Origin of the sequence: Alcaligenes pakistanensis, assembly GCF_014652815.1 — a bacterium.
In the GTDB taxonomy this organism is placed as follows: Bacteria; Pseudomonadota; Gammaproteobacteria; order Burkholderiales; family Burkholderiaceae_B; genus Alcaligenes; species Alcaligenes pakistanensis.
This window is the reverse complement of record NZ_BMZN01000001.1, coordinates 100,034-155,774: the sequence shown is the minus strand read 5'-3', so window position 1 is coordinate 155,774 and position 55,741 is coordinate 100,034. Positions and strand designations below refer to the sequence as shown.

Here is a 55,741-nt window from a genome sequence, read left to right as displayed (position 1 = left end):
TAGAAGGTTTGCTGGCTCGCATCATGTATATGAGCCTGCATTTGATGCACCACATGGCCATTTTGGGCGCTGCGCGTACCGCGACCCTGGCTTTGGGCCGCTTGCTCAGCAAACGGGCCGCCCCTCGTGTTAAATTACATTGAGATCTTGAACGAAACGGGCTTTTTAGCCCGTTTTATTCATTGGTCTTACGGCGGGTGTCGTGTTTCATCAAGCGTTCTTGTTCGCGCTTCCAGTCTTTGTCGCGGGAAACATCACGTTTATCGTGCATTTTTTTACCGCGCCCCAGACCGAAGTCCAGCTTGATACGACCTTTTTTGTAATGGAGGTTCAGGGGAACCAGGGTGTAGCCACGTTGTTCAACCTTGCCGATCAGCTTGCTGATTTCCTCGGCTTTGAGCAGCAGCTTACGGGTACGGGTGGCATCGGGCCGGATATGGGTAGAGGCGGTCGGCAAAGCGCTGACGTGCATCCCTATAATAAACAGCTCGCCGTCGCGTACGATGACAAAGCTTTCTTTGAGCTGAACATGCCCAGCTCGGATCGCCTTGACCTCCCAGCCCTCCAGGACCAGACCGGCCTCAAAGCGCTCTTCGATAAAATACTCGTGGGTAGCCTTGCGATTATCAACAATACTCATGAATTAATTGCCAACCATAGATTGTAAAATCAGAACATTCTATCTATTAACCAGACCTGATGCATACAGTAAAACGCTCCGTCCTCCTTCCCTATAGCTGCGAACAGATGTTTAACCTGGTTGCAGAGGTAGAAAAGTACCCTGAATTTATGCCGTGGTGCGGTGGTGCCAGCGTCAGCCAGCGCGACGAAAAGGGGATGGAAGCTTCCGTCACCATCAGTATTGCAGGCATTCGCCAGACCTTCACCACACGTAACGAACACGATTATCCCAATCGCATCATTTTACGCCTGGTCAAAGGGCCGTTCTCGGCCTTGACGGGTGATTGGCAGTTTACTCCTCTGGGTGAAGATGGCTGCAAAATCGTGTTCACCATGGAATACGAGTTTTCCAGTCGCGCCCTGGAAATGGTGGTGGGACCTATTTTCAATCGTGTTGCCAACAGTTTTATCGACTCTTTCACGCGTCGCGCCCAAGAGGTTTACGGTGACTGAGCTATCCGTCACCGTGTTGGTGGCTACCCAGGCCCAAGTCTGGAAAGCTGCTTTACGTTTACCTGTTGGTAGCTGTGTGCGGGACGCTCTGCTGCAGGCCGGTATTGCTGAAGGTTTGCGTGAATGTGGCCTGCCGCCTCTGGACGCAGAGCAGGGCCTGGATGCCTTGCTCGTGGGTGTTTATGGTCAGCGCTGCCAGCTAGACCAGTTGCTACAGGATCAGGATCGGGTCGAGGTCTACCGCGAGCTGGTTTTTGATCCCATGGATTCGCGCCGACGCCGCTACGCCCATAAGCTGGCCGCTCGTGCCACCGCCCGACCCCGTCGCAAACCCGCCAGCGCTTAGCCGCTGCATGGCGGATCATTGAGTCGCTACTTTCAGCTAGACTGTCGCCTCCTGCCTTGCTCCTTCCCCTATGAAAAGGCTGATTGTCATCAGCATGACAACTAAAGGGGGCGGCTCGCATTATGGTGGGTAAAAATAAGGAGACAGACATGATACTGACGGACGATCAGAACGCTTTTGCGCAAGCCGCTCGTGAATTTGCAGAAGGGGAGCTGGCACCCCATGCAGCGCGCTGGGACGAAGAACAGATTTTCCCGATTGAGGCCTTCCGTAAAGCGGGTGAGTTAGGGTTTTGCGGGCTGTACGCCCCGGAGTCCATCGGTGGTTTGGGTTTGGGCCGCCTGGAGTCCAGTCTGGTATTTGAGGAAATGGCCGAGGTAGACCCATCGACCACTGCTTTCCTGACTATCCATAATATGGTCACCTGGATGGTGGGTACCTGGGGTTCGGAAGAGGTCAAATCCCAATGGGGCGAGCTGCTGAGCAGTGGCCAGAAATTAGGGTCCTATTGCCTGACAGAGCCGGGTGCTGGTTCAGACGCCGCTTCGCTGCGTACGCGCGCTGAACGCGATGGTGACGATTACCTGATCAGTGGCAGCAAAGCCTTTATCTCCGGTGCCGGTGATACCGATCTGTTGGTAGTTATGGCTCGTACCGGTGGCGATGGCCCTAAAGGCATTTCCGCCTTTGCGGTACCTGCCGATGCGGCAGGCATTACCTACGGCCGTAAAGAACTGAAAATGGGCTGGAATAGCCAGTCCACCCGTGGCATCACTTTTGAGCGCGTACGTGTGCCCGCTTCGGCCATGCTGGGGCAAGAAGGTGAGGGCTTCAAGCTGGCCATGAAGGGCCTGGATGGTGGGCGTATCAATATTGCCTGCTGTTCGGTGGGGGCTGCCCAAGGGGCTTACGAAGCCGCCCGTCAATACATGAATGAGCGCCGCCAGTTCGGTAAAAATCTGGATCAATTCCAGGCTCTGCAATTCAAACTGGCCGATATTCTGACCAGCGTGGTCGCTGCCCGTCAGATGGTGCGTCTGGCTGCCTCCCATCTGGATGCAGGCAGTAGCCAGGCCAGCACCTACTGCGCCATGGCCAAGCGCTTGGCAACCGATCTGGGCTTTCAGGCCTGCGTCGATGCGCAACAGCTCTTTGGCGGTTATGGTTACTTGAAGGATTATCCTGTGGAGCGACTGGTGCGCGATACTCGGGTGCACCAAATTCTGGAAGGCACCAACGAGATCATGCGTGTCATCATCGCACGACAAATCATTGATCTTGGAGCTGATATTCGATGACGGATTCTGTTTTGTTTGATCGCCTGCCTGCCCAGAACGGGAAGGCGATTGGTGTAGCGACCTTGAACCGCCCGCAGGCACTTAATGGCCTTAATCTGGAAATGTGCCAGTTACTGTTCAAGAAGTTCCAGGAGTGGGCACAGGATGGCAGTATTGCCATAGTGGTCTTGCGTGGAGCGGGTGATAAGGCGCTATGTGCCGGGGGCGATCTGCATTCCTTGTACGCGTCCATGCAAAAGAACCAGGAGGGTCCGGCGTGGAATAACGAGTACGCTCGCGAATTCTTCGATGTGGAATACCGCCTGGACTATCTGATTCATACCTTTCCCAAGCCTATTCTGTGTTGGGGCGACGGGATTGTGATGGGCGGTGGCGTGGGCCTGTTCAACGGAGCCAGCCATCGCGTGGTGACGGACACGACACGCTTTGCCATGCCCGAAATCTCCATCGGTTTGTTCCCGGATGTGGGCGGTACCTGGATGCTCTCGCATCTGCCTGCAGGCCTTGGCCACTTCCTGGCTCTGAGCGGTGCGCAGATCAATGCGTCCGACTGCCTGTTTCTGGGTCTGGCGGATGCTTATCTACCCCGAGCGCAGTACGATGCCTTGCTGCAGACCTTGCAAGCCACCCATTGGCCTGATGAACGTGCTGCGCGTGATAGCAGCGTGCATCAGGCGCTACGTACCTTGGCAAACGGTGCCCGTCCCGATAGCGGCCCTTTAGAGCAGAACTACAGCACCTTGCGCGATATTTGTGCCAGCCGTGAGTTTGATCGCATCACCCAGGCCTTACAGCAATGGCAAGACAGCGCCGATCCCTGGTTGTCTCGTGCTGCACAGACTTTTGCAAAAGGCGCTCCTGGATCGGCTCGCCTGTCCTTTGAGCTGCTGGAGCGGGTTCACCACCTGTCTTTAGCGGATGTATTCCGTCTGGAATACATTGTGTCGCTGCAATGTGGTGTTCAGGGCGACTTCCAGGAGGGTATCCGTGCACTCTTGATTGATAAAGATAAACAGCCGCGCTGGAATCCAGCGTCGCTGGGACAGGCGGATGCCCGCTGGGTGGAACGCTTTTTTATTCCTGCCTGGCCTGCAGATATGACTCATCCCTTGGCTGACCTGTAAAGCAGGCAGACCGCTGCGGCGCCCGAAGGCGCCGTTTTCATAATTACGAGGAGACAAAATGAGTAACACGATTGCATTTATCGGGCTGGGCCATATGGGCAAACCCATGGCGCTCAATCTGCTCAAGGCCGGTCATAGCCTGAGAGTCTTTGACTTGAATGCGGATGCCATGAAAGAGCTGCAGGAGGCGGGCGCGCAAGTGGGCGAGTCGGCCGTACAGATCGCCAAAGAGGCACAGATGGTCTTTACCATGCTGCCTGCTGGCCGCCACGTACGCCAGGTTTACGAAGGCGAGAACGGCTTGTTGCAGGCAGTGGCACCGGGTACGGTGTTGGTCGATTGCAGCACCATTGATGCGCAAACCAGCCAGGATCTGGCTGCAAAGGCTGCCAAGCTGGGGCTGATCATGCTGGATGCGCCCGTATCCGGTGGCACAGGCGGTGCGATTGCCGGCACGCTGACCTTCATGGTGGGAGGCGAGGATCAGGCGCTGGATAAGGCACGTCCTTATCTGGAGGCCATGGGCAAGAATATTTTCCATGCCGGCAAAGCCGGTGCTGGTCAGGTTGCCAAGATTTGCAACAATATGCTCTTGGGGATTTTGATGGCGGGTACGGCTGAGGCGCTGGCTTTAGGGGTAGCCCATGGCCTGGACCCTGCTGTGCTGTCGACCATTATGGCGCGCAGCTCCGGTCGTAACTGGGCTACCGAGTTGTACAACCCCTGGCCTGGGGTGATGCCAGATGTGCCGGCCTCGCGTGATTACCAAGGTGGATTTGCGACCGGTCTGATGCTGAAAGACCTGGGGCTAGCTGCCGATGCGGCTGTTAGCCAAAATAGTGCGACGCCTTTAGGCGAACTGGCTCGTAACCTGTTCGCCTTGCACGCCGCACAAGGTCAGAATGCAGGGCTGGATTTCTCCAGTATCCTCAATTTGTATCGTCAGAAGAGCTAAGTTCTGGCAGGGCATAGGGCAGGGGCAGCAGTTCCAGCGCCTGTCCTTGCTCTAGCTGAAACTGTCCTTGTGCCAGATCGGCCAGTACCACTTCCATCAAGACATAGCAGCGTTGCTGCTCGGTCTGCCAAGCCAGGTTGATAATGCGGGCGGCGGCGACAAGCTCTGCACTTGCATCCGTGCTTGAGCGCAAAAATACATCGGAACCTTCCTGTACCTGTGGCGCTGTGTCCAGCACCGCTGTACGGGCGGTCATCATGCGTCGCTTGATGGTGCCCCGGTAGTGGCTGCGAGCCACCACTTCCTGGCCGGGGTAACAGCCTTTCTTGAAGTTGATTCCGTCGATTAAATCCAGGTTTAAAGTCTGGGGGATGAACAGGTCTTGGGTGGCAGCACCAATCCATGGCAGACCCGCCAGAATATCTGCGCTTTCCCAGCGTCCTTCAGAGGCTTGAACGCTTGCATCTTGTTGGGCTGCAATGCGCCAGTGGCGGCTTAAACCGTCCAGCTCGCCCGGAGCCTGGATCAAGGTATCGGCGCCATCGCGGTGCAGGGTCCAGACGGCTTGGGTAGGGGACTGGTCAGCCACTCCGTAAACGAGCAGCTCAGACAGGCTGATCGTCACTTTGCTGCGCAGCACAAACATGCGCAGGCGTTTGATCAGGGCCTCACTGAGGTCACGGCGTACCAGGGCAAAGACCGTCTCATTCTGTTCACGCCAGAGCACCATCGTGGCCAAGCTGCGGCCCTTGGCGGTGCAGTAGGCCGCGATACATGCGCGGTCGGCGGCCAAGTGCTCCAGATCATTGCTGACTTGGGCATGGAGGAAAGAAACGGCATCGGCTCCCTGAAACTGGAGGACGCACAAATCAGGCAGGGTGAACGAGAGGGGAGCAGGTATTCCGGTCATGGCTGAGCGAAAAATAAATTTAAACATCAATGATACCGTGTGTGAGGCCGGTTCAAGGGGCATATCCCCGCTGGGATCAGGGCATGTCCAGGACAGATAGATCGCGCTATCAGGAGGGGCCTGAGTTTCTGTGTTTGACTGTGACACATATTCAGGAATAAGCCGCCTCATTCTGTTTACAATAATGCTCGCATGAAAAAAACTGTCAAAATCTTCTCTGCCCTGTTGGGCCTTTTGGTGGTCGCTGCCTGTGCCGGAGCAGGTGGCGCCTGGTATTGGGCTAAGAAACAGCCCGTCAGCATGAATGCTGAACGCATCGACTATGTGGTCCCTGCCGGATCAGGTCCACGCGCGATTGCACGCAGCATGCAGCAGGCCGGAATTGATATCCAGGAAGACGCCTTTGTCTGGATGGCGCGCGTCTCGGGTCTGGATACCTCTTTGCAGGCAGGCGCTTATGAGGCCGTACGCGGTGATACGCCCTGGATGGTGATGGAGCGTATGTCCAGCGGCAATATGCTGCAAACCCGCCTGACCATCCCCGAGGGCTGGACCTACCAACGTATCCGCGACACGCTGGCGGCTAACCCGCAAGTGCGCCAGACGCTGACTGAAGTCAGCGATGCTGATCTGCTAAAACGTTTGGGCGTGGACTCTGGGCATCCCGAAGGTTTGTTCTACCCGGATACCTATGTTTTCGTGCCGGGAACAGCGGATATCGATATCATGCGTCGTGGCTTTCAGGCGCAGCAGGAGCTGCTGGAGCAGCTTTGGGCGGACCGGGACCCCGATCTGCCCCTGAAGACCCCCTATGAGGCCTTGATCATGGCCTCTATCGTGGAACGTGAAACAGGTCATAGCCAGGACCGTACGCGTGTGGCGGGGGTATTCATGAATCGTTTGCGAGTGGGTATGCCCTTACAGACAGATCCGACCGTCATTTATGGCATGGGCTCGGCCTACGATGGCCGTATCCGCAAGCGGGATTTAACGACTGATACGCCTTGGAATACCTACACGCGCAATGGTTTGCCCCCGACGCCGATTGCCAGCCCTGGCAAAGCGTCTTTGCTGGCAACCCTGCATCCGGAAAAGCACGGTTTCTACTATTTTGTGTCGCGTGGTGATGGAACCAGCGAGTTTTCAGCGAATCTGGCGGCACATAACCGGGCCGTTGCCAAATATATTCTGAAGCGCTAAATAGATCAGGCCCCAATGGGGCCTGATTACTTTTCGGGGGCGATGCTGTGTACGCCCTTTGGGTGAACAGGTTTTATGGGGCCAAATGGTGCCGTTGCTTGAAACCGGTCCATACAGCCTTAACGTTGCTTTCCAAGGCTTCCAGACCCGCGTCATTGAGAATCAGCTGATCCTGGGGGGCGCGGACGACGCCCCATTCAGAGGAGTGCTGGCTGATCACGGGGTTGCCTGGTCGCTCTATATGCCAAATCTCCCCGCCATGTTGGCGAATAAAGTCGGCTTCGTTCTCGTAGCGGATGTCCTTAATCAGCAGACAACGGGCCTGGCTCATATCCGGCAAGTGGTGGCTGGGCAGATTGAAGGGGATTTCCTGACGACGTTGCTCGTAATCCGGGTACTCAGCCAGAACTTGGCGGCGCAGGTGCTCTGCCGCTTGACGGGGACTTAGCCCCCAGAAGGCATCGATCTGATCGGCACGGGTATCCTTCAAGTGCTCTGGTGGCATGCCATAAATCGGTGCTAAGGCCAGCGCCCAGATGGAATGAGCGTGGCTGTCTGCAGAAAGCGGTAAGCCTGGGCCAAACTCCAGCACATGCTGGGCGCGACGCAGCCAGTGGTCAGGGTCACGCTGGCGCATCCAGTCTGTTCCCAATAATTGAAAGCATTGGCGTGGGGAGCGGTTCCAGCGCTCAATAGGAACTTCTTTCAGACTGTCATCAGTCCAGGCCTGGGCGGGGCTCAAGCCAAACAGCACCTCGCAACCCATTTTGACGGGATCAGCCAATGCATAGGCGGCCAGTAAGGGGCTTTGTCCCAGCAGCAGATTGGCCACGGTGTCTTTACCTGAACGCGCTTTGGCGGCCAGCCCGATAAATAAGCTCACTTCATTATCCTTGGTAGTGGAGCAGGCATTTTACCGGTTCATATTACAATGTGCGCTGACCTGTTGAAGCTGGGGCCGAAGTCTTGCTTCCGCTTGCTGAATCAGGCCTTATGACACGCAACTTTGAGGCAATACGGTGTCTGATAGTTTGACTTTTCTACCCTGGCAAATCGAGACGGCCCAAGCCTGGCTAGGTACGCGGGAGCGTTTTGCCCATGCCTGGCTGATTCATGGTCTGCCGGGCATCGGCAAGACGCAGTTCGCTCGTGCCGCGGCGGCCAGCTTGTTGTGCGACCAACCCGTGCAAGGGCTGGCTTGCGGGCAATGCCAGGCCTGTCAGTGGGTGCGGGGGGGTAATCACCCGGACTTGCGCCTGTTGCGCCCAGATGCTGTGGCTTTGGAAGAGCAGGGACCCGATACCCAAGAGGGCGATTTAGCCAAAGATGCGGCTGCACGCAAGAATCCATCGCGGGAAATCCGGGTAGAACAATTGCGTCAGCTACAACACTGGTTCAATACGGCAACCCATAGAGGCGGCTGGCGAGTGGCGGTCTTGTACCCCGCTCAAGCCTTGAATCTGGTATCGGCTAACGCTTTGCTAAAGGTATTGGAGGAGCCGGCCGAGCGTACCGTGTTCCTGCTGGTTGCCGACGCACCAGACCGCTTGTTACCTACGCTGGTATCGCGTTGTCGACGTTTGCCTTTACCGGCGCCTGATGCTCAACAATCGACCCAATGGCTGGAGCAACAAGGTCTGGGGCAGGCTGCGGATTGGTTGGCGGCCTGGGGTGGGGCTCCCTTGAAAGCACTAAGTGCCAGTCAGCAAATGAGCGCTCCGTGCCCCGAATGGCTGAGTGCCTGGATGGATGGGGTTTTGAAGGCGGGCCGCGAAGCGGATCTGTCCTTGGCCGATACCTTGGAAAAACTGCCTGCCCAGGAGTGGATAGATTACTGGCAGCGCCTGTTTGTAGATATCCAGCTGGGTAGTTTTGGGCAAAGTGCGCGTTACTATCCTTCCCTGCAAAAACGTATTGATGCCTTGGCGGTTCAATCGAACCCTACTGCGGTGGCGGAAGCCTTGAAATGGCTGGTTCAGCAAAGAGCCCTGGGCAATCATCCGCTCAATGCTAAATTATTTATTCATCATGCCCTGGATAGACTGCACCAGGCATGTCGTCGTGTTTAAAAAAGTACCGTCTAATCATGTTTGTTGATTCGCATTGCCATCTTAATTTCCCCGAACTTGCCAAGAATCTGGACGACATCCTGGATAAGATGCGTCAGAACCAGGTGGGCTGTGCGCTGGTCGTCAGCGTGGATATGGATGACTGGCCCGGTTTGATGGAGCTGGTCCGTCCCCACTCGCACTTGTTTGCCTCGGTAGGCGTGCATCCGGATTACGAGAAAGTGACGGAGCCCACCGTCGAGGAGCTGCTCAAGCATGCTCAAGATCCTAAAGTGGTGGCAATTGGTGAGACCGGCCTGGATTATTACCGGCTGCAAGAACCTCTAGACTGGCAGCGCGAGCGCTTTCGCACCCATATCCGGGCCAGCCGCGAGTCGGGTCTGCCCTTGATCATTCATACTCGTTCGGCCAGTGCGGACACGATTGCTATCATGCGCGAAGAGCAGGCACAGATTGCCGGGGGCGTGATGCACTGTTTTACTGAAACCTGGGAAGTGGCACAGGCAGCGATGGAGCTGAACTTCTACATTTCCTTCTCCGGCATTGTGACCTTCAAGAGCGCGACTCAGCTGCAAGAAGTGGCACAGCGGGTGCCTTTGGATCGTCTCTTGATCGAGACAGATTCGCCTTTTCTAGCCCCTGTGCCTTATCGTGGCAAGATGAACAATCCTTCCTTGGTCATCCACGTAGCAGAGAAGATTGCGGAGCTAAGAGGCATCTCTGTAAAAGAAGTGGAAGAGGCAAGCACGGAAAATTTCTTCAAATTATTCAGTAAGATACGAGCTTAACTTAATCTTATTTATAGGCTTTATTGAGTGATTTAAGCGACACTGAAGCTGTTCCAGGGAAACGTTTTGGCGATACTCTTTGCTTAATGTGGTTTGTTAGAAATTTAATGTAGCTTATTGATTTTAATGGTGAAAATTTATTCTTGATGGTTTTTTGTCGCGCTTGCTGTTGCCTTTTGCTGTCGAATACCTCGAGTGAAATATAAATTTTCTCTTAATAATCAATATATTAAAGTTGACTGTTAATGTGGTTTAGAGATAAATGCCGGGTTGCCTGGTGTTGATACGATATGTCTAGGCAAACATCGTCAAGCGCCATCTGGAATTAAGAAAGCACTTTATAAAAAGGATTTACTATGATGATTTTTAAAAGAAAAATGATGAATAAAACCATCCTTTCTATGGTGCTTCCTTTAACTTTCGTCTTGGCAACCCCGGTATCAGCGCAGGAACCGGAGTTCGAGAGCCGGAACTGGTATTTGGCCCTGGAAAACGACAGGCCCAACATCATCGAGCAAGAGTTCATCCGGGGGGCGAACCCCAACGCGGTCGACGCCAAGGGCAATCCTTCGTTGATGTTGGCCATTCGTAATCAGTCTTGGAAAGTGGTTAATGCCTTGCTGGCCAATCGACGGACCGATGTGAATATCGAGAATGAGTCTCGTGAAACTCCCATGATGTATCTGGCGTTGATGGGGGAGACGGCTCGCTTGCGTGAACTGCACGCCCGTGGCGGGCAGATCAACCGAGTGGGTTGGTCGCCCTTGCACTATGCCGCATCCAAGGGGCACGAGGAGACCGTACGCTACTTGTTATCCCAAAAAGCGATTGTGAATGCGCCCGCACCGGATGGGACCAGCCCCTTGATGATGGCGGCTTTGTCAGGCAAACGGGCGGTGGTTGATGTGCTGTTGGCCGCTGGCGCAGATCCCAGTATGCAAAATGCTCAAGGCTTGAGTCCGGCAGATTGGGCGCGTTCGGCCAATCATGAGCAATTAGCCAGTTATCTGGACCAAGCCGCTGCACGCAAAGCCGCTTCTGTGCCTGCGGCCGCAGGCAGCTACTCGGGTAACACGGTTCAAACTTATGGTGTGCCAGAGCGCCTGGAACAGCCTGATCTGAATCGGGTACAAACGGTGACCGTCGAACCTACGCCCAGTCCAGCACCGGAAAGCTCGGCTTCTACCCCGGCTTCTTCCGGTAGTTCCAGCCGCTATTTTGATCTGGATCGCTTTGATAAGCCTGCTCAGCCCTGATGTGGGCAGGATGGAAAAAGGAGCCTTTAGGGCTCCTTTTTTGTTTGCGTAAGGGGAGGTATTTTGGGGCTACCCCTAAAACCTCCACTCTTTAGCCCATTCGATCCAGGCTTAGTTGGATTTTTCCTGAGTCCTGACCATATGAGAGGCATGTACAAAGGTCTGGAAGCCTTGCAGGTAGGTCGTCAGCATCTTCTGAATATTCTCATCCTGCAGCTTGCCTTGCTCATCAAAGGAGTTCTGTGCGCGGGAAACCAGCAAAGAGCCACCGCTATAGAGCGAGACACCCAGCATCTTCAGAATGGGCAACCAGGCGGCCTGGGATGACACGGTACCGAAACCGCCCATAGAGGCACCAATCAGGCCCGTAATACGCCCCGAGAAGATTGCCTTCGAGTCTGTGCGCGAGAGCCAGTCAATACTGTTTTTGAACACACCTGGGACACCGTTGTTGTACTCCGGTGTGACTAGCAATAAGGCGTCGGCATTCAGGATTTTTTCCTTCAGAGCCAGAACGGCTGCTGGGATACCTTCTTTACTTTCAAGATCGCCGTCATATAGAGGAATACCGTGCAGGGTTGCCACCTCAATGGCCATACCTTGGGGGGCCAAGGTTTGGGCCGCCTGTGCCAAAGCCGTGTTGTATGAGGTGTGACGCAAGCTGCCGGACAAGGCCAGTACACGGCACGGAGTGGACAGGTTCACCACGCCACTGGTCTGGCGCAGAGCTTCACTTAATTGATCAATGATTTGGATCCACTCAGGTGAGTCCTGGAGTCGCTTTTCCCGGATGAACTCGGCCTGGGACTCGCTCCAGAAGGGCGCGTCGGCCAGCAGTACGTCATTGGGGAGAGGGCGGTGTTGTTCCAGAAAGCTGGCAATCGCTTCTGGCGTGTTAGGCAGGCCCAGCTGGGCAAACAGATCGTGGAAACGAAATAGGCTATCAGACATGGTGGTATAGGTGCTTGAAAGAGAAAAAAGGACCGCCGGTTTAGTTGGCAGGCAGATAATCAGGACGCAAGATACCCCGCAGTTGCGAATAGGGCAGCAGTAGTTCGGGCTGGCCCAGGGAGTAGGGGGCGACTTCATACGGGTTGTATTTAACCAGGAGGCCCTGATCGGTCAGCGCAATGTTCTCTGCAGGTTGGAAAGGCCACATACGATCCCAACCGGCGCGATCTTCACGCGCTTCGCTCAGGCTTGATACCCAATTGCTGTGAGCTTGGCGCACCAGATCCTGGAAAGGCTTGATCTTGCCGGGGGCGATAATGCGATCCAGTGACAAAGCCATTTTCAGGCGATTGTCCCAGTTAATGAACTGGGTGGCGGTAATACCGTGCGCCGCACCTGTCATGTAGATACCAGAACTTAGCTCCACCACGGTCAGGTCGCGATTGCGATAGCGGGCACGGGCGGACAGATGGACTTCGTCACGATTATTGGCGGTTGCCCAGTAGTAGTCCTCGAACTCCTTCAGGCCCCGATAGCCTGGATGACGATCAGAAATAACTGTCATATGGGCCAGGCTTTGATCTACTAGCTTGGTCAGCTCGGCATTACCCGGAAAAATCAAAGACTGGACTTCCAGGCGGGGGCATTCACCGGTGCAGCCGGGTTTGACGTGTTTGTAGTTCAAGGATTGCGTAAAGACGCCGTCTTTTTCTGTTTGATCCTGGGTTTGTGTGGGGATCAGGGAAATATTGGAGCTGGGCGTGCTGGAACACGCAGACAGAGCCATGGCGCTCAGGCCAATAAGCAGTAGCTGATAGGGGCGCTGCAAGGTCATGGGTTGATAGTCCTATCGGATAGTTTTGGAATCTTGGCCAAAAAGGATCTGGCGGGCTTTTTCGTCATGGACGGGGGAGCCGGGGTTGATCTGCTCGACCAGGGCATAGGCACGCTGGGTGGCAGGGCGCTCGCCAATACGCTGGAACCAGCGTTTCAAATGTGGGAAATCGTCCAGGTTTTGGTTTTGGCGCTCGTGGGAGACAATCCAGGGGTAGCTGGCCATATCGGCAATGGAATAGTCGCCCGCGATAAAGTCGCGCTGTTCCAGGTGCTTGTTTAGCACACCGTAGAGGCGGCCCGTTTCGCGTACATAGCGGTCAATGGCGTAGTCAATTTTGACAGGCGCATAGACGTTGAAGTGATGGTTCTGACCGGCCATTGGACCCAACCCCCCCATTTGCCAGTACAGCCACTGAAAGGTCTCAGTCCGGACTCGCAAGTCGGAGGACAGGAACTGACCGGTTTTCTCCGCCAGATACTGCAGGATAGCGCCGGACTCGAACAGGGCGATCGGCTCGCCGCCATCTTGCGGGGCCTGGTCAACAATGGCGGGAATGCGGTTATTGGGGGCGATTCGCAGAAATTCAGGTTTGAATTGATCGCCCTGGCCAATATTGATGGGGTGGATGGTGTAGGGCAGGCCGGACTCCTCCAGAAACATCGTGACTTTATGTCCGTTGGGAGTGGTCCAGTAATACAGGTCGATCATGTGTTCTCCTGGCTAAGTGAAGACGCTGGCCGGTCTGCAGCAAGCTACCCAGATGACGTATCCAGTGGCGCTGGGCTACTATTGTTCGCCTGAATACGGTTTATAGGAAGTCAAAGACTGTCATGAGCAAAATCTATCATAATCCGCGTTGCAGTACTTCGCGCAATGCCTTGGCCATGATGCGTGAAAAGGGCCTGGAGCCCGAGATCATCGAATACCTGAAAACCCCCTTGTCGCGCAGTGAGCTCAAAGCACTGATTGCAGCGACGGGTTTGACGGTACGCGAGGCCATGCGTAGTAAAGAGGCCATTTACAGCGAGTTGAATCTGGCTAATCCAGACCTAAGCGACGAGGATTTGCTGGCCGCCATCGAAGCCCATCCCATTTTGCTGAATCGCCCGATTGTGGTGACAGAAAAAGGGACGCGTCTGGCGCGTCCCTTGGAAGTGGTTCAGGAAATCCTCTAATCAGACTTTCTGACTAGCGACCACAGCGCGTTTACGGGGCAATGGCTTCCAGCGCAATACGGATAGTGACTTCGTCACCGACGTAAGGCACGTTGGCACCCATATCAAATTCGCTGCGTTTGATCTCAATCTTGCCATCGGCGCCCAGGGCAGGCTTGCCCATCATGGGGTGCTTGGGCATGGTCAAGAAAGATTCGATTGTCATGGTGACGGGCTTGGTTATGCCTTTAATGGTCAGCTCACCTTTGGCCGAAACAGGCTTGTCACCCTCGAACTGAATGTCTTTGGACACAAAAGTTGCTTCGGGGAACTGCTCGGTGTTGAAGTGATCCTTGCCCTGGATGTGTTCGTTGAACAGAGGAAAGCCGGTGCTGACCGAGCGGGTATCCACTTTCATGTCGATACTGCCCTTTTTGGCTTCCTGATCCAGGGTGACCGTACCTTGTGCCTTGTCGAAACGTTGGCTTTGCGTGCTCAGGCCCAGGTGCTTGTAGCTGAAGTGCACGAAAGTGTGGCTAGGCTCGACCTGATAGGTGACGGGAGCAGCCTGAGCGGCAAACACAAACAAGAAGCTGGCGGACAGGGCAATGACTGGCTTGATCATGGGGGGGTAATCCTTGTTAAGCGGGTAGGGAGGAGAGGGCGCTGATGCGTCTACTTACTTCGCATCAATTTTGAAGTTCACGGTGATCTCGTTGGCCACGATGTCGTAGGTGGACCAGGAGCCTTCACCGATAGAAAAGTCGCCACGCTTGATTTCAAAGGTACCGCTAAATGTCGCCTTGTCCCCTTGGGGGGCCATGGTCGCCATCACGGTGACGGGCAGTTCGCGGCCTTTGATTTGCAGCGTGCCTTCCACTTCATATTGCTGGGCGCTGACAGCGCGGAAACTCTTGGAGCTGAAAACGGCTTGGGGATGCGCGTCAATATCGAACCAGCGCACATCTTGCAGTTCGTCATCGGCTTCGTCCGAGCCGGTATCAACGCTATCCAAAGCAACTTTCAAGACCACCTTGGACTGATCCAGGGCTTCAGGGTTGAAGTTCAGCTCGCCTTCAAATTTCCGGAACTGGCCATCCAGCTTCACGCCCATTTGGGAATACTGAAAGCCGATCTCGCTATTTTGGGCATCCAGGGCTTGGTAGTTCTTGGCATTGGCCGACAGGCTGGCGCTCAGGCTCAGGGAGCCGACCAACAGGGACAGAAAGACAGATTTGCTCATGATTTGGCTTTGCCTAAGGTAAAGGTGATACGGCGTAGCAAGCCGTCACGGTCTATAAACTGATGCTTCAAGGCCGCCAGAATATGCAGGCTGACCATGGTAATCAGGGCGTAATTGAAAAAGATGTGGACTTGGACCAGTAACTCACCCAAAGGTTTATCTTTGGAGACCAGGTCAGGCAGGGGCAGCACACCAAACCAGACGGTCTGGAAGCCTTTGGCCGAACTCATCAGCCAGCCCGTCAAAGGGATGCCAATCATCAAGAAGTACAGGACTGCATGGCCGCCATGGGCCAGGGCCCGGGCCAGAGGCGACATGCCTGCGGGTAGGGCAGGAGGGCGGTTAAACAAACGCCAGAGCAGGCGCAAGATGACTAACACCAGTAAAGAAATGCCGGCCCACTTATGCCAGGAATAGACTTGCAGTTTCAGCGGGGACAAGGGCAAGGTCTTCATGGTGTAGCCTACCGTCACTAGGGCGGTCAGGGCCAAGGCCATTAGCCAGTGCAAGGTGCGCGCTACCACGGTGTAGCGTTGGCGGTCGACTGGGACAGGGGTGATGCTCATTGATAATGCCTTTCATTTACGAAGCCAGGAAACTTTAACCTGTTTGTAAGGATCGTAAAAGAGCAGATTTTGCAATGCAGTAATGCAATATTGGGGGGTATTGCCCGTTGGCTGGCTGAGCAAGGCATTTTCTTGTCTGCTTGTGACAAGGCTTTTGGTGCAGGGCGGGGGCGGGCTAAACTCGGTCTTTCAGCTCGTCAGCAAGCAAGGAAGTATCTATGTGGAAAACAGCGTTGGTCGTGGTGGTGGCAGGTTTACTGGCAGGGTGCCAGGACTCCAAACAGGCCAATGAGGACAACTTCAAGAGTGCTATCCAGGGCTATCTGGATACCCGAGATGGTTTGTGTGTAGGTGTGCCAGGACGCGTGTACCCCTATCAGGCCGAGCATGATTCGCCTTTGATGGTGCAAGATCGGGCCCGTCTGGCCGCTTTGGCCAAAGTAGGCTTGCTGCGTCAGGCAGGAACAGAAAACGCGCCGCGCTACGAGTTGGATGCCAATGCGGACACGTATTTGCGTCGTTCCGATAGCGGTCAGGCCCAGGGTGAACACGATGCCTTTTGTACGGGGCGTCTGGTGCTAGACCGTATCAGCTACTTTACGGAGCCGGCCAGTGGGGGCGGTTTTACCCTGAGCCAAGTGAGTTATATCTATCACCTGGCGGATGCCGCGGCTTGGATCAGAGACACGGCGGTACTGGACGCTTACGAGGATCTACCTGCTTTGACTGCGCAGGAAGTGCAAGGGCAGGCACGGATGATTTTGACCAGCAAGGGCTGGATTCATCAGAATCTGTACAGATAGTGCTTAAGCTTCAAGGTGTGGAGGGCAGGGGAGAGAGGTGACTGATCGGCACCCAGCCCTGTGCGCCGTCTTGGGCGCGCAGACACCAGCACCAACCATTGAGCAGTCTGTCTCCTTGCACAAGGTCCCCCTTGTCCACATTCATTTCCATGGCACTGTAGTCTTCCATGGCGCGACCCGTATGAGTTTCAGGCAGGTGCTCGATGATCTGTTCGGGCACCCATCCACCGGCATGTGTGCTGGTGGAGCAATAAATCCAGTTATCCCACTTTTCCGGGCCCTGATACCGGTCACCCACCACCAGAAGGTCTCCCTTTTCAAGGATCAAGGGGGCAGGGTATTCAGATCGGTGCGGGGCGGTAACCAGGTAATCCATTGTGATGTTGTTCCTAAGGGTGGCAAGGCCCAAGTATTGTAGACAGGCTTCCAAGGGCATAAGGCATTAAGTCCATCAAGCAGGCTTGCTTTCTGCTTTGCTTTTCCTCGTACTAAAGCAGTCCCAAGGCTTGTACTACGTACTAGTTTCCTCATAAAATGCAATTAACGGAAATGACGAGAACGCGATGAAAAAACGGTCTACAAGAGAAGAAGGGCAGTTTGACCTGCCAATTTTGGGCTCGCAGGCCGCGGACATCTCAGCCGAAGCCTTGTTTGATACTTGGCTGCAACACCAGCGTCCGCCTATGGCACCCAGTACGCAGCGGGTTTATCGAACATTGTGGCGGCGTTTCTTACAGGCTCTTCAAGATCACAAAAAACAGTACACACAGATCAAGCCTGTAGATATACGGGATTTCTTAAGCAATCTGGATGAAGTGCGCAGACCGCAGCGCGAGCGCTATCAGCAAGTGATTGCCCGCGCCTACGAAGAGCTCTGCCGCCAAGACGGTCGCTCTGAAAATCCTGCTCTGGCGCCTGCCATCAATGACCCTTTCAAGGAAAATTGGCGGCAGGCTCCTGATAACCAGGCCACTCAGTTCCTGGCTGTTGATCAATGTCTTGCCACGATCAAGGCTCTTCAAAATCGGTGGCGTGTCCTGGAGCTGGCCAGCGATATGACTATTGCGGCCCGCTGGCGTGAATATCGAGATATGACGATTGTGGCTGTGATGTTGGGCACAGGCTTGCGTCCGGTGGAGTTAGGGCAGTTGCACCCTTCAGCCATCGGCGTGGCCAGGCGCAGGACCGATCCGGTGGAATCGGAGGAAGCGGATGAGGAGCACAACACGCAATGGCGTGATGGGACTATTCTGTTGAAATTGACTGGCGCGGCCAAGCGCGAGGTCGTAGCCCCCGTTTGGTGTGAAGACATATTGCGTAGCTGGCTGACTTTCAGCGGCGCAGAGGACGCTTCAGCCTGGGTCAAGGACAGCCGCGTTTTCCCCGGCTCTCGTCAAATCAGCGCTGCCCGACCCCAGGCACAAATGAATCCGGCTACTTTGGCCCGTATTGTCAGCAAATGGGGCATCAAGCAGATGGATCTGTTGATGACGCCTCAGCGTTTGCGTAATACCTTTGGGGCGGGCTTGATCGAACGTGGCTTTTCTCTGCCCGAGATCGAGGAAATTATGGGTTATGCCCCCGGCGCAGCCAGTGCTTGGCGCCTGCAATCGTCCTGGCTGGCATGGCTGGAAGCGGAAAAGACTCCGACCAATCCCGCGATTACCGAGAATAAGCAATCAGAATGAAGGGCTAGTCACGGTTTCGTCAGGTCCGGGAGGCATAATTTCAGATCAATTTTGCTTTATTGAGGAGTTTGAAGTGACGTCGACACCTGTTTTTCGTCGTGCAGCGGCAGCGGATCTGGAAGCAATCGTAGCTATGCTGGCCGACGATATTTTGGGCCAGAAGCGGGAAAACTCCAGCCTGCCTTTGGCTCAATCCTATCTGGATGCTTTTGCGGCGATAGAAGCGGACTCTAATCAGTATCTGGCGGTTGTAGAGCTTGATGGCGCGGTGGTAGGTACCTTGCAGATCACGTATATGCCAGGCCTGTCGCATCAGGGCGCGTGGCGTGGCGAGATTGAGTCGGTACGTATTGCCGGTGCAGCTCGTGGCACGGGATTGGGGCGTTTGATGATTCAGTGGGCCATCGAGCAATGCCGTGCACGCAAGTGTCACCTTGTGCAGCTAACCTCGGATATGGCTCGTATCGATGCGCATCGGTTTTATGAGCAGTTGGGTTTCACGGCCAGCCACAAGGGTTTCAAGATGACGCTGTAGAGTTCTTTCCCCAGAATGTATCTCGGTCAAGAGTGGTCATAGAACAATAACTATAAGCACCACACTAATGGAAAAAAGCCCCCCAGGCGTGATTTACGCCTGAAGAGCCTTTCATGAGAGTCTGTTACGGGGACTGCCAGAGTTTCAGACCAGCTTATCCAAATATAGTGTTTATTTTTTCAACGGTTCCAATATAAGTGGTGCTTATTTTCCGTAAGGTATAGGGAACGGTATAAACCCAATCCTTAGACCAGGAATCGCTGCTTAATGTGCAAATGTTGAGATTGCCCAGTTCTTTTTCCAAGGCAGTAAATTGATCTTGTAGAGATTGGCTTGACGCAAGACTTCGCCCTTGGCTTTGTCCTCGCCATTGAATTCCCTTGGCAGCAGAGTATGGAATAGGTATTAACCTGACACTGTCTTTAGTCAAAATTCCTTTTTCTTTATCTGCTGTTAGCTTCATTGCCATTTCGCCGCCTTTGGTGAAAATCATTTTTTCAGGCAAGGCTTTTCGTAATAGCATCAGGGACGGCCCGAAGACATAAATATCACCATTCGTATCAATGAATGGAATCATTTTTATGAACGAGCTAAAAGCAGTCGGGTTGTTGCTTCCATAGCTGCAATAAGCAGCCTTGTAGCTCACCTCGGGATACGGTATCGGGTTAACGTTGATGATTTCGCTGCTTACTGATTGATCCCCAACGAGCAGGCCTAGGCCAAGTTCCGCGTTACGTAAGAAACCAATTTCGTTCCATGCGGTATAAATCTTTTTGGCTTCATCGCTTAACGAGTTGAATGCAATTTCTACCGCATCGTCACTCTCTACGTTATCGCTCAATACTCCCTGTGCAATTTTAAAAGAGTCGGCTACTTGAGAGGCGGAGTTAAGATGGCAGAAATCTAGTTTAATATTGCATGCGTTAAATGTATTGTAAATAGTATTCAAAGTGGACAGATCTTGCATCATGCAACGAATTTTCAAGATGTATTCCGCGACCTCTGCATCGTTGATTTCGTTCATGTATCCCATCGACATCCATGGGAAAATATCTGACCAATTTGCTATCCAGGCGCCTAGAACAGCGTAGTCTGAATTTGAGTCTAAATGGGTTGTTCTAATACCTTGCAGCGAGATGTTTCTCTTCCTCCTGGAAATGCTTCCTTCTGCTAGTACGTCTAATGAGTTTTCCTGGACTTTGGATGCCAAATTGTTCAATCCATCAATATTGTTCTTGTCTCGAACAGTTGATTTGAACTCTTCAAAAGTTAAATTCGGGTTTGTTTTTTTGGCTTCTTCATACCCGGAAGCGAGCGAAAACTCTTCAGAATCTCCTAGCTTTTTAATGGTGTCCAGTTTTTCCGTTACCTCTTCATTTTTTTCTGGTTTTAGGAAGTCAGGTATTTTTGGAGGAGGGCTTACTGAGCTTTGCATAGGAGCTTTATCCAGCAAGCTAATCCCTGAAATCTCAGCAAACGACTTGTTCGCAACAACGTCAAACCATGAATTTACCTGGCTTTCAACGCAGCCCCCACTGGCGAGAGCCCTGCAAGATACCTCAACTTCAGAACTTTGATCTTTTTGAGATCCATTATATGTTTGCGCGATGGATACGGAGCTTCCTATCCCTGAATAACTGAATTCAGCCGTTTCTCCATACTTCCAGCTATCTTCTGATTTTTTGCTCGTCATCTCCGTGGATACAGAGCCCATTCCACCCCAGATGGCTCCAACGACCAAGCCGTCTCCGTAGGATGAAATGAAGTTTTGCAGAGATTTTATCCATTCTTTCATTAGCTCGTCTTTTTCTATAGACGATCCAGTGCAGTCACGCGCAGCGATAAATTTTTCCAAAACCTTTAATGACTGGTTTTTAGGTCCAGCGCTTAAAGAGTTTAATACGTCCTCTACCGTCAAGTTGTCAAAGTCTATATATTCTATTCCCGATATCATGGAAATATTGTAGGAGACTTTTATGGACTTGTACTCCGAGGCAGTCGCATTGCTAACAGAAACGGAGACTGCTGACGTAAACTTGGCGATCCCCGAGGGGCCATAGGCTCCTGAAAAACCAATGGTTCCCTCGTTCAAGGAATCAGTATAGACATATTGGCTTTTACCACTCATACCCATTTCAATTTCTTTTTGGGTAATCATCCTGGTAATTGGATTTATCAGAACTGAAGGTTTGAAATCATTCCCAAGAACAGTAGATCCAACTGTGATTCCCAGTAATGGATTGATGGATTTAGCTTCTATGCCCATGATTTTCTCCCTTAGGACTTTTTGACAACAGTAATGAAAATATTGCCTGTTGCGCCACTTGGGCTGCCGCCACCTTTTTTAATCACCGTGTAGTTTTCTTTGTCCTTTACGGTGAGTTCATCACTGTTGGAGCCACTCCAGGGGCAATCCCAGTAATACTGGAACACTAATTTATCACCATCATATAGAGAAAATCCTCCTTCAGTTCCTGAGGAGGCGTTCTCACGGCCGCAAGAGGCAATCGTGTATGAGTCCTCATCTTTAATAATGGTTCCATTTATTTGGCTGGGACTGATTTCCTTGTCTTTATTCCCTGGCACATGAAATTTTCCCCATTTTAGATAAGCGCCATCTACTTTGAAGTTAGAGTTGACGACGAATACGGTAATTTCTATCCATTGTGCATAAGCCCGAATCGTGCTTTCTTCAGTTGTAATATCTTTATCAGTCATGGTTAAGTCCTCAGCTTGTTAATTAAGTTGCGCCTAACTACATTTTTTTGCACTTATGTGCAAGCAGAGAATAGCAGTTGAATTGTTTTAATACAAATTCAATTTAAATACAAAAATAGCTGGTTTTTGTCTTTCTTTATTATTTGCGACCTAACTTTAAATTGATATTGTGATTGTGGTGTTTGTGTATGGAATGAATTGCCTGAGTATTTCTTTATCAGTGCAGAAAATTATTTTCTGCCCCTTCAAAGCCAGAACAGCGGGGGATGGAACGATGTACTTGTGCATGGCCCTTTGCAGCAGGCAAGAAAAAAGCTGGCGGACCAGGTTTGCCAAAGGACCCGTGTCTGGCCAGGGTGAGGCGAAGCACGAATATGTGGGTATCACGGCGGGGTTCGAAGTCTATGGCACGTGTTATCTGCAGCTCAGCTAACAAGATGTGAGTGGTAGCGGTAAGAGGTTTGGTCTTCCGATTGATGGCTGTGCACTGGCTTGGTAGAGACCGATCGTGGTTTGTGTCTGGATTGAGCAGGGTGTCCGCGCGGGCTGGCAGTGCCGATTACTCATGCTGCTAGTAAGCCATAGGCGTCAGTGGCGGCCAGGGAGTGAAGGTACGCAAATTTGATATTGAGGGCCGCTCGCGTTTATATAGTCTGCAAAGCTGCGAGATTGCTCCCTAAGTCGGCTCTAAGGAAAGCTTTTCCGAGACATGGTGCATAGGAGAGGTTTAAGCATTTACGGCGCCAAAGTGTGGCCTGCTGTCCGTATTGATATAAACCGCATAATGTATATTATGTAAAGTCGGTTATGGATGCTTGAAATAGCTAGTCCACTGTAATGCTCCTTCTGGTTCTTCCCCTTCTTCTTTTTCACTGATTATTTTTGCTGTGAAGGTAGATCAGTGTTCTCTCGCATGGTTATAGTGGCAGGCAGTATGAACCGGAGCGAAACACCATGGGCCATGTATTACAGTTTGCCGAACGCGATCCTAGTTTGAGTGATGACCTGGCCAAGCAGCAGATTGATACGCTGCGTGAAGCGCTGCTCTCTAAACAGTACGAACGCCTGCAAAAAGCAGATCAAACCTTGCTGATTGTGGTGGCGGGTATGGACGGTGTGGGTAAAGGCACCGCCATCAATACCTTGAACTCCTGGTTGGACCCGCGCCATGTACACACTCTGGCTTTCGGGAAACTGAGCGAAGAAGAAGCCATGCGGCCTTTGATGTGGCGGTATTGGAACAGCTTGCCCGCTCGCGGTCAGACAGGTTTGGTGTTCGGTTCCTGGTATGCACCGCTGATGAAGGAGTTGGGTCGTAAAGAGCCCGATCCAGCCAAGATTGCTTTGTATACCCACTTGATCAACCGTTTTGAAGCCCAGCTGGCGTATCAAGGTGTGCAGGTTCTCAAGTTGTGGTTTCACCTTTCGGCTCAGGCTCAGTTGGATCGTTGCGCCACCTTGATGTCCGATCCTAATACGGCTTGGCGTGTCAGCAAGGCTGACCTGAAAGTTCATAAGCAATTCAACCGCTTGCGTAATGCTGCTACGCAAACCATCAACCTGACCCATCGGAACTACGCCCCTTGGGTGGTGATCCCCAGTGCCGATCAAAACCTGCGTGATGTGTCCTTGGCAAAAGTGGTGTTGCAGGCGATGGACAAGCCCATCGTCCCGCGTCAGGTTAAAGAGCTCCACGCTTTCCCGTTCCGTTTGAACGTACCCACAGCTTCGCTGTTGTCCCCTCCCCCGGAGGAGCCGGTACAGGACTACGACGCCGAGCTATTGCATTGGCAAGGCCGTTTGTCTTGCGCGGTACGCAGCAAAGCCTTCCGCAAGCATTCCTTAGTACTGGTGTTTGAGGGCCGTGATGCTGCAGGCAAAGGCGGCACCATTCGCCGTTTGACCGAAGCCCTGGACGTGCGCACTTACGACATCCACCCTATTTCTGCTCCTAATGCGGTGGAACTGGCCCGCCCTTACCTCTGGCGTTTTTGGCGTAAATTGCCACGCCTGGGTGAAATATCGATTTTTGATCGATCCTGGTATGGCCGTGTGTTGGTAGAGCGTGTGGAAAAACTGATCTCCCGTGCGGCTTGGCAACGCTCTTACGAGGAAATCAACGAGTTTGAGGCGCAGTTGTTGGCTAACGGCACCGCGGTGATCAAGTTTTGGCTGGATATTGATAAGGACGAGCAGCTCAAGCGTTTTAAGGCTCGCGAAGAAACACCCTTCAAGGCTTACAAGATTACGGAAGATGATTGGCGAAATCGGGACAAGTGGACGGCGTATCAGCGGGCGGCAGAAGAAATGTTCGCCCAGACCGATACTCATATGGCGCCCTGGCATATAGTGCCCAGCAAAGACAAAAAAGCGGCGCGTATTCAGGTGCTTCGCATCGTGGTGGAAACGTTGGAGTCTTTAGATGAGCACATGATTAGCCTGAATGAACCGGCCTTGTCGGATCAGTTTAGTGAGCAGGTATAGAACTACAGACTTTGACAGCTAAGCTATAAGTCCTGTCGCGCCGCCAGACTGACTATTTTGTGCCAGCGTTTGGCGTCTGCGACATTTGCCATCTGTATTTCCCAGCGTTGCGCGGGGTTACGCAATACCAGCGTCAATCCCCTGCCCTGCACTTCAACCGCTGCAATATCCGCAAAAATAAAGGCTCGTGTGCCCTGTCCGCTTTGAATTTGGCCGCGTTTTCGCAAGGCATTCAGACGGATGGAACCGTCGGGCAAGGCCAATTCCAGAATGCGTTGGCCTTGCTGCTTTTTACCGTGGATAGCTAGATAACGACGTCGCCACACAATAAAAGGAGCGAGCAGAATCGCGGCCGCTATCAAGAGACTTAAGATGGCGGCCACGACTCCTGCACTGGTGCTGACAAGGGTAAAGAGCTGCATGCCGCCATACACAAGTGCCGCAATAATTGCGATAAACAGCAGTACAACGATAATTGGCATGGTGAACAGCTCCTGGTATTAACGGGCTTGAACTTTAACCAGGGACGCGGCTTTCAGGGCGTTGGCACGCGCGGTTTCCAGATCCTTGTCTGCTGCCAGTGCGACACCCATACGGCGATTTTCAAAGCTTTCCGGTTTACCGAACAGACGGATATCGGTTTGGGGAATGCGCAATGCTTCTGCCACATTCAGGAAATCCACGTCTTTGGCGTCCACGCCACCGTAAATCACGGCGCTGGCACCTGGCATACGCAAGGCTGTATTCACAGGCAGACCCAGAATGGCACGTGCATGCAGTTCAAACTCAGACTGCCATTGGGTAGCCATGGTCACCATGCCCGTATCGTGTGGACGGGGGCTGACTTCACTGAACCAGACCTGATCACCCTTCACAAACAGTTCCACGCCAAAAAGGCCTTGGCCACCGAGGTTTTCGGTGACGGCTTGGGCGATGTCGCGTGCGCCTTGCAGCGCCTTGGGGCTCATGGGCTGGGGCTGCCAGCTTTCTACGTAGTCGCCATCGACTTGTTTATGGCCGATGGGGTCGCAAAACTGGGTTTCGATCTGGCCGTCTGCACCTAAGGCACGTACCGTCAGCAAAGTGATTTCATAGTCAAAGTCGATAAAGCCTTCAACAATGATGCGGCATTGGCTGACGCGGCCACCGGCCATCGCGTAGTCCCAGGCTTTAGCTACATCGTCGGGGCCACTGATCTTGCTTTGGCCTTTGCCAGAGCTGCTCATCAAGGGTTTAACGACGCAGGGGTAGCCGATTTTGTCATCAATAGCCGCTTGCAGTTCTTCCAGTGATTCGCAGAACTGGTAGGGGCTGGTTGGCACGCCTAGGGTTTCGGCAGCCAAACGGCGGATGCCTTCGCGGTCCATGGTCAAACGAGCCGCACGGGCAGTAGGAATGACACGGACTTTGCCCTGTGCTTCCAGCTCTTCCAGCACGCCGGTAGCAATGGCTTCAATCTCGGGTACGACCAGCGTAGGTTGTTCTTTTTCGATCAGGGCACGCAGTTGTTCGGGGTCACTCATGGTGATGGTGCGCGAATGATGGGCCACTTGCTGGCCAGGTGCGTTGTCATAGCGGTCCACCGCTATGGTTTCTACCCCCAGGCGTTGCAGCGCAATCAATACTTCTTTGCCCAGCTCTCCCGAGCCCAAGAGCATGATTTTGTCCGACGAGGACGATAAAGGGGTGCCCAACAGGCTCATGGCGCGTGCTCCGCTGAAAGTATGAAATTCAAAAACGGTATTGTAATGCAGGCAGCGTCGGGTTTTTTTGAAGCAGGATTGCTTTGTCCGCCCTGCTGGCACACAGGCTGGCAGGGCGGACTGGCTTCATAGTCTTAATTCAGATGATGGGGATGCAGCCTACTCCACCATCAGCTGCGCCATCATGCCCAGATCTTCATGTTCCAGGATGTGGCAGTGGAACATACGCAGCCCCGGCAATTCTTGGCGGAACGCCAGTCTGACCGTCTCATTGGGACGTAGATTGACCGTATCGCGCCAGGCGCGGAAGGGTTCCGGCTGCGATCGCATTCCGGTTTGACGTGCCAGTACCTGAAACTGCGTTCCGTGCAGATGGAACGGATGGTCCATATGGGAGTCGTTAATAACATCCCAATACTGCCATTCTCCGGTCGGACAGCGCAGGTCAATTCGGTCCATGTCGTAGACCTTGTTATTGATACGGAACATGGTGCGCATGGCCGCCATGCCTGGCATCGTTTGCCCATCGTTCATGGCGCCCATATCGTGTTGACTCATGGATGATGAGTCTGTGGAGCTGGCCCCCTGGGCTGACGGCATAGGCATGTCATGACTTATGGGCATGACTTCGCTGAACACGACTTTCGCGGTGCTGGAGCCAGCAGGAATAGCCGGGATGGCGCGTAACTGCTCAGGAAGATCTATATCTTGATGACGAATTTTTAATGCCGCCAGCGTCAAGGTTTCCGGGCTGTCTTGCACCATCATTTTTTGCCTGTCGTAATACAGAGCCTGCAGCGTGGTACTCAGATCTTTGTCGGCCTGGATAAAGAACTCCACCCGTTCAGCGGGTGCCAGCAGAATGGACGTTACTGCCGGGCGTACTTGCTCCAGAAGCCCGCCGTCGGTTCCCACTTGGAGCAGACGGGCTCCCGGAATATGCAGATTCAGATAGCGGGCTGAGCAGGAGTTCCACACACGGATGCGCTCTCCCGTACTGGTTTGGATATGTGGCTCACGCTGACCATTGAGCAGAACGAACTGCCCTTCCCTACCATTCATCCAGTCTGGTCCCGTGTTGGCGGGGATACGGCCGTTGATATCCAGCCGCAAATCGCTAATGGCCCAATGCTGTTCTGTGTATTGCTTCAATGGGTCTTGGGGAGAGCGAACAATAATGGTACCTCCCAGCCCATGCGCCACTTGTTCGCCACTTTTTCCATGGGGATGCGGGTGATACCAATAGGTGCCTGCGCACCCTTCGGGCAAAGTAAAGCGGTAATAGCGGCTTTGGCCGGGTAAAACGGGATCGTGCGGATTGCCGTCTTGATCTGAGGGAACCGGCAAACCATGCCAGTGAATGGTAGTGGCTTGATCAAGCTGGTTTTTAAATTCGATTTCAACCTGATCACCTTCATACAGCTCGATTAATGGCCCTGGGGCTTGTCCGTTATACAGCCACAGCTCGGTGCTTTTACCATCGGCCAGCACACGTTGGTGGGTGGAAGCGGTGATTTTGCCCTGGAACTGACCTTTTTGCTGACTACTGTTTTTAAGTACAGGTAGTGTCTGCAGGGCTTGGCCGGCCGGCATTTTCTTTAGCGTCATCAAGCCCTGACCCGCCATCATGTTGTGGCCTGGCATTGTTTCTGACATAGAGCCATGTCGGCCCATCATCCCTTGTGCCCAGACTCGCAACGGCAAGCTGCTCAAGAGGCTGGCACCCATAGTCAGTTTGAAAAAATCGCGTCGTTTCATGGTTTATCCATATTAATCATCAATAAAAATGCGTCGCTCATGCCAAATGAACAATGGTTTGGTTCTAGGAACCAAGGAGCGGCAATTAAAGCGAGATGATTAGTACGAGCGCGGAGGCGGCTGGGCAGGGCCAATCAACCGAGAGGCATAGCTTTGATGCAGGGGAACAGGAGGGAAGGCAGGTAACAAAGCGCCCGTCTCGGGTTTTGATGCCTCGACCGCCAGGCAAGCACAGCAGCCACTTTTAAGTGGCGTATTGCAATGCGTGGGCGCATGGTGATGTTCCAGCCCTGAAGAGGCTTGCTGGGTATGAGCCGCTGGATGATCGGTGTGTTGAGTGGCGGCGTGGGCCGCATTGCTCGTGCTCCAACCCATACTGGCAAACAAAACAATCAGGCCGACTAATACAAGCCAGCCTAGTGTTTTGCGGGGTGAAGATGGGACGCGCAGCATGGATAAAAGCTTAGCACGAGCTTTAGGTCTGTCGTTTGCGTAAAACACCCCGTTACACAGGATAAAAGTCCCGTCGCGAGACTCTGCGGAAGCATTGTGTCTTCCCGCTGCTGTTCATGCACCCTCCGCGCATTTTGCAAAACCCGCAGTGGTTTTGAAGCTCAATCAGATCTGTGTATTTGCCAAGGCGTGCGACGCGTGGCTCTATGGCTTCGGGTCATTCCTGATCAATTGCCGTTTCAAACGCACTGGCCGAGCTTGTTGGGCCTGAGCCTGCTCCAGTTCTTGATTAAGCTGCTGCGCCTTCCGCCGTGCTTCCTCATTTTCACGTTCCAGCAAGGCGCTGCGGGTGCGTAGCAATTGCAGTTGCCCTTGCATTTCCTTGGCCAAGCTGTGGCTGATATCCAAAGCCGCTTGCATGGCGCGACGCTCGCCCTGCTCCTGACCCAGTTCCTGGCGCAGTTTCAGCATTTGATCCTGCAGCTTGTTCTGTTCCTGCTCGTGAGCCTGTCGCTGTGCCTTGTTAGCTTGCTCGATTTCTTCAATTTGCTGACGCAAACGTGTTTGCATTGAGCGCTCTTTGTCGATTTCGAGCAAAGCACGGCGCTCATTGGCCTGTGCTCGTTCTTCGGTCAGTTCAATAGCCTTTTGTAAGCGCTCCAGATCCTGAGCGAACTGCTCGCCTTGCCGGCGTAACTCTTGCTGAGTTAGCTGCTTTTCTGTCTCCAGCTCGTTTTGCCGTTGTTTGGCATGGAGAAGGTCTTGTTTTAACGCGGCCTGCTCTTGCCCTGCTTCCTGCAGCTGATTGTTGAGCTGTTCTATATTTTCTTGTGCGCTCTTCAAAGCGCCCCGCCCTGCTTCCAGCGCTTGCTGTGCTTCCTGGGCGTTTTCCAATGCCAGGGCAACCCGTTCATCGGCCTGTGTTTGGTAATGCAGCATCTGCTGCTTGGAGTGGCCCATGGCTTCTTGCCAGATGCGGCCTAGCAGATCACCGGTCAGGGTTTGGAGCTCTTCAGGCATGTCCGCCATATCCAGCCGAACCCGGCTTTTATCGCGCAAATCTTCCCAAAATGTTTGTAGTGCCTGGGCGGGGGCGCTCATGCTGCCTTTGCGCACCAATTGGTACAGCTTATTGGCTGTAGGTGTGACGCCGTAGCGAAAAAACAGGAGCGCAGCCACTTCCTTGTACAAAGTTTGCGTGTGACTGAAGCGATCGCGCAATTCAGCGACATCGGCCAGGATTTGGCCTTCATTGGGCTGGTTTTGCTCCATTTTTACACCTTAGTTGATAATTTAGTTAATAATACAACGTAATATATAAAATTATCAACAAATCAAATTCTATAATTTGACATTATCTCTATAATGTCAAATATTGTTCTATAAATAGGGTGTATTGTGGCCGTCACGGTTCAAATGCCCTGCCCTGCTCTCAAAAGCCTTCGTTTTCTTGTATATCCATGGACATAGCCAAAACTTCGCTACTAACCGAGCTTGGGTCAGACGATATCGCTCAACTGTTGGCCCGTTTCGACGGGCGACAAGGAGCGAACCGCTCAGTGGGCGGTCGTGCTCAAATCGAGGCACAAACCGATATAGAGGCATTGCGAGCCTGGTTGGTGCGCTATATAGATAGCCCGCGCACCTATGCGAATTACCGTAAAGAAGCAGAACGCCTCTTGTTGTGGGCAGTGTTGGAGCGTCGTAAAGATCTGTCATCGTTAAGCCTGGAAGATTTCCTGGCCTATCGTCTGTTTTTGACTGACCCGCAGCCAGCACAACGCTGGGTGGTTCAGGGGCGCTCTCGCCCTCCACGGCACCATGCCGCTTGGCGTCCGTTTGCGGGGCCATTGTCAGAAAGTAGCCGAAACCAGGCCGTATTGATTTTGAATTCTCTGTTCAGCTGGTTGGTGCAAGCGGGGTATTTAGCGGGGAATCCTCTGGCTTTGTCGCATCAGGGCCGTCGTACCAGGAAGTCAGCCGCCCCCCAGCAACGCTATTTAAGCCGGCAGCAATGGCGGTGGGTGCAGGACTATATTCAATCCCTGCCGGAAGATAGCCAGACCGAGTTGCGTTATAAAGCGCGTGTCCGTTGGCTCTTTTCCATTTTGTATGGTGGGGCCTTACGAATTTCAGAGCTGGTCCAGGCCCGTATGGCCGATGTTCACGAACGAGCTGATGCTGGGGCGACCGCGCAATGGTGGCTGCATATCCATGGCAAGGGTGACAAATGGCGGCGTGTGCCCTTAACGCAAGAATTGTTCAGTGAGTTGCGGCGCTATAGAGAAGTGCACGGCCTAAATGGACTGCCCCAGGCGTTGGAGCCCTCCCCCCTATTGATGTCCGCCGGTGCGTCGGACAAGCATTTAAGTCGGGCGATGGCTCATGTGCTGGTCAAGCAGGTGTTTCAAGGCAGCGCAGATCGCTTACGGACTTTGCACCCGGACCAAGAGTCGCAAGCCCGTGTTCTGGAGCATGCTTCTGCCCACTGGTTGCGTCACTCGGCAGGCTCGCATCTGGCAGATCAAGGTGTGGATCTGCGCATCATCCGTGATACGTTAGGGCACGAATCCATCGCCACCACCAATATCTATTTGCATACCGACGATGATCATCGCCATCAGGCCTTGGAGCAGTCTCACAGCTTGGGCTGGTCCTAAGGTATCCGCCATGCGCAGCTTGTAGCTGCACCCATCGCTGACCAATAATGTGTGTCAAATAGATTGTCGATGTTCAGCCGCAGGTCAGATGCTCCGAGGCTCGGCATAGTTGATACCTGGTGAATAAGTGCTATAGCGTCTGCCTGCTGTTAGAGGCCGATCAATATGCTACTGTTGGGCGAGTTTGAATGCGCCGGGCGCCTGCAACAAAGGCGCCCGGCTTTTTCTTTATGGAGTGTTTAATGACTTACACCGTTTATCTGTCTGGCGAAATTCACACTGATTGGCGCGAGCAGATTGCCCAAGGTGCAAAGGCAGCGGGACTGAATATCCGTTTTACCAGCCCGGTGACCGACCATGACGCCAGTGATGCCGCCGGTGATCATTTGGGCCCGACAAGTGAAGGGTTCTGGCGTGACCACAAATCCTCCAAAATCAATGCCATTCGTACTCGGACCTTGATTGAGCAGGCGGATCTGGTGGTAGTACGTTTTGGGGAAAAATATAAGCAGTGGAATGCGGCCTTTGATGCTGGTTTCTGTGCCGCCTTGGGCAAGCCCTATGTGACCTTGCATGCCGAGGACATTATTCACCCCTTGAAAGAAGTAGATGCCAGCGCTCAAGCCTGGGCGACCACGCCGGAGCAGATCGTGGAGATTTTGCGTTACACGCTTAACGCCTAAACCCATTGGAATCCCTGGCTAAGCGCCAAGCCCCCGACTCCTGGACCCATCCAGATTTCGGGGGCTAAAACTATAGTCGTTCCAGATTTTGTTTAGTCCAGTTTGACGCGGCGTAAACGCAAGGCGTTGCTAACCACAAAGACACTGGACAAGGCCATGGCACCGGCCGCAAACATGGGCGAGAGTAAGGTACCGTTAAAGGGATACAGCAGACCAGCGGCTACCGGAATCAAGGCCACGTTATAGGCAAAGGCCCAGAACAGGTTTTGATGAATATTGCGCATGGTGGCGTGGGACAAGGCAATCGCCGTAACTACGCCCTGCATATCGCCAGACATCAAGACCACATCGGCCGCTTCAATGGCAATGTCGGTGCCTGTGCCAATCGCTATACCTACATCGGCCACCGCTAAAGCAGGTGCATCATTAATGCCATCGCCTACATAAGCCAGGTGCTGATGGGTTTCGCGCAAGGCTTGCACGGCCTGTACCTTACCTTCGGGCATGACCTCAGCCACAACTTCGTCAATGTTCAGACGGCGTGCGATGGCATTGGCTGTATGGCGGTTGTCGCCCGTAATCATCACCACTTTGATTCCACGAGCATGCAACTGCTCAATGGCGCGCGGAGTGGTTTCCTTGATAGGGTCAGCTACAGCCAGTAAAGCAATAACTTGCTGGTTGCGAGCCGCGTACATAGGCGTCTTACCCTCTTGTGCCAAGGTCTGAGCCTGCTCACTAAAGGCAGACAGGTCGGCACCGAGCTGAGTCATCAGGCGGTCTGCCCCTACATGCCACTGATCGCTACCAATGTGAGCCGTGACGCCCAAACCGGTCAAAGATTCAAATTGCTCGGCTTTAGGCAGAGTAATTTGTTTGTCCTTGGCGGCGTTGACAATAGCCTGTGCAATGGGGTGCTCGGAATAGTTTTCCAGGGCGGCAATGGCTGCCAAGGTCTGATCCTGGTTTTCGCCGGGAGCGCAAACAAAGTCCGTCAATTCCGGAGCGCCTTTGGTCAAAGTGCCGGTTTTATCGACAGCCACCACCTTTACATCGCGCAGTGCCTGCAACGAATCGCCTTTACGGAACAAGACACCGGCTTGCGCAGCCCTACCGGTACCCACCATGATGGAGGTCGGCGTTGCCAGACCCATGGCGCACGGGCAAGCAATAATCAAAACGGCAACGGCGTTGACCAGTGCAAAACTCAGGGCGGGCGATGGACCAAAAATCAGCCAGACAATTGCTGTTAACACGGCCAGCGTCATTACGGCCGGCACAAACCACAGGGTAATTTTGTCGACCACCGCCTGAATAGGCAGTTTGGAGCCTTGGGCCTGCTCAACCATAGAGACAATATTGGCCAATACCGTGTCCTGGCCCACAGCCGTTGCTTCAAATTCCAGCGAACCCTTTTGGTTTACCGTGCCGCCAATAATCTTGTCGCCTTGGGATTTGGAGACCGCAATGGATTCGCCCGTCACCATAGACTCATCGACATAGCTTTGGCCGGCCACGACATCACCATCGACGGGGATACGCTCGCCAGGACGGACCAGGACGATATCGCCCGTGTGCAGCTCGGACAAAGGCAGTTCGATTTCCTGACCGTCGCGGCGAACGCGAGCGGTAGGCGGTTGCAAACTGAGCAGGCGTTGGATCGCTTCAGAAGTGCGGCCCTTGGCACGCGCTTCCATCACTCGACCCAATAGGATCAGCGCCACAATAACGGCGGCCGCCTCAAAGTACACATAGACTGATTCAGCAGGTAGCCATTGCGGCGCAAAGGTGGCTACTAAGGAGAATGTGTAGGCGGCCAAGGTACCCACTGCAACCAGCGAGTTCATGTCAGGCGCACCGCGCAACAAAACAGGAGTGCCTTTGGTATAGAACTCGCGACCAGGGAAAAACAGAACCACCGTGGTCAGCACGAACTGGATCAGCCAGCTGTTCTGAGTGCCAATCGTGCTGGCGACCCAGTGATGGAAGGCGGGTACCATGTGGCCACCCATCTCCAGAATGAAGACGGGCAAGGCAAAAATCGTGGCCAGCCAGAAACGCTTGCGCAAGGTTTCGTAAGTTTGCTCGGCACGTTCAAACTGATCCGTGCTGGACGATGCTTCGGCCAGACTGGCGGGGTAACCGGCTTTGGCAACGGCCTGGATCAGCTCGGGGGTGCTTACGCCTTGCACCGCTTGAATATGTGCCTTGGCGGTAGCCAAATTGACCGCGGCCTTTTGCACACCGGGCACTTTCAGCAAGGCTTTTTCCACACGACCTACGCAGGAGGCGCAGGTCATGTCTTGCACATCTAAAACGATGTCTTGCAAGGAAATTGTGTAACCACCCTTTTCCACTGCCTGCATAATGGCTTCGATTGGGGCTGCCCCCTCGAAATCCACCGTGGCCTTGTTGGTGGCCAGATTTACCTGGGCGGACTGCACTCCAGGAACCTTGGCAATAATTTTTTCTACCCGGCTGACGCAAGAGGCGCAAGTCATGCCCTCTACGCCCAAGCTAAGGCGTGAACCGCTGTTTGACGTGCTTGTTGTCATCGAAATCACCCTTCAATGGATCGTGAATGAAACCACTTTAGGGCTTGACCCGATGGTAAGGTCAACACATGTTAAAAAAAACGCCTCCGAAGAGGCGTTTTTAAGTGGCGAGTGAGGCCGCTACTACGTAACAAGCTTAGTAAGCAACAAAATTACCGTTGTTGTTATTCCAGTCTTTAGCTTCGGCAGCAACCTGATCACGGCTCAGCTGAGTGCTGGTGTCAACGCGTGGGTAGTCGCCCATGGAGCCGGTGCTGATGTAGCCTTGCTCTTGAGCAGCAGCCAGTTCTTGCGCCACTTGCTGACGGCTCAAAGGAGCGTCGGTCGACTGAATGTTAGGGTAGGTCAGGTTTTCGCCAGTGGCGACGTTGCTGGTGGCTGCCATGGCAGTGCCGCTCAGGGCGGTTGCACCAAGAATCAGGCTGGCGATAGTTGCGCGTGCGATGTTTTTCATTATTTACTCCAAATCTACGGTGTGTTTTTCGGTGGTTCGCTTTATTTGAAGAGCGAATCGTTAGATGGAGTATGAGCCTTTCTAAACCTAGTAAAAACCCTTAATATTGCAAACGTATTTCCATTCATGGAACAATTGAAATGAGTACCATTATCGCTGGCCCCCTGCTCAACGACATCGCCATCTTCGTGGAAGTAGCGCGCGCGCGCCACTTTAGTCGTGCAGCGCAGGCCCTGGGCATGCCCGTCTCTACCGTGTCACGCCGTATCCGTGAACTGGAAAAAGAAGTGGGTGTGGCACTGCTTAAACGCAGTACGCGCAACGTGGATGTGACAGATGCCGGACAAGTGTATTTTGAGCGTTGTCTGGCGGTGGTTGAACAGGCCCGCCTGGCTCACGAGCAATTGCTGGATGTCGCCCAAACACCTAAAGGCCGTTTGAGGGTATCCATGCCCGCCAGCTTCAGCATTGTGCTGATGCCTGCTGTGATTCGGGGTTTTAATCAGCAGTATCCCGATATCGAGCTGGAGTTTGACCTGACTATCCGACCTATTGATTTGCAGGCTGACAATTATGACTGCGTGATTCGGGTAGGCCCGCAGCCGGACTCCAGCGCGGTGGCTACCATGCTGGGGCAGATCCGCTTAGGGCTTTACGCCACCCGTAATTATCTGGATCGTAAAGGGCGTCCCAAGCATCCGTCAGAACTGGCAGGACATACTTGTATCTGTGCCCGGCCAGCCGGCCCGGACCGTGTCTGGTCTTTGCGCGGTCCCAATCAAGAGCGTTACGAGGCCGTTGTAGAAGGCTCCATTAGCGTCAATAACGCCATCATGATGCGCAAGCTGGCGGTGCATGACTTGGGGATTACGGCCTCGTCCTTGCTGGAGCGTCGTTTGGACCCGGATTGCAGCTCGTTGGAACGAGTCTTGCCAGATTGGGAGTTTGCCCCCTTCCCTATTTTGGCTTTACTGCCTTCGCGCCTGATGCCACAGAAAACCCGTGTGTTTTTGAACTACCTGCGCAGTGAACTGGACCGTTTGATGTCTCATCCCGAGCTGGATGTGGCGGCGGCGGGTCAGGCTTATCCATAAAAAAATAGGTGCTATGGCTTTGATGCGGTGTTGATCAGGGCCTATCTATGCTATTTATAGGCGGTTGGCCCAGCAGGGCCCATGCCATGAAGGGGGAAGCGCATGAGAAGACAAGTGCAAGGCATGCTGGCTGGACTGGCGATAAGCCTGGTTTTAGGAACGGGCAGTGTGTGGTCGCAAACAGTATTGCTGGAAGCGGTAGAGCAAGGTGATAGCGCCAAAGTGCGTGAAATTCTGGCAGAAAAACGGGCCCGTTCCAGTGTGGTCGTCAGTGACGAGCAAGGGCAAAGTCCTTTGTTGCGCGCCACGTGGTTGAACCATATTGATATTGCCAGGCAGCTGATTCGTGCGGGCGCGGATGTGAATCAAGCCGATGCGATTCACGACAGCCCTTATCTGGTTGCCGGGGCACAAGGCCGTCTGGAAATCTTGCGCATGACCTTGGAAAACGGGGCAGATCTACGTAGCGTGAACCGTTACGGTGGAACCGCGCTGATTCCGGCCGCCGAACATGGCTATGTGGATGTGGTGCGACTTTTACTGGCGGCGGGGACGGACCCTAATCACGTTAATTATCTGGGCTGGACGGCCTTGCACGAGGCGATCGTGCTCTCCGAAGGGGGCCCTGATCATCAAGAGGTGTTGCGGCTATTGATCAAGGCTGGGGCCGATGTGAACTTGCCCGATCGTCAGGGGGTTCGGCCTTTGAGTCTGGCACGACAGCGCAGTCAGACTGAGATGGCTGAAATTCTAGAACAAGCCGGTGCCCACCCTTAGACGTTTGCGGCCGTTTTTTTGAATCACTCTTCGCTCTTTTTCTTCTAATCACAACAATAACGGTTTTATGTCTTCTTCTCAGACTGCCCGGACTTCATCGTCCACGGGCGTACAGGCCAGCCCTGGTCTATGGCTGGCTTTTGTCATTCTGGTAGGGCTGAATCTACGCCCTTTTCTAACTTCCAGCGGCACATTAGCCCGACAGGTTGCCGAGGGTCTGAACATGCCCTTGAGCAGTCTGGCCTGGCTGACCTTGCTCCCCATGATGGTGATGGGTCTGGGGGCATTCTGTATGCCCTCCTTGCGCCGAGTGATGGCGCTGCGTAATGTGTTGATCACGTCCTTGCTCCTGTTGTGCCTGGGCTGTGTGCTGCGCTGGTTTGTGCCCAATGGTGCCAGCCTGATCGCGACGGCCTTATTGTGTGGTTTGGGTGTGTCTTTGCTGCAGGCCGGGATGCCGGGCTTGATCAAGGAACAGTTTCCACGTCATATTGCCCAGGTTACCGGGGTGTATTCCGCCACCTTGATGGGAGGTGGCGCCTTGGGAGCGCAGATCACGCCCTGGGTTAGTTCTTTAACGGATAGCTGGCGTATTGCGTTGGCGTTCTGGGCCTTACCTATTAGCGTGGCTTTGTGGATTGCCTGGAAAGTGGTGCCGCGCGAGAAACCGGGTGCCAATTTGGCTCCGCCTTCTTTGTCTTTGCTACGTCGCCCACGTACCTGGACGCTGGTGGTTTGTTTTGGCCTGATTAATGGCGGTTACGCGTCTCTAGTGACGTGGCTGGCCACCTTTTACCAAGACAGAGCTTGGACGGCAGAGGCCAGTGGCAGCCTGGTAGCGGTGTTGTCAGTCGCCCAGGCGATTGCGGCTTTTGGCTTACCGACGCTGGCGGCCAAGAATAAGGATCGGCGCATGTGGGTATGGCTGGCCTTGGCTTTCCAATGTGTCGGGTTCCTGGCCTTTGCCTGGATCCCGGATATGGCTCCTTATGCGTGGGCGATCATTATTGGCATTGGTCTAGGTGGCTGCTTTTCTTTGTTGCTCTTGGTGGCCCTGGATCATTTTCCCGATGCGGCCCGAGCCGGTACTTTAAGTGCCTTGATGCAGGGCGGCGGATTTCCGATTGCCGCTTTATTCCCCATGATTAGCGTGCAGTTGCGGGAGATGAGCGGTGGATTTCAGGCTGGTTGGATGTTGCATGCCGGCTTGGCCGTCATTGTGGCGATGCTGGCCTGGAGTTTCCAGCCTGCGCATTACGCGAAGAAAATGAATCGGGACGCCTAGTACGAACAAAATCATACGTTGTAGAAAACGGCCAAAGTATCTCGATACCTTGGCCGTTTGTTTTGCTTATCTGTAGCCTGAGGTGCTGCTTCCCATGGCTTCAGCAGCCAGAAGCGTCTTACTTAGGGGCGCCTACCATAATCCAGGCCACCACGGCCTTGATGTCATCGTCAGAAATCGCCGGGTTGGACGGCATGGGTAAGGGGCCGTAAACACCTTTGCTTCCTTGACGCACATGCTGGGCTAACACCTCGGCGTTAGCCGGGTCGTCCTTGCGCTTGGCGGCGATATCCCGATAGGCAGGACCCACCACTTTTTTGTCCACGGTATGGCAGGCCAAACAGGCATTTTTAGTCAAAATATCTTGGACCGAATCAAAACTGGGTTCGGCCGCCTGGGCGCTAAAACCGGCACTTAACAAGGCAGTACAGGCCAGCAGCTGCTTCAAGCTCATGAGGGGTATCTCCTAAGTAAAACGGGCGCAAAAATGGGTGGATAAATGAATGCTGCGCTTCTTTTTTCCGCACATATATCAGGCCATGTGGCATCCACTTCGTGATCATACGGATTATGATAGAACAGCCTTAGGAAAATAGCGGTGGGTCTTGATGCTAATCAAGCTGGTCGGCGCGCTTATTCGGTAATGTCCTAGTAGAAGTTGTTGCTTCATACTTAAACAGTTCACACACTACACAAGAGGTCTTCATGCTTAATGTTCTCGTCCCGGTTGATGGCTCTGATGCTTCCACTCGTGCTCTGCAAGCGGCAGTTGACATACTAGAGGGCAAGCCAGAAGCCACTTTGCATGTGCTGGCTGTGCCTACACCTATTGTGTCGGGCAACGTCAAACGCTTTTTCTCTGAAGATGTGCTGCAGGCTTACTATCAGGACGAAGGCAGCAATGCCTTGTTGCCCGCCCGTGCTGTGCTGGCAGACTCGCCTTTGAAAATTAAAGAAAGCATTATTGCGGGCAGCACGGCCCAGACCATCAAAGACTACGTAGAGAAAAACAATGTGGACCACATTGTGATGGGTACCCGTGGCCTGAGCGCCCTGCCCGGTCTGGTGTTGGGTTCGGTCACCACCAAGGTGTTGAGCCTGGTGAAAGTGCCTGTGACCCTGATCAAGTAAGTTGAGCTGAGTTTGCTGCTGTAGAGGCCGTCCTTGAGACGGCCTTTTTTATGGGTGTTTTTGGGTTGGTGCTGTTTGTCTGGTGTAGAAGGTTGTGTCAGACAGAGCGGATAACAATATCGCTCTTAATTTCTAGTCAGACAAGCCTGTGTTTCAATAGATTCTGCTTTTTGATTTCATAAGAAGGTTCTATGTCAGAGACGTCCTTACTTGATCACAATGCCCGTGCCTGGGACAAGCAGGCTCAAACGGAAAGTCCCTGGTCTCTGCCCGTAAGCAGCGAACAGGTGGAGCAGGCCCGTCAGGGGCAGTGGCAAGTACACTTGCTGCCCTCTCCTGTGCCTGCGGATTGGCTGGGTGATGTTCAGGGTAAGACAATTCTGTGTCTGGCCAGCGCAGGTGGGCAGCAAGCCCCTATTTTGGCGGCGGCTGGTGCCCAAGTGACGGTGTTTGATTTGTCTGCCGGACAGTTGGACAAAGATCGTATGGTGGCCGAACGTGATGGCTTGTCATTGCAGATTGAACAAGGTGATATGTGCGATTTATCGCGCTTTGCCTCCGCGAGCTTCGATCTGATTGTGCACCCTGTGTCCAATCAATATGTGCCCAACATCAGCCTGGTGTGGCAGGAGTGTGCGCGTGTCTTGCGTCCCGGTGGGCATTTGCTGTCCAGCTTCTTTAATCCTGCTGTTTTTATTGCGGACCGTGATCCCAGCTACGCGCAACAAGGTTTGATCCGCCCCAAGTTCACGGTGCCATATTCGGATTTAACCAGTCTGGGTGCCGAGGCCTTGCAGGCTAAGCAAAGCCGGATGGAACCGTTGATGTTTGGTCATTCTTTGGCGCAGCAGATTGGCGGGCAGTTGGAAGCGGGTTTGCAGCTGGTCGATTACATCGAAGAAATGCACCCCGCCCCACGCTTTGAAATCGAGAAGTATCTGCCTAGCTTCATTGCTACGCGCAGTCTCAAGCCCGCTTAAGGTCTTAAGGCTTGGGTTGGATACGCAATAGCTGGCCGTCGTTCTCGTCGGTCAGCACATAGATATAGCCATCTGGCCCGACACGCACATCACGGATACGCTGCTTCAAATCCTGCAGCAGACGCTCTTCACCGATGATGTGGCCATCCTCTTCGTCAAACTGCAGACGAATCAAGGCTTGTTCCTTCAAGGCCCCGACAAACAGGCTGTGCTGCCAGTCTGGAACACGTTCGTCGTTATAAAAAGCCATGCCACTGATCGCAGGCGACACTGACCAATAATGAAAGGGCTCTATCAGACCCGTTATAGGGGTGGTGCTTGCTTCAGGGATAGGCTGGCCATCGTAGCCTTGACCGTGGGTGCGCAAAGGCCAGCCGTAGTTGGCCCCAGGCTGAATGCGGTTGAGTTCATCGCCACCTTGAGGCCCATGCTCGGCAAGCCATAGATCATTCGTCCAGGGATTCCAGGCCATGCCTTGCGGATTGCGGTGGCCGTAGCTCCAGATTTCAGCCTTGGCATCGCGCTGGCTACGGAAGGGATTGTCGCGCGGGACCATGCCATCGGGCCGGATACGGACGACTTTGCCTTGCAGGTGGTCCAGTTGCTGGGCGGTAGCTGGGTGATTGTTCTCGCCCAAGGCGATATACAGGTCTCGACCACCCGGATCAAAGGCCAGACGCACTCCATAATGCTGCCCCGACGACAAGGCCGGCTCTTGGCGGAAGATCGGACGGAAGGCGTCGATGCGTTTGAGGTCCGAGGACAGCACGCCATAACCCACAGTGGTTGCGGAGTTTTGTTTGTCGCGGCGCTCGGCGTAGGCCAGGTAAATGCGACGGCTACGGAAAAAATCCGGTGCCAAGGCTACATCCAGCAAGCCCCCTTGAGATTGCGCATGTACTTTGGGTACACCAGCAATGGGTTCGGACAGGCCATTTTCTTTTGTCCAAACGCGCAGGCGACCTGGGCGTTCAGTAATCAAAATTCCGGCGTCGTTTGGCAAAAATGCCAAAGCCCACGGGTGTTCCAGTCCACTGATTAAGGTCTCTACGGTGACGGCAGGCCCTTTGATGGCAGGAACAGGTTCAGATTGAGCTCGGCCTGATGCGGGAGCAATGGCGGTGGCCAAGCCCAGTACGACGGCCATAAAGGCAGAGGACAAGCTGAAGGTTTTCTTTATACGCATAAGGCAGTGAAAGACAGATAGGTGGGATGAGGCACTCCCCTACTCTTTCATAGGGATACATAGACTAGCCTGAACAGTCAGGTATTCGCCCCAAGGAAGGGGCGAATACGTTCAAGCATAGCCTAGACGGATAGTTAGCCTGGGCGAGTCATATCCAGTGGGACAATCCACTGATCGTATTGTTCATTGTTCAGATAGCCCGACTTCAAGGCGGATTCGCGCAGTGTCAGCCCCTCTTTGTGCGCTGTTTTAGCGATGGCGGCGGCTTTGTCGTAACCGATGTGGCGGTTCAAAGCGGTGACCAACATCAGGTTTTGATCCAGATTGTGCTGGATTTTCTCCATGACGGGTTCCAGACCTTGTGCGCAATGCTCGTCAAAGGCCAGGCACGCATCACTAATCAGGGCAATGCTTTCCAGTACGTTGTGCACCATCACAGGCTTGTACACGTTCAACTGGAAATTGCCTTGGCTACCGGCAAAGCCCACTGCGGCGTCATTACCGTAAACCTGCACGGCCACCATGGTGAGCGCTTCGCACTGAGTGGGGTTGACCTTGCCGGGCATGATCGACGAGCCGGGCTCGTTCTCGGGAATTTGTAGCTCGCCAATGCCACAACGTGGACCGCTGGCCAGCCAACGCACGTCGTTCGCCATTTTCATCAGGGCACCGGCCAGCGTACGCAGCGAGGCGGACAGGTTCACCAATGCGTCATGAGCCGACAGTGCAAAGAACTTGTTTTCAGCCGCTTCAAAGGGCAGGCCTGTGATCTTGGCGATATGGGCCGCTGTGCGCTCCCCGAACTGAGGGTGAGCGTTCAGGCCCGTGCCGACCGCGGTACCACCGATGGCCAGCTGGTAAATTCCGTCCAAAGCCTTGTCTACGGTTTGCAAACCGAAATCAATCTGAGCGACCCAGGCACCGATTTCCTGCCCCAGTGTGATGGGCGTGGCGTCTTGCAAGTGGGTACGGCCGGTTTTGACAATATCGTTGAACTGTTTGGCTTTAGCCGCCAAGGTGTCACGCAGTTGGCCCACGTCTTTGTGCAGGCGGCGTTGACACTCCAGGCCCACAGCGATGTACATGGCAGTGGGGAAAGTGTCGTTGGAAGACTGGCCACGGTTTACGTGATCATTGGGGTGTACGGGTTTTTTACTACCCTTCTCGCCGCCTGCCAGTTCAATGGCGCGGTTGGAGATCACCTCGTTCACGTTCATATTGCTTTGGGTGCCAGAGCCGGTCTGGAACACCACCAGCGGGAATTCGGTATCCCACTTGCCTGCAATGACCTCATCAGCAGCGGCAACGACCAGGCGAGCCAGATCTTCAGGCAATTCACCCAGTTCCTGGTTGGCCAAAGCCGTGGATTTTTTCAGGATGCCCAGCGACTCAATCATGCTGCGGCCCCACTGGAAGCGGTCGCGGCCAATGGGAAAGTTCTGGATCGAGCGCTGCGTTTGCGCGCCCCAATAGTGGTCGGCGGGAACTTCAATCGTTCCCATGGAATCCTGTTCAATACGTGTCGTACTCATCATGGCTCCTGTAAAAATGAGGATGGCGGATCGGTTAAGAAAGGGGGTGTTTAGGGCTGGCGCAAAAAGCGCGCAGCCCACACACAGGCAATATCAAGCATGCGGTTGGAAAATCCCCATTCGTTATCAAACCAGACCAGCATATTGACCAGCCCGTCCCCATTGGTTCGGGTTTGCGTGCCGTCCACCACAGCAGAGTGTGGGTTGTGATTGAAGTCGATCGAGGCATGGGCCTGATCGGAGTAGTCCAGAATACCAGGCCAGCGCGGTACTGCTTGCCGGAACAGCTGGTTAATTTCGTCCCGGTGGGTGTCGCGCTCCAGATTGACCATCAGATCAATGGCCGACACGTTCAGGATAGGTACGCGAATGGATTTGGCCTGTACCTTGTCTTTTAGTTGCGGCAAAAGGCGCTCCACCCCTGTTGCCAGTCCGGTAGAGACGGGAATCATGGATTGCAAGGCGGAGCGGGTGCGGGCCAGATCGCTGCTGTGGTAGCCGTCGATCATGGGTTGATCGTTCATGACGGAATGCAGCGTGCTTAAGAAAGCGTGACGTATGCCAAAGGCTTTATCCAGCTCGGACAGTACCGGGATGATGGCATTAGTAGTGCAGGAGGCATTGGAGACAATCAGCTCGTCGCCCTGCAGTTGCTCGTGGTTAATGCCCAAAACGGCGGTGAAGTCCACGTCCTGTGCGCTATTGCCGGGGTTGGATAGCAGTACACGCGGGCAACCGGCATCCAGGAACTGCTGCAGCTCGGCGCGGCTACCAAAGGCACCGCTGCATTCAATCAGCATGTCCAGATCCAGCTCGGCCCAATCAATGGCTTTAGGATCGGTCTCGTGCAATACCTGTATGGCCTTGCCATCCACAATCAGCTCATGTTCGTTGTGCTCGACCTGGGCTGGAAACACACCGTGGGTCGAATCAAAACGCGTCAGATACGCCATGGTGGCAATCGTGGCGGGCTCGTTAATGACGACGACCTCGAATTCCTGACGTCGGGGTGATTCGTAAATCGCGCGCAAGAGGCAGCGGCCTATGCGGCCATAGCCATTGATCGCGATGCGGATGGGGCGAGGTAGCGGCATGATCAAGAAAGCTCAGAAAGTAATGGAGAATCCGCCGTCCACAACCACAATATGGCCATTGACATAGGATGCAGCCGGAGAGGCCAGAAAAATAGCAGCAGCACGGATTTCGTCCGGCTTGGCCCAGCGCCCTAAGGGGTTGCGGCCTACGACCAGTGGGCCTTTGACGGGATCATTTGCTAAAACCGCATTGCTTTCCGTGGCAAAGGTGCCGGGGGCGATGCCATTACTGGTAATGCCCTGCCCGCCAAATTCTACTGCCAGCGCACGCACCATACCGGCCAGCCCCTGCTTGGCGATGGGGTAAATGGCATCACCGGGACGGGCCAATGGGCCCGCAATCGACGTCAACGTCACAATGCGACCTTGCCGGGTTTGCGCATCCAGCATGGCCTGGGCGGCGTATTTGGAGAGCTTCAAGGTGGCCAGCAGGTCTACATGCAGCAAATGCTCAATATCGTCCCAAGCGGCGTTCTGCAAGCTGCTGCGGAGTCGCACGCCGACATTGTTCACCAGAATATTGGGGGTGCCGACGCGCTGGCATAGGGCTTGATAGGAGTCAGGCAGCGAGTCCAGATCGGCCAGGTCCTGTTCCCAGGTGTCGACCTGGGCACCTGCGGCTTTTAACTCATCGGCCAAGGGCGTGAGCTTATTGGTGTGGCGGCCATGTAGCACTACATGAGCGCCGTGAGCGGCATAGGCACGGGCAATTTCCAGGCCTAAACCGGCCGAAGAGCCGGTAACTAATGCACAGCGACCTGCCAGGGAAAAATTGGCTTGATAGGAGCGTAGAGTATTCATTATTTACAGCGTATGGCGCGGTTCGCCGCGATGGAAGGCCGCGATATTTTCAATAAGCTGGTTGGCCAATGACTGCATGGCTTCCTGGCTGGCCCAGCCTATGTGCGGCGTCAAAATGTAATTGGGCAAGTCTAGCAAGCGCATCAGAATATGGTCGGCAGGCGGTGGTTCGGGCGTGCATACATCAATGCCAGCCCCGCCCAGCCAGCCGTGTCGCAGAGCGTGGTCCAGCGCCTGATTATCAATCAGCCCGCCACGGGCGGTATTGATCAGCAAAGGACGGCGGGCCGCCATGCGCTCGAACTCTGGCATGCCCAGCAGGTTTTGGGTCTCGGCAGTGAGTGGGCAATGCAAAGAGAGGATGTTGGCTTGATCCAGAACTTGCTCGAAGGGCAAACGATCATCTGCATTGCTGACAATCGTTTGACCGCGGCGCTGGGCAAAAATGACCTTCATGCCCAAGGCTCGGCCCATGGTCGCTACGGCTTGTCCCAAGGAGCCTGAACCGATCAGCCCCAACGTGGAACCGGCTAGATCGCGGATGGGATAGTCAAAATAGCAAAATTGCTGGGCTTCTTGCCAGCGACCTTCTTGTACGGACTGCCGATAGGCGCAGATATTGCGGCGCAAGGCAAAGATCAAGGCAAAAACGTGCTCGGGAACACTACGTACGGCATATTCCCGAATATTGCTGACCACAATCTGGCGATCGCGGGCGGCATCCAGGTCAATATTGTCGCTGCCTGTAGCGGCCAGCGCGATCATTTTCAGCTGCGGCACAGCCTCCAGATGCTCGCGTCGCAGCGCCACTTTATTGCTGATGACGATGTCAGCATCCGCAATACGTTCAGCCACTTGTTCAGGGGCAGTACGCCCGTAAACTTGAAGTTCGTGCTTAAAGGGAACCTGTTGAAGCTGTACGCTGTCTGACAGTGTTTCCCTATCCAGAAAAACGATACGAGTCAAAGAAGTCATGCCTGTCCTTGTCCTGAGCTGCCGTCTGGCATTCTGGCCCTATTTTCAGAGGGTTCTTGCGCTTGCTTGGGATCATCATCCGATATAGTAATGGGATTGATACAGGCTTGTCCTAGGTCTCACTCTCATAACCCTGTTTTATAGGTTATTGCCCATGCTCTTGTCCCTCTTGCTTTCTTTGGGTGCCCACGCCCTGATTCCGGATAACGTTGCAAGCGTCACTCCCCCACTGTACGACATTCGGGATTTCTTCCAGAATCCCAAACGCAGCGGTTTCCGAATTTCTGATCAGGGGCGCATGATTGGCTTCATGGAGCCGGTCAAAATCGATGGCCAGCCCGCCCGCCAGAATATCTTTGTGCAAGAGTTAAAAGGCAGTGAGCCTGTCGGTGAAGCCCGCCGCATTACGGCAGAACACCAGCGTGATATTGCCGAGTACTTCTGGAAAGGCGACGAAACCATTATTTATGCCAAAGACGTGAATGGTGACGAGAACTACCACGTACTGGCTGTGAATGCGCTGACCGGCAAGGTCACGGACCTGACGCCTCTGGAAGGGGTGCGTGCCGGTGTCCAGGACGATTTGCCGGACGATCCTGAGCATATTCTGGTGTCTCACAATGGTCGTAATCCTGAAGTGTTCGACGTTTACAAAGTCAATGTCCTGACGGGTGAAAGTACCCTGGCTGCAGAGAACCCTGGCGATGTATTGGGCTGGAGCACCGACCATCAGGGCCGTGTGCGGATGGCCATTTCCATTTCTGGCGTGGATTCCGAACTGCGTTATCGCGACAATGAGTCCGAGCCCTTCCGCAGCATTCTGCAAACGGACTTCCGTACGGATGTCAGTCCCCTCTTCTTCCACGCCGATAACCAGCGTTTTTACGCGCTAAGTAATCGTGATCGCGATACTTTGGCTTTGGTGCTGATTGATCCTGCCAAACCCGACGAAGAAGACAAAATCTACGAGTTGCCCGAGCACGACTTGATGGGCGCTGGCTATTCGCGTCTGCGTCAGGTGCTGACCTCGGTAGATTTCTACACGGATAAACCCGGCCAGCATTTCTTTGACGAGCGCAGCGCGCAGATTCATGCCGCTATCGCCCGCCAACTGCCTGGTTACGAGATCAGCGTTCAGTCCATCACGCGCGATGAAAAGAAAATGATTGTGGCCAGCTACAGCGACCGCAATCCAGGCTCGCGCTATCTTTACGATGTGGACAGCAACAGTCTGCATAAATTAGCCGTTATCAATAGTGCCTTGCCAGAAAGCGATATGGCGGTGATGCGCCCTATCGAGTTCACTGCCCGTGATGGCATGAAGATTCATGGCTACCTGAGCCTGCCTTTAGGCGTACCTAGCCGTAATCTGCCTGTCGTGATCAACCCTCACGGTGGTCCATGGGCGCGTGACTACTGGGGCTTTAACCCCGAAGTGCAGTTCCTGGCCAACCGTGGCTACGCTGTCTTGCAGATTAACTTCCGTAGCTCCACGGGCTATGGCCGACGCTTCTGGGAAGCTGGCTTCAAGCAATGGGGCCTGAGCATGCAGGACGACATCACCGATGGCGTTCAGTGGCTGATCGATCAAAAGATCGCAGATCCCAAACGTGTCGCTATTTACGGGGCCAGCTACGGTGGTTATGCCACTTTGGCCGGTATCGTCAAAACCCCGGACTTGTACGCTGCCGCTGTGGACTACGTAGGCGTGTCCAACCTGCTGACGTTTATGAACACTATTCCGCCGTACTGGAAGCCATTGCTGGTAAAAATGCACGCTATGGTCGGTGATCCTGAAAAGGATAAAGAACTGTTGGAGGCCAACTCCCCTGTTTTGCATGTCGAAAAAATCCGTACCCCACTCTTTATTGCCCAAGGCGCACATGACCCACGGGTGAACAAGGCGGAAAGCGATCAAATGGTGGATGCGTTGAAAGCACGCGGTGTGGACGTGGAATACATGGTCAAAGACAACGAAGGCCACGGTTTCCATAACGACGAGAACAAATTCGAGTTTTACGAGCGCATGGAGCGTTTCCTGGCGCGACATCTGCACCCATAATTGTTTTGGAGTGGCGCGACGAATTCGCGCCACTTTTTTATCGCACTTTTGGAAGAAGAACTTATGAAACTGTATTACATGACTGGTGCTTGTCCTCTGGTGACCCGTATTGCCTTGGAATGGATAGGCAAGCCGTTTGAATCTCAGCGCGTCAGCCGCGACGAGCTGCAGCAAGAAGAATTTCTGAAATTGAACCCCAACGGCGCCGTGCCGGTGCTGGTGGATGGTGATTTGGTTCTGACTCAAAGTATTGCCATTCTGGAGTACCTGGCCGAGAAGAATCCCGAAGCGAACTTGATTGGCAGTACCATCGAGCAACGCTTTGAAGCGCGCCGCTGGCTAGCCTTCCTGAACGCTGAAATCCACCGCAACGTGGGCGTGGTGTTCGGTACGCATCGCTATGCTGATCAGGAAGCAACACAGGCTGAAGTCAAAGCCAAAACTGCTGCCCTGCTGACCAAGCAACTGGGCGTTATTGACAAGCACCTGGAAGGCAAAGAAACCCTGTCGGGCTCCTTGTCTGTAGCCGATGCTTACCTGTACGTGGTTCTGCGCTGGGCTGGCTTGATGAAGCTGGACCTGTCGGGCATGAAGAACCTGAATGCGTTCGTTGCCCGTATGGAGCAGAACGAAGGCGTAAAGGCTGCACTGCGTGGTGAAGGCTTGTTGAAAGACTAAGTTAGATTAAGCAGCTAACGATAGAGGCTTTCAGGGGATACTGCAGTTATTCATTTCCCTTAAATTTTAGGGCAAGAATATCGGCAAATTACAATAGACCTTAGTTGTTAGCGCTTGTGCTGCAGTTCTTGTTCTGATTCGCAGCACAAATAAAAAACCTGAATCCCAGCTTGCGCTAGATTCAGGTTTTTTTTGAGGCATTTGAATTAAAGCGGTGCTTTATATCAGTACTGCGGTATGGCTTGCCCACGACATGGGCTTGCCTCTTTAAGCTCCCAAATACGCCTTCCGAATATCCGGGTTCGCCAATAGATTAGCCCCGGTATCCTGCATCACCACTTTCCCGGTTTCCAGCACATAGCCACGGTCTGCAACTTGCAGGGCTTTATTGGCGTTCTGCTCAACTAAAAACACCGTCACGCCCTCTTCCCGAATCATGCGGATGATGTCGAAAATCTGCGCAATGATCAGCGGGGCTAAGCCCAGCGTAGGCTCGTCCAGCAGCAGCAAGGACGGTTTGCTCATCAGCGCACGGCCGATGGCCAGCATTTGCTGCTCGCCACCGGACATAGTTCCGGCACGTTGCGAAGCGCGCTCTTTTAGGCGGGGGAACAGTTTATAGACGTGCTCCTCCCCTTCTTCGATCTCGCTACGGCTTAGAAAGAAACCGCCCATCTTCAGGTTTTCCGACACGGTCAGGTCGGGAAAGACGCGACGGCCTTCGGGAGAGATGGCGATGCCTTTTCGCATGATGCGGTGCGTGTCGGCTTTGGTGATGTCCTCGCCCATGAAGCTGATGCTGCCCGCGGTCGCTCGGGGTGAGCCGCACACGGTCATGAGCAAAGTGGTTTTGCCAGCGCCGTTGGCACCAATCAGGGTGACGATTTCGCCCTGATTGACATCCACGCTGACCTGGTCAAGCGCCTGGATGGCGCCGTAATGGGTAGAGACAGAGTCCAGCTTCAGCACTTATTCTTCCCCCAGATAGGCTTTGATGACGCGCGGATCATTGCGCACTTCGTCCGGTAGGCCGGTGGCGATGGGTTTGCCATATTCCATTACCAGAATCCGATCCGACACGCCCATAACCAGGCTCATATCGTGCTCGATCAGTAAAACGGCAACATCAAACTCTCGACGCAGTTGGTCGATCAGGGCTTGCAGATCACGCTTTTCTTGGGGGTTCAAACCGGCTGCCGGCTCGTCCAGCATCAACAAGCGCGGCTGAGTAATCATGCAGCGGGCGATTTCCAGGCGACGCTGGTGGCCATAGGCCAGATTGCCTGCTTCACGGTTGGCCAGATCGCTTAAGTCCATGAAGTCCAGCCATTTCGCAGCACGTGCCTTGGCTTCTTGCTCCGAACGTTTGTAGCTAGCCAAGTTCAGCAAGCCAGAGAGAAAACTGGCTTTGAGCTGGCTATGCTGAGCAACCAGCAGGTTCTCCAACACGGTCAGCTTTTTGAACAGGCGCACGTTCTGAAAGGTACGTACCAGGCCTTTCTGAGCCACTTTGTGGCTGGACAGGCCGTGGATAGGTTGGTCTTCCAGGGTGACGGAGCCGGATGTGGGCTTGTAAAAGCCGCCTACGCAGTTAAATACGGTGGTTTTACCAGCGCCGTTGGGGCCGATGATGGCGAAAACTTCGTCTTTAGCCACCTCGAAGCTGACGGAATCCACCGCCAGCAAACCACCAAAACGCATCGACAGGTCTGAGACTCGTAGTAATGGGCTCATGTACGCAACTCCACATGAGGACGCTGCACAGGCAGCAAGCCCTGTGGACGCCAAACCATCATGGCCACCATGACCAGACCAAAAATCAACATCCGATACTCCGCAAACTCTCGGGCCAGCTCAGGCACCACGGTCAGCACAATGGCCGCCAGAATGACGCCGATTTGTGAACCCATGCCACCCAGCACGACGATAGCCAGGATCAGGGCGGATTCAATAAAGGTGAAGGACTCTGGATTAACCAGACCCTGACGGGCGGCAAAGAACGCACCACCAAAACCAGCAAACATGGCGCCCATGGTAAAGGCGGACAGTTTGATCGAGGTAGGATTCAGACCCAGCGAACGGCAAGCAATTTCGTCTTCACGCAGGGCTTCCCAGGCGCGGCCAATAGGCATGCGCACCACACGGCTGGAGACCAGCAAGGTGATCAGGGCCAGGGCCAAGGCCATCAGGTACAGATACACCACCACATCCTGATTACTGAAGGTCCAGCCCATCAAGTCATGGAACGTGGTCTCCCCTTCTGCCGCACGGCGTGCCATGGGGAAACCGAATACGGTCGGTTTGGGGATGCCGGAGATGCCGTCTGGGCCGCCGGTCAGCTCATACATATTGATGAGCAAGAGGCGAATGATCTCACCGAAACCCAGGGTGACGATAGCCAGGTAGTCGCCACGTAAACGCAGCACCGGAAAGCCGAGCAAGAAGCCGAACAAGGCCGCCATCCCACCGGCCAGCGGTAGTGCTTCCCAGAAGCCCCAGCCGGCGTAATGGTAGAGCAAGGCGTAGGTGTAGGCACCCACGGCGTAAAAGCCCACAAAGCCCAAGTCCAGCAGGCCTGCAAAACCCACCACAATGTTCAGACCCAGACCCAGCATGATGTAGATCAGCACCAGGGTGGCGATATCCACCTGGGCGCGGCCACTGAAAAAGGGCCAGACAACGGCACAAGCGATCACGACATACAGCAGGATCTTTTTGTGATGCATGCTGAGCTTGGGCAGGGTCCAGCGGCTTTCTCGCACTTTCTTGCGATTCACGTTAGGGCGAATCAGCTGAACGACAAAGACCAGGGCCATGCCGATCAGAATGATTTTCCAGTCGCTTTCCAAGTGGGTACTCATCCCGGCGCGCACAATTTGCAAGCCAAAGACGGGAGCCACAATAATGCCTGCCAAGACAGCGGCGACAAATGCATTGCTAAAGCGGTTCATCATTAGACTTTCTCCACCTCGGGTTTACCCAGCAGGCCCGTTGGGCGGAACAGCAGGATAAAGACCAACAGCAAAAAGGCGACGATGTCCTTGTATTGCGACGAAATAAATGCAGCGGCGAAGGTTTCTGCCAGACCCAGCAAGACCCCGCCCAGCATGGCGCCGGGGATGCTGCCGATACCGCCTAGCACTGCGGCCGTGAAGGCCTTGATACCGGCAATAAAGCCGATGAATGGGTTCAGTTTGCCAATGGCCGTGGCAATTAGCACGCCGCCCACCGCCGCCAGCATGGCGCCGATGACAAAGGTGAAGGAGATAATTTTATTGGTATCGATGCCCAGCAGGTTGGCCATGCGCAGGTCCTGTGAACATGCACGTGAGGCCCGACCCAAGCGGGAGTATTTGATATAAACGCTGAGCATGATCATCAGCGCTACGGTCACGACAATAATCATGACGCGCGAGTAAGGCGCAGTGATGGTGAAACCACCGGTCCCCAGCGTGAACTGGAACGAGCCGGTCAGGAGCGTAGGCACGGCCATATCGCGTGCACCCTGGCCCAGCGCCACCCAGTTCTGCAAGAAAATGGACATACCAATGGCTGAAATCAGCGGAACTAGCCGTGGACTGCCACGCAACGGCGCATAGGCGACTTTTTCAATCGCATAGCCGTAGACGGCGGTTACCAGGATGGCAACCAGCAACATGATAAGAATGATGAGCCAGATGGGCAGACCCGAGCCTACGCCGATGGCAGTCAGGGTCACCAGCCCAACATAGGCACCGATCATATAGATCTCGCCATGGGCAAAGTTAATCATTCCGATAATGCCATAGACCATTGTGTAGCCGATGGCGATCAGTGCATAAATAGCGCCCAAGGATAATCCATTGAACAGCTGCTGCAAGATCTGAGGGAGTAAATCAGACATGCTTGTTTTTTTCCGTTGAGTCCGTCGTTTTGTTTTGAGGCTTTGTGGGCATCCAAAAGCAATGCCCCCGTTCTTCTTAGAGAGCGGGGGCACGTAAACCAGTCTTATTTCTCAATAAGATCAAAGTTACCTTCTTTATCCCACTTGAAAACGGCAAATTCGAAATGCTTCAAATCACCCTTGGCGTCGTATTCTACCTTGCCAATGGCCGTATTGAACGCATTAGCGTGCATGTAGTCTGCTCCCTTGGCCGAATCCTCGCCTACGGCGTTGATCGTATCAGCAATAATTTGCACGGCTGCATAAGCGGGGAATGTGAAGGCCCCGTTGGGGTTGCGCTTATATTTGGTGAAGTTTTCCATCACTTCTTTGTTGGCCGGCATCTTGGTGAAGTCGGTTGGCAAGGTCACCAGCAAACCTTCTACTGCCGGGCCTGCAATAGCCACCAGATCCCGATTGGCGACCCCTTCCGGGCCCATGAAGGTGTTTTTCATGCCTTGCTCACGCGCCTGGCGCAGCAGCAGGCCCAGCTCGGCATGGTAGCCCCCAAAGTAAATCAGATCGGGGTTCACGCCCTTGAGCTTGGTGATCACAGCCGAGTAGTCGCTGTCGCCAACGTTAATACCCTCGTACATGACAATGTTCATGTCCTTTTTCTTCAGGGCATCGCGCACCTGGGTCGCTACGCCCGAGCCGTACGTTTGCTTGTCGTGCAAGATGGCGATGCTTTTTGGTTTCAAGACATCCGCAATGTAATCCGCGGCAAAGGGGCCTTGCTGGTCATCACGACCAATGGTGCGGAAAAAGTAGTGCGGCTTGATGGTGTCGGTCACCAGCGGCGAGGTGGCACCGGGAGTGATCGCCACAATCCCCTCTTGTTCGTAAATATTGACGGCAGGCACGGTGGTGCCTGAGCAAGCGTGCGCCACGGCGAATTTGGCGCCGGAGTTCACGACGCGGTTGGCGGCAGGAACAGCCTGTTTGGGTTCGCAGGCATCGTCAATCAACACGGCTTCCAGCTGTTTGCCTTTAACACCCCCTGCTGCGTTAATCGCATCAATAGCGGTAAGAGCACCGGCCTGGATCTGGTCACCGTATTGGGTGGACGGGCCAGTCATGGGTTGAGGGATACCAATTTTGATGGTGTCTGCCGCATAGGCAGTGCCCATGGCCAAAACGGTGGCCAAGGCGGTCAGAGCGGGGGTAAAGCGTCGAGTAAAGGTCATAGCAGCTGTCTCCCGAGGCCGGGGTCTACCGGCATTGCTTTTTAGAAAGTGCTTATTCTTAGGCCTGTACATGCATTGTTTTGCATCAGGGGAACCCATTTTGGCGGAGCCGCCTAAAACTTGTCACTTCGTATAAGCCCTAGCGCGCCGTGAATACTTTTTTAAATGATTAGCCTGCCTATCGGTTTGGTTTTCTTTTAAAGCCAGCCGCTACGCCGACGCGCGCATTTTTAAAAAAAAAGAGAGACACCGTGGTGTCCCTCTTTGGAGCCCTATTTTATTGAGCTAAATCAATTCCAGCCGTGTCTCTTAATAGCGCAATGAATTCTCACATTAGGAAAATTCCTTCGCCAATTCGCCGGCGCGTACTTTGGCAGCTTCGACCGCTTGTTGAACCAGCGAGGCAAATCCACCCTCATTCAGGACGTTCAAAGCGGCGGCGGTTGTGCCGCCTTTGGAGGTAACGCGCTCGCGCAAAACCGAGGGCTCTTCGGGCGACAGCGTGGCCAGCTGGGTGGCACCATGCAAAGTAGCCAAGGACAGCTGTCGTGCCTGTTCAGGCGACAAACCTTGCTCGATACCGGCTTTGATCAAGGCTTCGATGAACAGAAACACGTAGGCTGGACCGCTACCGGAAACGGCTGTGACGGCGTCAATGGCGGCGTCGTCCTCAACCCAGACAACTTCACCTACGGATTTCAACAATTGCTGTGCAATGGTTTTATCGCTTTCATCCACTTGCTCCAAGGCCATCAGGCCGGTGATGCCGCAGCCGATAAAGGCGGGAGTATTGGGCATGCAGCGGATAACGCGTTTATATGGCTCGCCGGGCTCGCCCAGCCATTCGGCCAAGGCGGTGGCGGGAATACCCGCGGCAACGCTGATCACCAGGGTGTCCGCTTGCAAATAGGGTTTGCAGGCCAGCACGGTTTCTTTCATGACCTGGGGCTTGACGGCAAATACCCAGATGCGTTGCTTGGCCAGGGCCGGACTCGGTTCATTGGCAATCTGCACCCCTTGCTGGGCCCACGACTCAAGGGCGGGCGGGTAGATATCAATGGCCAAAACATCCGAGCCGCCGCAGCGCTTGCCAATTAAACCAGCCGCCAAGGCGCTGGCCATATTGCCTGCGCCAATAAACGCCAGCTTAAAAGAGGTATCGTGTGGATTCATCATCATTCCCATTAAAATCTGTCCTCTGACACGTCGCGAATTGCGTTTGAGGGTAATTAGTCATTGCTTATAGGCTGTTGGAATGGATACATTCATAAGAGCGTCATAAACAAGTCATAAGCTTGAGTTTTAAAACCTGCTACACCTTAGCGGCATCTTTTATCAGGAGAAAGCCCCGATGCGAACAAAACTATTTGCCCTGTCTCTGGCCGGTCTGATTGCCTCCATAGGCACTGCACACGCAGCAACGGAAATTCAGTTCTGGCACTCGATGGAAGGAGCTTTGGGCGAGCGAGTTAATGCATTAGTAAAAGACTTTAACGCATCTCAGTCGGACTACCAGGTTAAAGCTTCGTACAAAGGCAATTACGGCGAATCCATGAACGCCGGTGTGGCCGCTTTCCGTGCCGGCAATGCCCCGGATATTCTCCAGGTCTTTGAAGTCGGCACCGCTACCATGATGGCGGCTAAAGGGGCCATTCAGCCGGTACAGGAAATGTCTGAAAAAGCCGGCAAAGCCATCAAACCGGAAGAGTTCCTGGGGGCTGTGGCAGGCTACTACTCGTCCAACGAAGGCAAGCTGATTTCCATGCCGTTCAACAGCTCTACCCCTGTGCTTTATTACAATAAAGACGCCTTCAAAAAGGCGGGGCTGGACGCCGAGAAGCCACCGAAAACCTGGCAGGAACTGCATGAAGCTGCCAAGAAACTGCGTGAGTCTGGCCAAGAGTGTGGTTACACCTCTTCCTGGCCATCCTGGATTCTGCTGGAAAACTTCGCCGCTTGGCACAATATCCCCTTTGCCAGTGAGAATAACGGTTTTGGCGGCCCCAGCGCCCGCCTGCAACTGGATAATCCTCTATTCCTGAAGCACCTGACCTTCCTGACTGATATGTCCAAGGACGGTACCTTCTCGTACGGTGGTCGTGGCGATACCGCCAATGCCCTGTTTACCAGTGGCAAGTGCGGCATGTTCACCGGCTCCAGCGGTAACCGCGCCAATATCATCAAAACAGGCGAATTTGAGTTCGGCACCAGCAGCCTGCCTTACTACAGTGACGTGCAAGGTGCGCCTCAGAACTCCATTATTGGCGGCGCGTCCCTGTGGGTCTTCGCCAAGAAGTCGGATGAGGTCTACAAAGGCGTGACCGAATTCTTCCACTTTATTTCCAGCCCTGAGCAAGCTGCTGCCTGGCACCAAGACACGGGTTACGTGCCAGTGACCAAAGCGGGCTTTGAAAAGACCAAAGAATCCGACTTCTACACCAAGAACGTCGGTGCGGATGTGGCGGTGAAACAGCTGGATGCCAGCACCACCGAGAACTCGCGTGGTATCCGCCTGGGTTCCTTGCCCCAGATTCGTGACATCGAAGACGGTGTGATGGAACAGGTTTTCGCAGGTAAAGTCACACCTGAAGAAGGTTTGAAAGCCATGCAAAACCGTGGTAATGAACTGCTGGAACGCTTTGAGAAGAGCGTGAAGTAAGCCCGTCCCGCCTTGGGCGGGTGGTTTACAATCGAGCGTATGAGTGCAGCTT

57 protein-coding genes (1 of these 57 only partly in view) are annotated in these 55,741 nt (G+C 53.9%); 26 read left to right on the top strand and 31 right to left on the bottom strand.

What is annotated here, in order from left to right; genetic code table 11:
• Positions 1-143, top strand: partial view of an NAD(P)/FAD-dependent oxidoreductase gene (locus tag IE156_RS00740; protein WP_189390589.1) — the end only. The gene continues 1,168 nt to the left of window position 1, outside the view; only the last 143 of its 1,311 coding nucleotides appear in the window; its start codon lies off the left edge, out of view; the stop codon is at positions 141-143.
• A 32-nt stretch (positions 144-175) separates the two neighbouring features.
• On the opposite strand, the gene smpB is transcribed toward IE156_RS00740, so the two are convergent.
• Positions 176-640: an SsrA-binding protein SmpB gene (smpB, locus tag IE156_RS00735; RefSeq protein WP_189390588.1), complete on the bottom strand. Its 465-nt coding sequence runs from the start codon at positions 638-640 to the stop codon at positions 176-178.
• Between the two features lie 59 nt (positions 641-699).
• Here smpB and IE156_RS00730 point away from each other — a divergent pair, with 59 nt between their 5' ends.
• The 5 genes from IE156_RS00730 to mmsB all read left to right on the top strand — a co-directional run bounded on the left by IE156_RS00730 (position 700) and on the right by mmsB (position 4,857).
• Positions 700-1,134 (top strand): type II toxin-antitoxin system RatA family toxin, encoded by a 435-nt coding sequence (locus IE156_RS00730; RefSeq protein WP_189390587.1) that lies wholly within the window; start codon positions 700-702, stop codon positions 1,132-1,134.
• Entirely contained in the window at positions 1,127-1,480 is a 354-nt protein-coding gene (locus IE156_RS00725) for an RnfH family protein (RefSeq protein ID WP_189390586.1), read from the top strand. Before IE156_RS00730 ends, IE156_RS00725 begins: the two co-directional genes overlap by 8 nt.
• A 149-nt stretch (positions 1,481-1,629) precedes the next feature.
• Entirely contained in the window at positions 1,630-2,778 is a 1,149-nt protein-coding gene (locus tag IE156_RS00720) for an acyl-CoA dehydrogenase family protein (protein ID WP_189390585.1), read from the top strand.
• Positions 2,775-3,902 carry an enoyl-CoA hydratase/isomerase family protein gene (locus IE156_RS00715; RefSeq protein WP_189390584.1) on the top strand — a complete coding sequence of 376 codons (1,128 nt, stop codon included), beginning with the start codon at positions 2,775-2,777 and terminating at the stop codon, positions 3,900-3,902. The genes IE156_RS00720 and IE156_RS00715 overlap by 4 nt, the downstream gene beginning before the upstream one ends.
• A gap of 58 nt (positions 3,903-3,960) precedes the next feature.
• On the top strand, positions 3,961-4,857 hold the full coding sequence (gene mmsB, locus IE156_RS00710) for a 3-hydroxyisobutyrate dehydrogenase (RefSeq protein WP_189390583.1): 897 nt from the start codon (positions 3,961-3,963) through the stop codon (positions 4,855-4,857).
• Here the strand turns inward: mmsB and ygfZ are convergent.
• A complete protein-coding gene (ygfZ, locus tag IE156_RS00705; RefSeq protein ID WP_189390582.1) occupies positions 4,832-5,794 on the bottom strand; it encodes a CAF17-like 4Fe-4S cluster assembly/insertion protein YgfZ in 963 nt (320 codons plus the stop codon). The genes mmsB and ygfZ overlap by 26 nt on opposite strands.
• A gap of 165 nt (positions 5,795-5,959) precedes the next feature.
• Between ygfZ and mltG the strand changes: the two genes are divergently transcribed.
• Positions 5,960-6,967: an endolytic transglycosylase MltG gene (mltG, locus tag IE156_RS00700; protein ID WP_189390581.1), complete on the top strand. Its 1,008-nt coding sequence runs from the start codon at positions 5,960-5,962 to the stop codon at positions 6,965-6,967.
• 73 nt (positions 6,968-7,040) lie between these two features.
• Here the strand turns inward: mltG and IE156_RS00695 are convergent, their stop codons facing one another.
• Positions 7,041-7,850 carry a deoxynucleotide monophosphate kinase family protein gene (locus IE156_RS00695; RefSeq protein WP_189390580.1) on the bottom strand — a complete coding sequence of 270 codons (810 nt, stop codon included), beginning with the start codon at positions 7,848-7,850 and terminating at the stop codon, positions 7,041-7,043.
• 136 nt (positions 7,851-7,986) lie between these two features.
• On the opposite strand from IE156_RS00695, the gene holB reads away from it, so the two are divergent.
• From holB to IE156_RS00680, 3 genes are all read left to right on the top strand, one after another.
• Entirely contained in the window at positions 7,987-9,036 is a 1,050-nt protein-coding gene (gene holB, locus IE156_RS00690) for a DNA polymerase III subunit delta' (RefSeq protein ID WP_189390579.1), read from the top strand.
• Positions 9,037-9,053: 17 nt separating this feature from the next.
• The gene (locus IE156_RS00685; RefSeq protein WP_189390578.1) at positions 9,054-9,824 is read left to right on the top strand and encodes a TatD family hydrolase; all 771 of its coding nucleotides are present in this window, start codon (positions 9,054-9,056) and stop codon (positions 9,822-9,824) included.
• 380 nt (positions 9,825-10,204) lie between these two features.
• Positions 10,205-11,080, top strand: a complete 876-nt coding sequence (locus tag IE156_RS00680) for an ankyrin repeat domain-containing protein (protein WP_229840812.1) — start codon at positions 10,205-10,207, stop codon at positions 11,078-11,080.
• A gap of 111 nt (positions 11,081-11,191) precedes the next feature.
• Here the strand turns inward: IE156_RS00680 and IE156_RS00675 are convergent, their stop codons facing one another.
• Genes IE156_RS00675 through IE156_RS00665 form a run of 3 tightly spaced genes read right to left on the bottom strand, consistent with a single transcriptional unit; the run spans position 11,192 to position 13,577 of the window.
• Positions 11,192-12,031, bottom strand: coding sequence for a DUF2789 family protein (locus tag IE156_RS00675; protein WP_189390577.1), 840 nt, complete (start codon positions 12,029-12,031; stop codon positions 11,192-11,194).
• A gap of 40 nt (positions 12,032-12,071) precedes the next feature.
• Complete coding sequence (locus tag IE156_RS00670) at positions 12,072-12,866, bottom strand: RsiV family protein (RefSeq protein ID WP_189390576.1); 795 nt, start codon at positions 12,864-12,866, stop codon at positions 12,072-12,074.
• A 12-nt stretch (positions 12,867-12,878) separates the two neighbouring features.
• Positions 12,879-13,577, bottom strand: coding sequence for a glutathione S-transferase N-terminal domain-containing protein (locus tag IE156_RS00665; RefSeq protein WP_189390575.1), 699 nt, complete (start codon positions 13,575-13,577; stop codon positions 12,879-12,881).
• Positions 13,578-13,699: 122 nt separating this feature from the next.
• Between IE156_RS00665 and arsC the strand changes: the two genes are divergently transcribed.
• Positions 13,700-14,044, top strand: a complete 345-nt coding sequence (gene arsC, locus IE156_RS00660) for an arsenate reductase (glutaredoxin) (RefSeq protein WP_189390574.1) — start codon at positions 13,700-13,702, stop codon at positions 14,042-14,044.
• A gap of 31 nt (positions 14,045-14,075) precedes the next feature.
• Here arsC and IE156_RS00655 read toward each other — a convergent pair whose 3' ends face one another.
• Genes IE156_RS00655 through IE156_RS00645 form a run of 3 tightly spaced genes read right to left on the bottom strand, consistent with a single transcriptional unit; the run spans position 14,076 to position 15,832 of the window.
• Positions 14,076-14,648 carry a YceI family protein gene (locus tag IE156_RS00655; protein ID WP_189390573.1) on the bottom strand — a complete coding sequence of 191 codons (573 nt, stop codon included), beginning with the start codon at positions 14,646-14,648 and terminating at the stop codon, positions 14,076-14,078.
• A gap of 54 nt (positions 14,649-14,702) precedes the next feature.
• A complete protein-coding gene (locus IE156_RS00650; RefSeq protein WP_189390572.1) occupies positions 14,703-15,266 on the bottom strand; it encodes a YceI family protein in 564 nt (187 codons plus the stop codon).
• Complete coding sequence (locus tag IE156_RS00645; RefSeq protein WP_189390571.1) at positions 15,263-15,832, bottom strand: cytochrome b; 570 nt, start codon at positions 15,830-15,832, stop codon at positions 15,263-15,265. The genes IE156_RS00650 and IE156_RS00645 overlap by 4 nt, the downstream gene beginning before the upstream one ends.
• Positions 15,833-16,050: 218 nt before the next feature.
• Between IE156_RS00645 and IE156_RS00640 the strand changes: the two genes are divergently transcribed.
• Positions 16,051-16,635 carry an SEN1982 family lipoprotein gene (locus tag IE156_RS00640; protein WP_189390570.1) on the top strand — a complete coding sequence of 195 codons (585 nt, stop codon included), beginning with the start codon at positions 16,051-16,053 and terminating at the stop codon, positions 16,633-16,635.
• A 10-nt stretch (positions 16,636-16,645) separates the two neighbouring features.
• Here the strand turns inward: IE156_RS00640 and IE156_RS00635 are convergent, their stop codons facing one another.
• On the bottom strand, positions 16,646-17,011 hold the full coding sequence (locus tag IE156_RS00635) for an SH3 domain-containing protein (protein WP_189390569.1): 366 nt from the start codon (positions 17,009-17,011) through the stop codon (positions 16,646-16,648).
• Between the two features lie 187 nt (positions 17,012-17,198).
• On the opposite strand from IE156_RS00635, the gene IE156_RS00630 reads away from it, so the two are divergent.
• Both IE156_RS00630 and IE156_RS00625 read left to right on the top strand, forming a co-directional pair.
• Positions 17,199-18,323, top strand: a complete 1,125-nt coding sequence (locus tag IE156_RS00630; RefSeq protein ID WP_189390568.1) for a site-specific integrase — start codon at positions 17,199-17,201, stop codon at positions 18,321-18,323.
• 73 nt (positions 18,324-18,396) lie between these two features.
• Positions 18,397-18,858, top strand: a complete 462-nt coding sequence (locus IE156_RS00625) for a GNAT family N-acetyltransferase (RefSeq protein WP_229840809.1) — start codon at positions 18,397-18,399, stop codon at positions 18,856-18,858.
• A gap of 154 nt (positions 18,859-19,012) precedes the next feature.
• Here the strand turns inward: IE156_RS00625 and IE156_RS00620 are convergent, their stop codons facing one another.
• Positions 19,013-21,124 carry a hypothetical protein gene (locus IE156_RS00620; protein WP_189390567.1) on the bottom strand — a complete coding sequence of 704 codons (2,112 nt, stop codon included), beginning with the start codon at positions 21,122-21,124 and terminating at the stop codon, positions 19,013-19,015.
• An 11-nt stretch (positions 21,125-21,135) separates the two neighbouring features.
• A complete protein-coding gene (locus IE156_RS00615; protein WP_189390566.1) occupies positions 21,136-21,576 on the bottom strand; it encodes an aegerolysin family protein in 441 nt (146 codons plus the stop codon).
• A gap of 954 nt (positions 21,577-22,530) precedes the next feature.
• Between IE156_RS00615 and pap the strand changes: the two genes are divergently transcribed.
• On the top strand, positions 22,531-24,060 hold the full coding sequence (gene pap, locus IE156_RS00610; protein ID WP_189390565.1) for a polyphosphate:AMP phosphotransferase: 1,530 nt from the start codon (positions 22,531-22,533) through the stop codon (positions 24,058-24,060).
• Positions 24,061-24,083: 23 nt separating this feature from the next.
• Here the strand turns inward: pap and IE156_RS00605 are convergent, their stop codons facing one another.
• The 5 genes from IE156_RS00605 to IE156_RS00585 form a co-directional block, all read right to left on the bottom strand.
• Positions 24,084-24,542: a hypothetical protein gene (locus IE156_RS00605; protein WP_189390564.1), complete on the bottom strand. Its 459-nt coding sequence runs from the start codon at positions 24,540-24,542 to the stop codon at positions 24,084-24,086.
• Positions 24,543-24,560: 18 nt separating this feature from the next.
• On the bottom strand, positions 24,561-25,763 hold the full coding sequence (purT, locus tag IE156_RS00600; RefSeq protein WP_189390563.1) for a formate-dependent phosphoribosylglycinamide formyltransferase: 1,203 nt from the start codon (positions 25,761-25,763) through the stop codon (positions 24,561-24,563).
• 159 nt (positions 25,764-25,922) lie between these two features.
• Positions 25,923-27,521, bottom strand: a complete 1,599-nt coding sequence (locus IE156_RS00595; protein ID WP_189390562.1) for a multicopper oxidase family protein — start codon at positions 27,519-27,521, stop codon at positions 25,923-25,925.
• 99 nt (positions 27,522-27,620) lie between these two features.
• Complete coding sequence (locus IE156_RS00590; RefSeq protein ID WP_189390561.1) at positions 27,621-27,974, bottom strand: hypothetical protein; 354 nt, start codon at positions 27,972-27,974, stop codon at positions 27,621-27,623.
• Positions 27,975-28,178: 204 nt separating this feature from the next.
• Complete coding sequence (locus IE156_RS00585; RefSeq protein ID WP_189390560.1) at positions 28,179-29,246, bottom strand: DNA-binding protein; 1,068 nt, start codon at positions 29,244-29,246, stop codon at positions 28,179-28,181.
• Positions 29,247-29,434: 188 nt separating this feature from the next.
• Here IE156_RS00585 and IE156_RS00580 point away from each other — a divergent pair, with 188 nt between their 5' ends.
• Both IE156_RS00580 and IE156_RS00575 read left to right on the top strand, forming a co-directional pair.
• Positions 29,435-30,634, top strand: coding sequence for a tyrosine-type recombinase/integrase (locus IE156_RS00580; RefSeq protein WP_189390559.1), 1,200 nt, complete (start codon positions 29,435-29,437; stop codon positions 30,632-30,634).
• Between the two features lie 242 nt (positions 30,635-30,876).
• Entirely contained in the window at positions 30,877-31,317 is a 441-nt protein-coding gene (locus tag IE156_RS00575) for a YtoQ family protein (protein ID WP_189390558.1), read from the top strand.
• A 92-nt stretch (positions 31,318-31,409) separates the two neighbouring features.
• Here IE156_RS00575 and IE156_RS00570 read toward each other — a convergent pair whose 3' ends face one another.
• Positions 31,410-33,818, bottom strand: a complete 2,409-nt coding sequence (locus IE156_RS00570) for a heavy metal translocating P-type ATPase (protein WP_373296473.1) — start codon at positions 33,816-33,818, stop codon at positions 31,410-31,412.
• Between IE156_RS00570 and IE156_RS00565 the strand changes: the two genes are divergently transcribed.
• Complete coding sequence (locus IE156_RS00565) at positions 33,817-33,987, top strand: hypothetical protein (RefSeq protein ID WP_189391452.1); 171 nt, start codon at positions 33,817-33,819, stop codon at positions 33,985-33,987. The genes IE156_RS00570 and IE156_RS00565 overlap by 2 nt on opposite strands.
• Before the next feature lie 21 nt (positions 33,988-34,008).
• On the opposite strand, the gene IE156_RS00560 is transcribed toward IE156_RS00565, so the two are convergent.
• Positions 34,009-34,326: a DUF4148 domain-containing protein gene (locus IE156_RS00560; RefSeq protein WP_189390556.1), complete on the bottom strand. Its 318-nt coding sequence runs from the start codon at positions 34,324-34,326 to the stop codon at positions 34,009-34,011.
• A 140-nt stretch (positions 34,327-34,466) separates the two neighbouring features.
• On the opposite strand from IE156_RS00560, the gene IE156_RS00555 reads away from it, so the two are divergent.
• From IE156_RS00555 to IE156_RS00545, 3 genes are all read left to right on the top strand, one after another.
• Complete coding sequence (locus IE156_RS00555; protein WP_189390555.1) at positions 34,467-35,420, top strand: LysR family transcriptional regulator; 954 nt, start codon at positions 34,467-34,469, stop codon at positions 35,418-35,420.
• Positions 35,421-35,522: 102 nt separating this feature from the next.
• The gene (locus IE156_RS00550) at positions 35,523-36,197 is read left to right on the top strand and encodes an ankyrin repeat domain-containing protein (protein ID WP_189390554.1); all 675 of its coding nucleotides are present in this window, start codon (positions 35,523-35,525) and stop codon (positions 36,195-36,197) included.
• A gap of 67 nt (positions 36,198-36,264) precedes the next feature.
• Positions 36,265-37,482 carry a cyanate transporter gene (locus tag IE156_RS00545; RefSeq protein ID WP_189390553.1) on the top strand — a complete coding sequence of 406 codons (1,218 nt, stop codon included), beginning with the start codon at positions 36,265-36,267 and terminating at the stop codon, positions 37,480-37,482.
• Between the two features lie 118 nt (positions 37,483-37,600).
• Here the strand turns inward: IE156_RS00545 and IE156_RS00540 are convergent, their stop codons facing one another.
• Positions 37,601-37,936, bottom strand: coding sequence for a c-type cytochrome (locus IE156_RS00540; protein WP_189390552.1), 336 nt, complete (start codon positions 37,934-37,936; stop codon positions 37,601-37,603).
• A 251-nt stretch (positions 37,937-38,187) separates the two neighbouring features.
• Between IE156_RS00540 and IE156_RS00535 the strand changes: the two genes are divergently transcribed.
• Together IE156_RS00535 and IE156_RS00530 are read left to right on the top strand one after the other, a co-directional pair.
• Positions 38,188-38,613: a universal stress protein gene (locus IE156_RS00535; RefSeq protein WP_189390551.1), complete on the top strand. Its 426-nt coding sequence runs from the start codon at positions 38,188-38,190 to the stop codon at positions 38,611-38,613.
• A gap of 191 nt (positions 38,614-38,804) precedes the next feature.
• On the top strand, positions 38,805-39,593 hold the full coding sequence (locus tag IE156_RS00530; RefSeq protein WP_189390550.1) for a class I SAM-dependent methyltransferase: 789 nt from the start codon (positions 38,805-38,807) through the stop codon (positions 39,591-39,593).
• Between the two features lie 4 nt (positions 39,594-39,597).
• Here IE156_RS00530 and IE156_RS00525 read toward each other — a convergent pair whose 3' ends face one another.
• From IE156_RS00525 to IE156_RS00505, 5 genes are all read right to left on the bottom strand, one after another.
• Positions 39,598-40,779, bottom strand: a complete 1,182-nt coding sequence (locus IE156_RS00525; RefSeq protein WP_189390549.1) for a PQQ-dependent sugar dehydrogenase — start codon at positions 40,777-40,779, stop codon at positions 39,598-39,600.
• A 134-nt stretch (positions 40,780-40,913) separates the two neighbouring features.
• The gene (gene fumC / locus IE156_RS00520) at positions 40,914-42,311 is read right to left on the bottom strand and encodes a class II fumarate hydratase (protein ID WP_189390548.1); all 1,398 of its coding nucleotides are present in this window, start codon (positions 42,309-42,311) and stop codon (positions 40,914-40,916) included.
• Between the two features lie 50 nt (positions 42,312-42,361).
• On the bottom strand, positions 42,362-43,405 hold the full coding sequence (locus IE156_RS00515; RefSeq protein WP_189390547.1) for a type I glyceraldehyde-3-phosphate dehydrogenase: 1,044 nt from the start codon (positions 43,403-43,405) through the stop codon (positions 42,362-42,364).
• 12 nt (positions 43,406-43,417) lie between these two features.
• Positions 43,418-44,206: an SDR family oxidoreductase gene (locus IE156_RS00510; protein ID WP_189390546.1), complete on the bottom strand. Its 789-nt coding sequence runs from the start codon at positions 44,204-44,206 to the stop codon at positions 43,418-43,420.
• Positions 44,207-44,209: 3 nt separating this feature from the next.
• Positions 44,210-45,181: a D-2-hydroxyacid dehydrogenase gene (locus tag IE156_RS00505; protein WP_189390545.1), complete on the bottom strand. Its 972-nt coding sequence runs from the start codon at positions 45,179-45,181 to the stop codon at positions 44,210-44,212.
• Positions 45,182-45,335: 154 nt separating this feature from the next.
• Here IE156_RS00505 and IE156_RS00500 point away from each other — a divergent pair, with 154 nt between their 5' ends.
• Both IE156_RS00500 and IE156_RS00495 read left to right on the top strand, forming a co-directional pair.
• Complete coding sequence (locus IE156_RS00500; RefSeq protein ID WP_189390544.1) at positions 45,336-47,243, top strand: S9 family peptidase; 1,908 nt, start codon at positions 45,336-45,338, stop codon at positions 47,241-47,243.
• A 63-nt stretch (positions 47,244-47,306) separates the two neighbouring features.
• Positions 47,307-47,921 carry a glutathione S-transferase family protein gene (locus IE156_RS00495; protein WP_189390543.1) on the top strand — a complete coding sequence of 205 codons (615 nt, stop codon included), beginning with the start codon at positions 47,307-47,309 and terminating at the stop codon, positions 47,919-47,921.
• A 267-nt stretch (positions 47,922-48,188) separates the two neighbouring features.
• Here IE156_RS00495 and IE156_RS00490 read toward each other — a convergent pair whose 3' ends face one another.
• The 6 genes from IE156_RS00490 to proC form a co-directional block, all read right to left on the bottom strand.
• Positions 48,189-48,890 (bottom strand): ABC transporter ATP-binding protein, encoded by a 702-nt coding sequence (locus IE156_RS00490; protein ID WP_189390542.1) that lies wholly within the window; start codon positions 48,888-48,890, stop codon positions 48,189-48,191.
• The gene (gene livG, locus IE156_RS00485) at positions 48,891-49,655 is read right to left on the bottom strand and encodes a high-affinity branched-chain amino acid ABC transporter ATP-binding protein LivG (protein ID WP_189390541.1); all 765 of its coding nucleotides are present in this window, start codon (positions 49,653-49,655) and stop codon (positions 48,891-48,893) included.
• Positions 49,652-50,875 carry a high-affinity branched-chain amino acid ABC transporter permease LivM gene (gene livM / locus IE156_RS00480; RefSeq protein ID WP_189390540.1) on the bottom strand — a complete coding sequence of 408 codons (1,224 nt, stop codon included), beginning with the start codon at positions 50,873-50,875 and terminating at the stop codon, positions 49,652-49,654. The genes livG and livM overlap by 4 nt, the downstream gene beginning before the upstream one ends.
• The gene (gene livH, locus IE156_RS00475) at positions 50,875-51,804 is read right to left on the bottom strand and encodes a high-affinity branched-chain amino acid ABC transporter permease LivH (protein WP_189390539.1); all 930 of its coding nucleotides are present in this window, start codon (positions 51,802-51,804) and stop codon (positions 50,875-50,877) included. The genes livM and livH overlap by 1 nt, the downstream gene beginning before the upstream one ends.
• A gap of 104 nt (positions 51,805-51,908) precedes the next feature.
• Positions 51,909-53,030: a high-affinity branched-chain amino acid ABC transporter substrate-binding protein gene (locus tag IE156_RS00470; protein WP_189390538.1), complete on the bottom strand. Its 1,122-nt coding sequence runs from the start codon at positions 53,028-53,030 to the stop codon at positions 51,909-51,911.
• Positions 53,031-53,363: 333 nt separating this feature from the next.
• Positions 53,364-54,215 carry a pyrroline-5-carboxylate reductase gene (proC, locus tag IE156_RS00465; protein ID WP_189390537.1) on the bottom strand — a complete coding sequence of 284 codons (852 nt, stop codon included), beginning with the start codon at positions 54,213-54,215 and terminating at the stop codon, positions 53,364-53,366.
• Between the two features lie 166 nt (positions 54,216-54,381).
• Between proC and ugpB the strand changes: the two genes are divergently transcribed.
• On the top strand, positions 54,382-55,689 hold the full coding sequence (gene ugpB, locus IE156_RS00460) for a sn-glycerol-3-phosphate ABC transporter substrate-binding protein UgpB (protein WP_189390536.1): 1,308 nt from the start codon (positions 54,382-54,384) through the stop codon (positions 55,687-55,689).
• Positions 55,690-55,741: the final 52 nt, after the last annotated feature.

Excerpts from the sequence above, each read along its gene's own strand:
- smpB (WP_189390588.1), bottom strand. The coding sequence starts at position 640 with ATGAGTATTGTTGATAATCGCAAGGCTACCCACGAGTATTTTATCGAA.
- IE156_RS00730 (WP_189390587.1), top strand. The coding sequence starts at position 700 with ATGCATACAGTAAAACGCTCCGTCCTCCTTCCCTATAGCTGCGAACAG.
- IE156_RS00720 (WP_189390585.1), top strand. The coding sequence starts at position 1,630 with ATGATACTGACGGACGATCAGAACGCTTTTGCGCAAGCCGCTCGTGAA.
- IE156_RS00715 (WP_189390584.1), top strand. The coding sequence starts at position 2,775 with ATGACGGATTCTGTTTTGTTTGATCGCCTGCCTGCCCAGAACGGGAAG.
- mmsB (WP_189390583.1), top strand. The coding sequence starts at position 3,961 with ATGAGTAACACGATTGCATTTATCGGGCTGGGCCATATGGGCAAACCC.
- ygfZ (WP_189390582.1), bottom strand. The coding sequence starts at position 5,794 with ATGTTTAAATTTATTTTTCGCTCAGCCATGACCGGAATACCTGCTCCC.
- mltG (WP_189390581.1), top strand. The coding sequence starts at position 5,960 with ATGAAAAAAACTGTCAAAATCTTCTCTGCCCTGTTGGGCCTTTTGGTG.
- IE156_RS00685 (WP_189390578.1), top strand. The coding sequence starts at position 9,054 with ATGTTTGTTGATTCGCATTGCCATCTTAATTTCCCCGAACTTGCCAAG.
- IE156_RS00680 (WP_229840812.1), top strand. The coding sequence starts at position 10,205 with ATGAATAAAACCATCCTTTCTATGGTGCTTCCTTTAACTTTCGTCTTG.
- IE156_RS00675 (WP_189390577.1), bottom strand. The coding sequence starts at position 12,031 with ATGTCTGATAGCCTATTTCGTTTCCACGATCTGTTTGCCCAGCTGGGC.
- IE156_RS00670 (WP_189390576.1), bottom strand. The coding sequence starts at position 12,866 with ATGACCTTGCAGCGCCCCTATCAGCTACTGCTTATTGGCCTGAGCGCC.
- IE156_RS00665 (WP_189390575.1), bottom strand. The coding sequence starts at position 13,577 with ATGATCGACCTGTATTACTGGACCACTCCCAACGGACATAAAGTCACG.
- arsC (WP_189390574.1), top strand. The coding sequence starts at position 13,700 with ATGAGCAAAATCTATCATAATCCGCGTTGCAGTACTTCGCGCAATGCC.
- IE156_RS00655 (WP_189390573.1), bottom strand. The coding sequence starts at position 14,648 with ATGATCAAGCCAGTCATTGCCCTGTCCGCCAGCTTCTTGTTTGTGTTT.
- IE156_RS00650 (WP_189390572.1), bottom strand. The coding sequence starts at position 15,266 with ATGAGCAAATCTGTCTTTCTGTCCCTGTTGGTCGGCTCCCTGAGCCTG.
- IE156_RS00645 (WP_189390571.1), bottom strand. The coding sequence starts at position 15,832 with ATGAGCATCACCCCTGTCCCAGTCGACCGCCAACGCTACACCGTGGTA.
- IE156_RS00640 (WP_189390570.1), top strand. The coding sequence starts at position 16,051 with ATGTGGAAAACAGCGTTGGTCGTGGTGGTGGCAGGTTTACTGGCAGGG.
- IE156_RS00635 (WP_189390569.1), bottom strand. The coding sequence starts at position 17,011 with ATGGATTACCTGGTTACCGCCCCGCACCGATCTGAATACCCTGCCCCC.
- IE156_RS00630 (WP_189390568.1), top strand. The coding sequence starts at position 17,199 with ATGAAAAAACGGTCTACAAGAGAAGAAGGGCAGTTTGACCTGCCAATT.
- IE156_RS00620 (WP_189390567.1), bottom strand. The coding sequence starts at position 21,124 with ATGGGCATAGAAGCTAAATCCATCAATCCATTACTGGGAATCACAGTT.
- IE156_RS00615 (WP_189390566.1), bottom strand. The coding sequence starts at position 21,576 with ATGACTGATAAAGATATTACAACTGAAGAAAGCACGATTCGGGCTTAT.
- pap (WP_189390565.1), top strand. The coding sequence starts at position 22,531 with ATGGGCCATGTATTACAGTTTGCCGAACGCGATCCTAGTTTGAGTGAT.
- IE156_RS00605 (WP_189390564.1), bottom strand. The coding sequence starts at position 24,542 with ATGCCAATTATCGTTGTACTGCTGTTTATCGCAATTATTGCGGCACTT.
- purT (WP_189390563.1), bottom strand. The coding sequence starts at position 25,763 with ATGAGCCTGTTGGGCACCCCTTTATCGTCCTCGTCGGACAAAATCATG.
- IE156_RS00595 (WP_189390562.1), bottom strand. The coding sequence starts at position 27,521 with ATGAAACGACGCGATTTTTTCAAACTGACTATGGGTGCCAGCCTCTTG.
- IE156_RS00590 (WP_189390561.1), bottom strand. The coding sequence starts at position 27,974 with ATGCTGCGCGTCCCATCTTCACCCCGCAAAACACTAGGCTGGCTTGTA.
- IE156_RS00585 (WP_189390560.1), bottom strand. The coding sequence starts at position 29,246 with ATGGAGCAAAACCAGCCCAATGAAGGCCAAATCCTGGCCGATGTCGCT.
- IE156_RS00580 (WP_189390559.1), top strand. The coding sequence starts at position 29,435 with ATGGACATAGCCAAAACTTCGCTACTAACCGAGCTTGGGTCAGACGAT.
- IE156_RS00575 (WP_189390558.1), top strand. The coding sequence starts at position 30,877 with ATGACTTACACCGTTTATCTGTCTGGCGAAATTCACACTGATTGGCGC.
- IE156_RS00565 (WP_189391452.1), top strand. The coding sequence starts at position 33,817 with ATGCCCTCTACGCCCAAGCTAAGGCGTGAACCGCTGTTTGACGTGCTT.
- IE156_RS00570 (WP_373296473.1), bottom strand. The coding sequence starts at position 33,818 with ATGACTTGCGCCTCTTGCGTCAGCCGGGTAGAAAAAATTATTGCCAAG.
- IE156_RS00560 (WP_189390556.1), bottom strand. The coding sequence starts at position 34,326 with ATGAAAAACATCGCACGCGCAACTATCGCCAGCCTGATTCTTGGTGCA.
- IE156_RS00555 (WP_189390555.1), top strand. The coding sequence starts at position 34,467 with ATGAGTACCATTATCGCTGGCCCCCTGCTCAACGACATCGCCATCTTC.
- IE156_RS00550 (WP_189390554.1), top strand. The coding sequence starts at position 35,523 with ATGAGAAGACAAGTGCAAGGCATGCTGGCTGGACTGGCGATAAGCCTG.
- IE156_RS00545 (WP_189390553.1), top strand. The coding sequence starts at position 36,265 with ATGTCTTCTTCTCAGACTGCCCGGACTTCATCGTCCACGGGCGTACAG.
- IE156_RS00540 (WP_189390552.1), bottom strand. The coding sequence starts at position 37,936 with ATGAGCTTGAAGCAGCTGCTGGCCTGTACTGCCTTGTTAAGTGCCGGT.
- IE156_RS00535 (WP_189390551.1), top strand. The coding sequence starts at position 38,188 with ATGCTTAATGTTCTCGTCCCGGTTGATGGCTCTGATGCTTCCACTCGT.
- IE156_RS00530 (WP_189390550.1), top strand. The coding sequence starts at position 38,805 with ATGTCAGAGACGTCCTTACTTGATCACAATGCCCGTGCCTGGGACAAG.
- IE156_RS00525 (WP_189390549.1), bottom strand. The coding sequence starts at position 40,779 with ATGCGTATAAAGAAAACCTTCAGCTTGTCCTCTGCCTTTATGGCCGTC.
- fumC (WP_189390548.1), bottom strand. The coding sequence starts at position 42,311 with ATGAGTACGACACGTATTGAACAGGATTCCATGGGAACGATTGAAGTT.
- IE156_RS00515 (WP_189390547.1), bottom strand. The coding sequence starts at position 43,405 with ATGCCGCTACCTCGCCCCATCCGCATCGCGATCAATGGCTATGGCCGC.
- IE156_RS00510 (WP_189390546.1), bottom strand. The coding sequence starts at position 44,206 with ATGAATACTCTACGCTCCTATCAAGCCAATTTTTCCCTGGCAGGTCGC.
- IE156_RS00505 (WP_189390545.1), bottom strand. The coding sequence starts at position 45,181 with ATGACTTCTTTGACTCGTATCGTTTTTCTGGATAGGGAAACACTGTCA.
- IE156_RS00500 (WP_189390544.1), top strand. The coding sequence starts at position 45,336 with ATGCTCTTGTCCCTCTTGCTTTCTTTGGGTGCCCACGCCCTGATTCCG.
- IE156_RS00495 (WP_189390543.1), top strand. The coding sequence starts at position 47,307 with ATGAAACTGTATTACATGACTGGTGCTTGTCCTCTGGTGACCCGTATT.
- livG (WP_189390541.1), bottom strand. The coding sequence starts at position 49,655 with ATGAGCCCATTACTACGAGTCTCAGACCTGTCGATGCGTTTTGGTGGT.
- livM (WP_189390540.1), bottom strand. The coding sequence starts at position 50,875 with ATGATGAACCGCTTTAGCAATGCATTTGTCGCCGCTGTCTTGGCAGGC.
- livH (WP_189390539.1), bottom strand. The coding sequence starts at position 51,804 with ATGTCTGATTTACTCCCTCAGATCTTGCAGCAGCTGTTCAATGGATTA.
- IE156_RS00470 (WP_189390538.1), bottom strand. The coding sequence starts at position 53,030 with ATGACCTTTACTCGACGCTTTACCCCCGCTCTGACCGCCTTGGCCACC.
- proC (WP_189390537.1), bottom strand. The coding sequence starts at position 54,215 with ATGGGAATGATGATGAATCCACACGATACCTCTTTTAAGCTGGCGTTT.
- ugpB (WP_189390536.1), top strand. The coding sequence starts at position 54,382 with ATGCGAACAAAACTATTTGCCCTGTCTCTGGCCGGTCTGATTGCCTCC.